This window comes from Acinetobacter sp. RUH 2624 (assembly GCF_000162375.2).
Taxonomy (GTDB): Bacteria; Pseudomonadota; Gammaproteobacteria; order Pseudomonadales; family Moraxellaceae; genus Acinetobacter; species Acinetobacter nosocomialis.
Genome location: NZ_KI391941.1, coordinates 11,976 through 68,665 on the forward strand (window position 1 = coordinate 11,976; position 56,690 = coordinate 68,665).

56 protein-coding genes and 10 pseudogenes (1 of these 66 only partly in view) are annotated in these 56,690 nt (G+C 37.3%); 30 read left to right on the forward strand and 36 right to left on the reverse strand.

Going from position 1 to position 56,690, the window contains the following annotated elements:
- Positions 1-1,126: 1,126 nt before the first annotated feature.
- The 5 genes and pseudogenes from HMPREF0014_RS24375 to HMPREF0014_RS25765 form a co-directional block, all read right to left on the reverse strand.
- Positions 1,127-2,392 carry a type II toxin-antitoxin system HipA family toxin gene (locus HMPREF0014_RS24375; protein ID WP_000934717.1) on the reverse strand — a complete coding sequence of 422 codons (1,266 nt, stop codon included), beginning with the start codon at positions 2,390-2,392 and terminating at the stop codon, positions 1,127-1,129.
- On the reverse strand, positions 2,392-2,697 hold the full coding sequence (locus tag HMPREF0014_RS24380; protein ID WP_004658344.1) for a helix-turn-helix transcriptional regulator: 306 nt from the start codon (positions 2,695-2,697) through the stop codon (positions 2,392-2,394). The genes HMPREF0014_RS24375 and HMPREF0014_RS24380 overlap by 1 nt, the downstream gene beginning before the upstream one ends.
- 919 nt (positions 2,698-3,616) lie before the next feature.
- Positions 3,617-3,874 carry a hypothetical protein gene (locus HMPREF0014_RS0206665; protein WP_000896237.1) on the reverse strand — a complete coding sequence of 86 codons (258 nt, stop codon included), beginning with the start codon at positions 3,872-3,874 and terminating at the stop codon, positions 3,617-3,619.
- Between the two features lie 349 nt (positions 3,875-4,223).
- A pseudogene (locus HMPREF0014_RS25760) lies at positions 4,224-4,820 on the reverse strand (putative adenosine monophosphate-protein transferase Fic).
- 12 nt (positions 4,821-4,832) lie between these two features.
- Positions 4,833-5,000 (reverse strand): YhfG family protein, encoded by a 168-nt coding sequence (locus HMPREF0014_RS25765; protein ID WP_002125865.1) that lies wholly within the window; start codon positions 4,998-5,000, stop codon positions 4,833-4,835.
- A 274-nt stretch (positions 5,001-5,274) separates the two neighbouring features.
- Between HMPREF0014_RS25765 and HMPREF0014_RS24395 the strand changes: the two genes are divergently transcribed.
- The 3 genes from HMPREF0014_RS24395 to HMPREF0014_RS24405 are packed head-to-tail and all read left to right on the forward strand — an operon-like array spanning position 5,275 to position 11,296.
- Complete coding sequence (locus tag HMPREF0014_RS24395; protein WP_000911011.1) at positions 5,275-5,739, forward strand: hypothetical protein; 465 nt, start codon at positions 5,275-5,277, stop codon at positions 5,737-5,739.
- A 12-nt stretch (positions 5,740-5,751) separates the two neighbouring features.
- Positions 5,752-8,091, forward strand: a complete 2,340-nt coding sequence (locus tag HMPREF0014_RS24400) for a hypothetical protein (RefSeq protein WP_006581675.1) — start codon at positions 5,752-5,754, stop codon at positions 8,089-8,091.
- A gap of 4 nt (positions 8,092-8,095) precedes the next feature.
- Positions 8,096-11,296 carry a site-specific integrase gene (locus HMPREF0014_RS24405; RefSeq protein WP_006582679.1) on the forward strand — a complete coding sequence of 1,067 codons (3,201 nt, stop codon included), beginning with the start codon at positions 8,096-8,098 and terminating at the stop codon, positions 11,294-11,296.
- 353 nt (positions 11,297-11,649) lie between these two features.
- On the opposite strand, the gene HMPREF0014_RS24410 is transcribed toward HMPREF0014_RS24405, so the two are convergent.
- From HMPREF0014_RS24410 to HMPREF0014_RS24420, 3 genes are all read right to left on the reverse strand, one after another.
- Positions 11,650-13,296 carry an IS66-like element ISAba17 family transposase gene (locus HMPREF0014_RS24410; protein ID WP_001094416.1) on the reverse strand — a complete coding sequence of 549 codons (1,647 nt, stop codon included), beginning with the start codon at positions 13,294-13,296 and terminating at the stop codon, positions 11,650-11,652.
- 74 nt (positions 13,297-13,370) lie between these two features.
- Positions 13,371-13,706, reverse strand: a complete 336-nt coding sequence (gene tnpB, locus HMPREF0014_RS24415) for an IS66 family insertion sequence element accessory protein TnpB (protein WP_000618090.1) — start codon at positions 13,704-13,706, stop codon at positions 13,371-13,373.
- Positions 13,703-14,131 (reverse strand): transposase, encoded by a 429-nt coding sequence (locus HMPREF0014_RS24420; protein WP_000364662.1) that lies wholly within the window; start codon positions 14,129-14,131, stop codon positions 13,703-13,705. The genes tnpB and HMPREF0014_RS24420 overlap by 4 nt, the downstream gene beginning before the upstream one ends.
- A gap of 130 nt (positions 14,132-14,261) precedes the next feature.
- Here HMPREF0014_RS24420 and HMPREF0014_RS25770 point away from each other — a divergent pair.
- The 3 genes and pseudogenes from HMPREF0014_RS25770 to HMPREF0014_RS24425 all read left to right on the forward strand — a co-directional run bounded on the left by HMPREF0014_RS25770 (position 14,262) and on the right by HMPREF0014_RS24425 (position 15,299).
- A pseudogene (locus HMPREF0014_RS25770) lies at positions 14,262-14,620 on the forward strand (hypothetical protein).
- 72 nt (positions 14,621-14,692) lie between these two features.
- Positions 14,693-14,854, forward strand: a complete 162-nt coding sequence (locus HMPREF0014_RS26135) for a hypothetical protein (RefSeq protein ID WP_162137887.1) — start codon at positions 14,693-14,695, stop codon at positions 14,852-14,854.
- Positions 14,855-15,062: 208 nt separating this feature from the next.
- Positions 15,063-15,299 carry a hypothetical protein gene (locus tag HMPREF0014_RS24425; RefSeq protein WP_000152657.1) on the forward strand — a complete coding sequence of 79 codons (237 nt, stop codon included), beginning with the start codon at positions 15,063-15,065 and terminating at the stop codon, positions 15,297-15,299.
- A 523-nt stretch (positions 15,300-15,822) separates the two neighbouring features.
- Here the strand turns inward: HMPREF0014_RS24425 and HMPREF0014_RS24430 are convergent.
- Positions 15,823-16,755: an IS5-like element ISAha3 family transposase gene (locus HMPREF0014_RS24430; RefSeq protein WP_020992394.1), complete on the reverse strand. Its 933-nt coding sequence runs from the start codon at positions 16,753-16,755 to the stop codon at positions 15,823-15,825.
- Between the two features lie 255 nt (positions 16,756-17,010).
- On the opposite strand from HMPREF0014_RS24430, the gene HMPREF0014_RS24435 reads away from it, so the two are divergent.
- Genes HMPREF0014_RS24435 through HMPREF0014_RS25780 form a run of 3 tightly spaced genes read left to right on the forward strand, consistent with a single transcriptional unit; the run spans position 17,011 to position 18,259 of the window.
- Positions 17,011-17,466, forward strand: a complete 456-nt coding sequence (locus tag HMPREF0014_RS24435) for a hypothetical protein (RefSeq protein WP_001136773.1) — start codon at positions 17,011-17,013, stop codon at positions 17,464-17,466.
- Between the two features lie 60 nt (positions 17,467-17,526).
- Positions 17,527-17,994 (forward strand): hypothetical protein, encoded by a 468-nt coding sequence (locus HMPREF0014_RS24440; RefSeq protein ID WP_002123983.1) that lies wholly within the window; start codon positions 17,527-17,529, stop codon positions 17,992-17,994.
- 37 nt (positions 17,995-18,031) lie between these two features.
- Positions 18,032-18,259, forward strand: coding sequence for a hypothetical protein (locus HMPREF0014_RS25780; RefSeq protein WP_029769069.1), 228 nt, complete (start codon positions 18,032-18,034; stop codon positions 18,257-18,259).
- Positions 18,260-18,640: 381 nt separating this feature from the next.
- Here the strand turns inward: HMPREF0014_RS25780 and HMPREF0014_RS24445 are convergent, their stop codons facing one another.
- From HMPREF0014_RS24445 to HMPREF0014_RS24455, 3 genes are all read right to left on the reverse strand, one after another.
- The gene (locus HMPREF0014_RS24445) at positions 18,641-18,832 is read right to left on the reverse strand and encodes a hypothetical protein (RefSeq protein WP_002123976.1); all 192 of its coding nucleotides are present in this window, start codon (positions 18,830-18,832) and stop codon (positions 18,641-18,643) included.
- Positions 18,819-18,986: a type II toxin-antitoxin system RelE/ParE family toxin gene (locus HMPREF0014_RS24450; protein ID WP_002072926.1), complete on the reverse strand. Its 168-nt coding sequence runs from the start codon at positions 18,984-18,986 to the stop codon at positions 18,819-18,821. The genes HMPREF0014_RS24445 and HMPREF0014_RS24450 overlap by 14 nt, the downstream gene beginning before the upstream one ends.
- A 297-nt stretch (positions 18,987-19,283) precedes the next feature.
- On the reverse strand, positions 19,284-19,604 hold the full coding sequence (locus HMPREF0014_RS24455; RefSeq protein ID WP_002123990.1) for a type II toxin-antitoxin system Phd/YefM family antitoxin: 321 nt from the start codon (positions 19,602-19,604) through the stop codon (positions 19,284-19,286).
- Positions 19,605-19,789: 185 nt separating this feature from the next.
- On the opposite strand from HMPREF0014_RS24455, the gene HMPREF0014_RS26405 reads away from it, so the two are divergent.
- The 4 genes and pseudogenes from HMPREF0014_RS26405 to HMPREF0014_RS25800 all read left to right on the forward strand — a co-directional run bounded on the left by HMPREF0014_RS26405 (position 19,790) and on the right by HMPREF0014_RS25800 (position 21,626).
- Positions 19,790-19,918 (forward strand): AAA family ATPase, encoded by a 129-nt coding sequence (locus HMPREF0014_RS26405; protein WP_002123981.1) that lies wholly within the window; start codon positions 19,790-19,792, stop codon positions 19,916-19,918.
- A gap of 53 nt (positions 19,919-19,971) precedes the next feature.
- Positions 19,972-20,178, forward strand: a complete 207-nt coding sequence (locus HMPREF0014_RS26030) for an AAA family ATPase (protein ID WP_233728806.1) — start codon at positions 19,972-19,974, stop codon at positions 20,176-20,178.
- Positions 20,106-20,651: pseudogene (locus HMPREF0014_RS25790) on the forward strand (IS5-like element ISAba13 family transposase); the annotation flags it as partial. The gene HMPREF0014_RS26030 and the pseudogene HMPREF0014_RS25790, both read left to right, overlap by 73 nt.
- 756 nt (positions 20,652-21,407) lie before the next feature.
- Positions 21,408-21,626, forward strand: a complete 219-nt coding sequence (locus HMPREF0014_RS25800; RefSeq protein WP_029747731.1) for a hypothetical protein — start codon at positions 21,408-21,410, stop codon at positions 21,624-21,626.
- A gap of 109 nt (positions 21,627-21,735) precedes the next feature.
- Here HMPREF0014_RS25800 and HMPREF0014_RS24465 read toward each other — a convergent pair whose 3' ends face one another.
- From HMPREF0014_RS24465 to HMPREF0014_RS24485, 6 genes are all read right to left on the reverse strand, one after another.
- Positions 21,736-21,945 (reverse strand): hypothetical protein, encoded by a 210-nt coding sequence (locus tag HMPREF0014_RS24465; RefSeq protein WP_000069471.1) that lies wholly within the window; start codon positions 21,943-21,945, stop codon positions 21,736-21,738.
- The gene (locus tag HMPREF0014_RS24470) at positions 21,938-22,240 is read right to left on the reverse strand and encodes a helix-turn-helix domain-containing protein (RefSeq protein WP_001140619.1); all 303 of its coding nucleotides are present in this window, start codon (positions 22,238-22,240) and stop codon (positions 21,938-21,940) included. The genes HMPREF0014_RS24465 and HMPREF0014_RS24470 overlap by 8 nt, the downstream gene beginning before the upstream one ends.
- Positions 22,233-22,589, reverse strand: a complete 357-nt coding sequence (locus tag HMPREF0014_RS24475; protein WP_006581604.1) for a type II toxin-antitoxin system RelE/ParE family toxin — start codon at positions 22,587-22,589, stop codon at positions 22,233-22,235. Before HMPREF0014_RS24475 ends, HMPREF0014_RS24470 begins: the two co-directional genes overlap by 8 nt.
- Before the next feature lie 620 nt (positions 22,590-23,209).
- The gene (locus HMPREF0014_RS25190) at positions 23,210-24,082 is read right to left on the reverse strand and encodes a restriction endonuclease (RefSeq protein WP_006581603.1); all 873 of its coding nucleotides are present in this window, start codon (positions 24,080-24,082) and stop codon (positions 23,210-23,212) included.
- Between the two features lie 203 nt (positions 24,083-24,285).
- Positions 24,286-24,567 (reverse strand): addiction module antidote protein, encoded by a 282-nt coding sequence (locus HMPREF0014_RS24480; RefSeq protein WP_000985610.1) that lies wholly within the window; start codon positions 24,565-24,567, stop codon positions 24,286-24,288.
- Positions 24,568-24,870: a type II toxin-antitoxin system RelE/ParE family toxin gene (locus HMPREF0014_RS24485; protein ID WP_000286963.1), complete on the reverse strand. Its 303-nt coding sequence runs from the start codon at positions 24,868-24,870 to the stop codon at positions 24,568-24,570.
- 191 nt (positions 24,871-25,061) lie between these two features.
- On the opposite strand from HMPREF0014_RS24485, the gene HMPREF0014_RS24490 reads away from it, so the two are divergent.
- Positions 25,062-25,883: a GIY-YIG nuclease family protein gene (locus HMPREF0014_RS24490; protein ID WP_006581601.1), complete on the forward strand. Its 822-nt coding sequence runs from the start codon at positions 25,062-25,064 to the stop codon at positions 25,881-25,883.
- A gap of 199 nt (positions 25,884-26,082) precedes the next feature.
- On the opposite strand, the pseudogene HMPREF0014_RS24495 reads toward HMPREF0014_RS24490, so the two are convergent.
- Together HMPREF0014_RS24495 and HMPREF0014_RS26035 are read right to left on the reverse strand one after the other, a co-directional pair.
- Positions 26,083-26,445, reverse strand: a pseudogene (locus tag HMPREF0014_RS24495) (plasmid replication DNA-binding protein); the annotation flags it as partial.
- Between the two features lie 33 nt (positions 26,446-26,478).
- Complete coding sequence (locus tag HMPREF0014_RS26035) at positions 26,479-26,703, reverse strand: hypothetical protein (protein WP_125510319.1); 225 nt, start codon at positions 26,701-26,703, stop codon at positions 26,479-26,481.
- A gap of 236 nt (positions 26,704-26,939) precedes the next feature.
- Here HMPREF0014_RS26035 and HMPREF0014_RS24500 point away from each other — a divergent pair, with 236 nt between their 5' ends.
- Together HMPREF0014_RS24500 and HMPREF0014_RS24505 are read left to right on the forward strand one after the other, a co-directional pair.
- Positions 26,940-28,148 carry an IS256-like element ISAba26 family transposase gene (locus HMPREF0014_RS24500; RefSeq protein WP_004832869.1) on the forward strand — a complete coding sequence of 403 codons (1,209 nt, stop codon included), beginning with the start codon at positions 26,940-26,942 and terminating at the stop codon, positions 28,146-28,148.
- A gap of 35 nt (positions 28,149-28,183) precedes the next feature.
- Positions 28,184-28,867: pseudogene (locus HMPREF0014_RS24505) on the forward strand (substrate binding domain-containing protein); the annotation flags it as partial.
- A gap of 49 nt (positions 28,868-28,916) precedes the next feature.
- On the opposite strand, the gene HMPREF0014_RS24510 reads toward HMPREF0014_RS24505, so the two are convergent.
- The 8 genes and pseudogenes from HMPREF0014_RS24510 to HMPREF0014_RS25805 form a co-directional block, all read right to left on the reverse strand.
- A complete protein-coding gene (locus HMPREF0014_RS24510; RefSeq protein ID WP_002126642.1) occupies positions 28,917-29,933 on the reverse strand; it encodes a zinc-dependent alcohol dehydrogenase family protein in 1,017 nt (338 codons plus the stop codon).
- A complete protein-coding gene (locus tag HMPREF0014_RS24515; RefSeq protein ID WP_002126629.1) occupies positions 29,923-30,918 on the reverse strand; it encodes a zinc-dependent alcohol dehydrogenase family protein in 996 nt (331 codons plus the stop codon). The genes HMPREF0014_RS24510 and HMPREF0014_RS24515 overlap by 11 nt, the downstream gene beginning before the upstream one ends.
- A gap of 493 nt (positions 30,919-31,411) precedes the next feature.
- Positions 31,412-32,100: pseudogene (locus HMPREF0014_RS24520) on the reverse strand (IS5 family transposase).
- 195 nt (positions 32,101-32,295) lie between these two features.
- Positions 32,296-33,210, reverse strand: a complete 915-nt coding sequence (yddG, locus tag HMPREF0014_RS24525) for an aromatic amino acid DMT transporter YddG (protein ID WP_002126624.1) — start codon at positions 33,208-33,210, stop codon at positions 32,296-32,298.
- 12 nt (positions 33,211-33,222) lie between these two features.
- A complete protein-coding gene (locus tag HMPREF0014_RS24530) occupies positions 33,223-34,515 on the reverse strand; it encodes an MFS transporter (protein ID WP_006581599.1) in 1,293 nt (430 codons plus the stop codon).
- Between the two features lie 56 nt (positions 34,516-34,571).
- Complete coding sequence (locus tag HMPREF0014_RS24535) at positions 34,572-35,810, reverse strand: M24 family metallopeptidase (protein ID WP_001094923.1); 1,239 nt, start codon at positions 35,808-35,810, stop codon at positions 34,572-34,574.
- A gap of 115 nt (positions 35,811-35,925) precedes the next feature.
- Positions 35,926-36,885 (reverse strand): GlxA family transcriptional regulator, encoded by a 960-nt coding sequence (locus HMPREF0014_RS24540; protein ID WP_000941154.1) that lies wholly within the window; start codon positions 36,883-36,885, stop codon positions 35,926-35,928.
- A 166-nt stretch (positions 36,886-37,051) separates the two neighbouring features.
- A pseudogene (locus HMPREF0014_RS25805) lies at positions 37,052-37,630 on the reverse strand (DDE-type integrase/transposase/recombinase); the annotation flags it as partial.
- Positions 37,631-37,719: 89 nt separating this feature from the next.
- On the opposite strand from HMPREF0014_RS25805, the gene HMPREF0014_RS24545 reads away from it, so the two are divergent.
- The 4 genes from HMPREF0014_RS24545 (at position 37,720) to HMPREF0014_RS24560 (ending at position 40,825) form a co-directional block, all read left to right on the forward strand.
- Positions 37,720-37,995 carry a metal/formaldehyde-sensitive transcriptional repressor gene (locus HMPREF0014_RS24545; RefSeq protein ID WP_001133624.1) on the forward strand — a complete coding sequence of 92 codons (276 nt, stop codon included), beginning with the start codon at positions 37,720-37,722 and terminating at the stop codon, positions 37,993-37,995.
- 21 nt (positions 37,996-38,016) lie between these two features.
- Entirely contained in the window at positions 38,017-39,129 is a 1,113-nt protein-coding gene (locus HMPREF0014_RS24550) for an S-(hydroxymethyl)glutathione dehydrogenase/class III alcohol dehydrogenase (RefSeq protein ID WP_000842149.1), read from the forward strand.
- A 228-nt stretch (positions 39,130-39,357) separates the two neighbouring features.
- The gene (gene fghA, locus HMPREF0014_RS24555; RefSeq protein ID WP_000402510.1) at positions 39,358-40,188 is read left to right on the forward strand and encodes an S-formylglutathione hydrolase; all 831 of its coding nucleotides are present in this window, start codon (positions 39,358-39,360) and stop codon (positions 40,186-40,188) included.
- A gap of 334 nt (positions 40,189-40,522) precedes the next feature.
- Entirely contained in the window at positions 40,523-40,825 is a 303-nt protein-coding gene (locus HMPREF0014_RS24560) for an antibiotic biosynthesis monooxygenase (protein ID WP_000920558.1), read from the forward strand.
- A gap of 208 nt (positions 40,826-41,033) precedes the next feature.
- On the opposite strand, the pseudogene HMPREF0014_RS26040 reads toward HMPREF0014_RS24560, so the two are convergent.
- Positions 41,034-41,264, reverse strand: a pseudogene (locus HMPREF0014_RS26040) (IS3 family transposase); the annotation flags it as partial.
- Between the two features lie 160 nt (positions 41,265-41,424).
- Between HMPREF0014_RS26040 and HMPREF0014_RS24565 the strand changes: the two are divergent.
- The 3 genes and pseudogenes from HMPREF0014_RS24565 to HMPREF0014_RS24575 all read left to right on the forward strand — a co-directional run bounded on the left by HMPREF0014_RS24565 (position 41,425) and on the right by HMPREF0014_RS24575 (position 44,672).
- Positions 41,425-42,582: an iron-containing alcohol dehydrogenase gene (locus HMPREF0014_RS24565; protein ID WP_000931663.1), complete on the forward strand. Its 1,158-nt coding sequence runs from the start codon at positions 41,425-41,427 to the stop codon at positions 42,580-42,582.
- 85 nt (positions 42,583-42,667) lie between these two features.
- Positions 42,668-43,345, forward strand: coding sequence for a type 1 glutamine amidotransferase domain-containing protein (locus HMPREF0014_RS24570; protein ID WP_002050954.1), 678 nt, complete (start codon positions 42,668-42,670; stop codon positions 43,343-43,345).
- Positions 43,346-43,544: 199 nt separating this feature from the next.
- A pseudogene (locus HMPREF0014_RS24575) lies at positions 43,545-44,672 on the forward strand (alkene reductase).
- An 83-nt stretch (positions 44,673-44,755) separates the two neighbouring features.
- Here HMPREF0014_RS24575 and HMPREF0014_RS24580 read toward each other — a convergent pair.
- Both HMPREF0014_RS24580 and HMPREF0014_RS24585 read right to left on the reverse strand, forming a co-directional pair.
- Positions 44,756-44,986, reverse strand: coding sequence for a hypothetical protein (locus HMPREF0014_RS24580; protein WP_002050964.1), 231 nt, complete (start codon positions 44,984-44,986; stop codon positions 44,756-44,758).
- A 107-nt stretch (positions 44,987-45,093) separates the two neighbouring features.
- Positions 45,094-45,702 carry a TetR/AcrR family transcriptional regulator gene (locus HMPREF0014_RS24585; protein WP_006581596.1) on the reverse strand — a complete coding sequence of 203 codons (609 nt, stop codon included), beginning with the start codon at positions 45,700-45,702 and terminating at the stop codon, positions 45,094-45,096.
- Between the two features lie 138 nt (positions 45,703-45,840).
- On the opposite strand from HMPREF0014_RS24585, the gene HMPREF0014_RS26045 reads away from it, so the two are divergent.
- The 3 genes from HMPREF0014_RS26045 (at position 45,841) to HMPREF0014_RS24600 (ending at position 48,710) form a co-directional block, all read left to right on the forward strand.
- Positions 45,841-46,931 (forward strand): IS4-like element ISAba33 family transposase gene (locus HMPREF0014_RS26045; RefSeq protein WP_115736667.1). Its coding sequence is split into 2 segments (ribosomal slippage): positions 45,841-46,381 and positions 46,381-46,931, totalling 1,092 coding nucleotides; the frame shifts between segments, so codons are not numbered across the junction.
- Positions 46,932-47,036: 105 nt separating this feature from the next.
- Positions 47,037-48,056, forward strand: a complete 1,020-nt coding sequence (locus HMPREF0014_RS24595; RefSeq protein WP_000859510.1) for an NADP-dependent oxidoreductase — start codon at positions 47,037-47,039, stop codon at positions 48,054-48,056.
- A gap of 15 nt (positions 48,057-48,071) precedes the next feature.
- Positions 48,072-48,710: a glutathione S-transferase gene (locus tag HMPREF0014_RS24600; RefSeq protein ID WP_000631290.1), complete on the forward strand. Its 639-nt coding sequence runs from the start codon at positions 48,072-48,074 to the stop codon at positions 48,708-48,710.
- Positions 48,711-49,124: 414 nt separating this feature from the next.
- Here HMPREF0014_RS24600 and HMPREF0014_RS24605 read toward each other — a convergent pair whose 3' ends face one another.
- Positions 49,125-49,556 carry a PPC domain-containing protein gene (locus HMPREF0014_RS24605; RefSeq protein WP_000684953.1) on the reverse strand — a complete coding sequence of 144 codons (432 nt, stop codon included), beginning with the start codon at positions 49,554-49,556 and terminating at the stop codon, positions 49,125-49,127.
- A 299-nt stretch (positions 49,557-49,855) separates the two neighbouring features.
- Here HMPREF0014_RS24605 and HMPREF0014_RS24610 point away from each other — a divergent pair, with 299 nt between their 5' ends.
- The gene (locus HMPREF0014_RS24610) at positions 49,856-51,055 is read left to right on the forward strand and encodes an integrase arm-type DNA-binding domain-containing protein (protein ID WP_000059658.1); all 1,200 of its coding nucleotides are present in this window, start codon (positions 49,856-49,858) and stop codon (positions 51,053-51,055) included.
- Between the two features lie 33 nt (positions 51,056-51,088).
- Positions 51,089-51,310, forward strand: a complete 222-nt coding sequence (locus tag HMPREF0014_RS24615) for a hypothetical protein (RefSeq protein WP_001986288.1) — start codon at positions 51,089-51,091, stop codon at positions 51,308-51,310.
- A 252-nt stretch (positions 51,311-51,562) separates the two neighbouring features.
- Here the strand turns inward: HMPREF0014_RS24615 and HMPREF0014_RS24620 are convergent, their stop codons facing one another.
- Positions 51,563-51,814 carry a hypothetical protein gene (locus tag HMPREF0014_RS24620; RefSeq protein ID WP_004658363.1) on the reverse strand — a complete coding sequence of 84 codons (252 nt, stop codon included), beginning with the start codon at positions 51,812-51,814 and terminating at the stop codon, positions 51,563-51,565.
- A 194-nt stretch (positions 51,815-52,008) separates the two neighbouring features.
- Between HMPREF0014_RS24620 and HMPREF0014_RS24625 the strand changes: the two genes are divergently transcribed.
- On the forward strand, positions 52,009-52,230 hold the full coding sequence (locus HMPREF0014_RS24625) for a helix-turn-helix transcriptional regulator (RefSeq protein ID WP_004658364.1): 222 nt from the start codon (positions 52,009-52,011) through the stop codon (positions 52,228-52,230).
- A gap of 251 nt (positions 52,231-52,481) precedes the next feature.
- Positions 52,482-52,805: pseudogene (locus tag HMPREF0014_RS25810) on the forward strand (transposase); the annotation flags it as partial.
- 53 nt (positions 52,806-52,858) lie between these two features.
- Here HMPREF0014_RS25810 and HMPREF0014_RS24630 read toward each other — a convergent pair.
- The 3 genes from HMPREF0014_RS24630 to HMPREF0014_RS24640 form a co-directional block, all read right to left on the reverse strand.
- On the reverse strand, positions 52,859-53,563 hold the full coding sequence (locus tag HMPREF0014_RS24630) for an IS6 family transposase (RefSeq protein WP_005144680.1): 705 nt from the start codon (positions 53,561-53,563) through the stop codon (positions 52,859-52,861).
- A 121-nt stretch (positions 53,564-53,684) separates the two neighbouring features.
- Positions 53,685-54,050, reverse strand: coding sequence for a copper-binding protein (locus HMPREF0014_RS24635; RefSeq protein WP_004658366.1), 366 nt, complete (start codon positions 54,048-54,050; stop codon positions 53,685-53,687).
- A gap of 33 nt (positions 54,051-54,083) precedes the next feature.
- On the reverse strand, positions 54,084-56,690 hold the 3' portion of the coding sequence (locus HMPREF0014_RS24640; RefSeq protein WP_006581678.1) for an efflux RND transporter permease subunit. The gene runs 540 nt beyond the window's last position; the window shows 2,607 of its 3,147 coding nt (coding positions 541-3,147); the start codon falls outside the window, past its right edge; its stop codon occupies positions 54,084-54,086.

Consider the following 56,690-nt stretch of genomic DNA (forward strand, 5'->3'; position numbering starts at 1 on the left):
TTAGCCCTCGTTGCGAACAACAAAGCAGAAATCCTGCAGTTCCGCGGACGCTGATAAGTAGACAGATTCCTGACACGGAATACTATAACTTACATCACTTAAATAGGATGCATAAGTTATGCAAGTTACGCCACTTAAATAAGTTAAGGCGCTAAAGCGATAAAAGCTACATGATGGCCAGTACTGAGCACTGGCGATCTAAGTCAATGCTGCAGTTCTCATCATCATTGGAATAAGTGGACAAATTCCTGACACGGAATACTATAACTGAGGTCACTTAAATGGGATGCATAAGTTATGTAAGTTACGCCACTTAAATAAGTTGATGTGCTAAAGCGATAAAAGTGGCACTGTTGGAAATATAGATTTAAGTCGATGATTTTTCCTTTAAAAAAAGTACTTAAAGACGGCTTTGTTGCACAAAGCTGTTTGTAAGGTCTGATTCAGCAATATAATTTCCGAATGAAGAAGCCAGCAACTAAAATCTACCGTACAACGAATTGGTCCGCATATAAACTCAGTGCGAGAAACTTTCAGAGCCAAGTGAATGAGATAACACTAAATATAAAAAAAATGGAAGAATAATTTACTAAGTTATTGTTTTTAAGTTGATCCTTGTTTTATATGGGGGTGATAATAACTTCTGATTACTAGTTTTTACCTTAAATATACCGATTGAAAGATTCATTTAAAGGCTATGAATACATGAGTTTTACAGTTTGGCTAGGTCAGCATGAGTACTTTTCACAAGATTTAAGATCGACCATGAACGTGATTAAGTTATAGGGGATTGATGAAATAGTTTTTATGAATTTCTGGCTTTCTGGGCTGATTTTATCAAATTCATGTCTATGCAAAATTGCGACATATTTCTCGTGCTGGTAGTTATCCAGAGTTTGGTCTGCATCTATCCATAGTGCAGACCTTTTTTTGGTGACAGTTTTTTCTTAGTGATTTTCGATCTGGATGTAGTGATTTCACGTTTGCAGAATATATCTTGGCGGTGATCCATCTAATATTCGTGATTATAAAGAGAGCTAATTCACAGGTTCTACAGATTATGTAGCGACTAACTATATCAAAGTCTATTTGCAGTTGATGGTTGGCGCTTAGTTTATATTTACGCTTAGGTTTCAGTTAAAAAATCAATATTCTGTTGAATCCGTGATTGAATCATCTGTAGGGTAGATTCTCGAATTTGATGGGGATACAGGCGCTGCGCAATTTGACTAAATTGAAGTGCAATTTCACGCATGGTCAAGATGATCTCATCGACTTCTAGAGTAGTCAGATTAGCTTCTGAAGTACCGAGTTTATGTATGTCATTTCGGGAAATATTGAGCGCTTCTCCCATAATGTCCATTTGATGATAACCACCTGGACCCTCGCAGAAGGTCACATCATAGGCTGGAGCCAATTTCCATTGACCATTTTTCTCCATGAGAAATGAAAAGTTCTTAGTATGGTCATCCCGATTATTGAAAAGCACATTAAACACAGCACGTTTAAAAGCATGCAATCTTTCTCGTACATCTTGCGTACACATCAAGGTTGCCCGGAGAAAATTGCGATAGTCTAGGCTACCTGGAACTTTATAGTCTGCTCCTGTATATGCAGCCAAACTCTGCATTGGAATCCGCATACCATTTTGACGATCGAATCGTTTAGAAGCAAAAGCCGTTAAACCATTGGGCAAATTAAAGAAATGGGTATCTGGAGTCTCAATTGCACAAAGTCGCAAACATTCTGCATAGACGGCTTCAATGGCGCAGACTTCAGGATGCTCTTGCTGAGCAGGAAACTTAATCAGCCAGGCTTCATGTTGATCAGAATCTTGAGTCGAAAACTCTAAATTGACAGGATCTCGGTAAACCAACGCTTTTGGTCTGGCACCTTGAGGGGAGCCACCCATGACCAATAAATGCTGTAGAAATTCACCACCTTCACCTTTGAGTACTTCTTGAACTTCCTGGGCCAGTTGTTGTAAAGGGATATTTTCTGAGGTTTGCATGTCAGCAACACAAGGTTCAAAGGAGAGGGCACCCATTGCGTGACTACTAATATAGGTCAGACGCTCCAAAGGTCCAATTCGTGCTGAATTTAAGCCAATTTTTTTGAAATATCGATCCATCAACATCATGCCCCAACCATCTGGTAAAGCGTCATAGACTGGACCTGGGAGTCCCATTTGATGAGTAGGAAAACCTTGTCTGAATGGTAGACCTTTTAAAGGCAGCAAGTAAGAAGAGAGCTCAACACCTTGCTGTATTGCTTCTGGACTATATTCAAAAGCAATGGTGGGTCTACCTGTCGTGGCTGTTGAACTAATCAGCGTTCCCCATAACCATGATTCGCCCCAACCGTTGTAATAAACATTAAGTCTATTGAGCATTATCCCTTCCTCTTAATACGGTGGCGCTTACTTTGACTCTCATAGCGAAGAATGTCATTCACACTGTTAAGCTGAGGTTTAAATAGTTCCTGAAGTTCGTTTAATCGACCCAAGACCATTGCAATACGGACTAAATTTTCAACAGATACATTTCGTCCCGCTTCAAGATTCGAAACTGTATTCACGCCGACACCAGCGCGTGCTGCTACCTCAGTTTGAGACATCTCCAGAAAGAGTCGTTGCTTACGTAAACGCTCACCTAAAAGAGTCACAACTTCTTCTGGTTTAGTGAAAAATAAATCCATTAAATTGGGTCTTAAGAATGAATAATTTAATTAAATCACAAAATAATGGAATTAATCTATAGCTATAGTGTGGCTAAGGAGGGCTTTGTTGCACAGCACAGCAGAAGGGTAGGTATAGTCCTTGGGTATCGGTTACAGAAAATCATCAGGATGTACTTTGACTGATTGTTGATACGGAGATTTCAGTATTTTCATTTTTCCTAATAGGTCACATTACTTAGAAAGGGTTCTTCGAAAATTAGTTCATACTTTAAAAATCCTATAAATATTGAGGATATTTTCTTAATGCTTTCAATATAGCATGCGGCTATATGTAACTCGAACGGGCTTAATCTGCCTTTCAGTATAAATTTTTTGGGCGTGAGAGGGGAGAGGTGTGAGGGCAAGCAATTTATATCGTGGATACTTCTAAATTACTTATGTAATAGAAGGTGGTAAACATGGATTTAGAGGTAATAACACTAAATATAAAAAAATTGGAAGAATAATTTATTAAATTATTGTTTTTATGTGGTTATTGGTGATGTTATGAATAATAATAACTTTTTCTTGATGAATTTTACCTAAAAAAATTGATCAGATAATTTTCTTTAAATGTCACGCATACATAAATTTGACAGTTTGAAGGGATCGGTATGTGCATTTTTCACAAGGTTAAAGATCGACCATAAATGTGATAAACGGCAGAGGATCATTGAAAAATGAATGGATTTAAACACTACATGTATGCACGAAAAAGAGTATCGCTGCGGTTCTGCTGACAGGCTGTATTGAGCATTGAATGCAAATGATGTAGTAATTGTCTACAGGCTATAGGACCAGCATGAAGAAGAATGAAATGTAGTTGCCAATTTATAACCTTGGTTGAAAAGCATAGCATTGTTATTCGGAGAAGTGAGGTAAGCCATCCTTCTCTTATTCATTTAAAATGATTCTTACTCAACTGATCTCGACTCATGGGCTGGTTCAAATTAGACGGATAATAACTTCCATCCCCTATCTTTTTCTTACCACATTTCTTGCATTTAATCCCTTCTTTGGAGATTTGATTCAGCATCACTGTTGTCGGTTGAATCAAATCAATGACATAGTTCGTTGGTTCAGGAAAAGCAGAAGAGGCTGCTTTATTGCAAAAGAGAACATTCGGATCAAATGGATTGGATTGCACAAAAGCCATGATACAGCCACAGAGTAATTCACCTGCATGTAATCTGTAACATCCATTCAGGTCATCAGACGAAGATTAATCTGAAATTTAAGCACTAAACGCCATAAATCTATGTATGGGCAGACTTTTTTGAGACATATGTTGATAAACATGCGGCAAGTTACATTGCTTAAAAGTCTATCTAAGTTAACGATCTATTCAATTCTGGATAAGTAATCTGAATATTACGATCCTAAATTACCCGAAGAGTATTAAGATTTCTAAGAATCGTGATTGTTGGTTTATTTGGGAAATTAATCAGTGGATTGAAGCAAAGATGATGGCTCATTAAGGATTGTGGGCTTCGACTACTTAAATTTTAGGTATTTTGAATAAAGCATATTTCAAAAATCTTAATTAATGGATTTAAATTACCATAAAAACCTTCAATATTGGCTTGAATCCATTGTTGTTGAGAGTCAATGCGAGACCAATCAATACCATAACCACAATGAGCAATCAGATGCTCAAAGAAAATCCGTTGTGTACGTCCATTACCTTCACGGAATGGGTGTATCACATTAAGCTCACAATACAAGTCGGCAAGTTGAGGAATCAGTTGTTGTGGTGCTAAGCCTTGAAAGTATTTTTTTTCTTGAAGCGGTTTGAGTAGTTTATTGGTTTCAATTTCAATACGGGAAAAATTACAAAAACGGGTGTCACCTTTGGAAATATCGATTTGTCTTAACTTTCCTGCCTAGTCGTATAAGTCGCCAAAGAGCTGCGCATGAATTGATTTTAAGTATTGTAAGTCGTAAGGTGGTTCAGCATATTCAATTAAGTTACTTGCCAATCCAGACAGTTCTAGTTCAGCTTGTTCTAAAATTTGTTCATCATGAATATTGAGTTTGTTCTTTAGGATATTTGTGCCAGGGTAACAATACAGGCTGTCACCCATTTCCCCATATTTATCCATACATGCACCTGACTAAGTTTCGGGTTGCGAATACTTCTTATATTTTTGCAAGATTTCAGCTTTACTTTGTTGAGTTGTTTGAGCTGTCGTTGTAATGCCTTCAAGCTTTAGGCTGGCTTGATAGTTTTGCGCACGTGTCGCTTGAATATATTTTTTTTTCTGTTCAGTGGTTCTGAGCATTTCGAAACTCCATTGATGCTACACGTGAAGTAAGTATAGCAGAGAATCTTTTTGATCAATGCTGCATACACAGCATTTCAAAATGTAATACAACGGTATTGTTTCATGTAATAACAGAAAACTAAAAAAAAGTGGAAGAATTTTTAAAATTTAGACCACCCATGATAAGTAAACCATATGTATTTGTTGATAATTGTAATTTTGAGAAAATTTAGTTGATAAATTAAATGAATTTTAATATACAAAGATATGCTCATTTTTTATATCGATAAAAATGTTAAAATTTGACTATTTAGTAAAAAATATAGAGATATTTATGGGGCAATTTATCATGCCCTTTTGCTTTGAGCGACAAAATGTTCAATTTAAGATAGTAAAAATTAACTCAGAACTACTGAAAATCAAAAAGATTAAACAGAGCCAGAAAGTAGTAGTACAAGCAAAGTTCAAAATAATCTATGTGAAAATTTGGCAAAAAATATTGCTATTAATGCAAACGGAGCCATGCTTACGTGTACATTCTAATTATGTTGCAATCTTACAGTTGATACATAATCTTGATGATTTTATCGAAAAATCACAGCAACACTTGTGCTTTGAGAGAAAAGCTCAGAAAGAGCTGGATGCTAAATTTTTTGCTAGATTTTTTAAGCTGACAAAGAGTTCAATAAAAGATCAACTTTTACCAAATTGTTCAGATCGTAATGAATTTAACCAATGCAATTTGATAAAAAATTAAGCGAAAGCGAATATGCCAAAGATTGAAACAGAAGAGCAATTCTTAGATTTAGCAGAAAAATTCCAAAAAGATTATTGTTTATTACGCAATCATGTTGTGAATACACAATTTGTCGATCTATCAGATGATTTACGTGAAAAAGCCCATGCTCTATATAAGGAAGCACAACAGATATATGGCTATATATCTAGTTCTAGACAATTAGGTAAATATTATTATCTAGCTTCTTTAAGTTATTTTGCATGCCCGACTACTAGTAATACTCAAGAGCTGTCGTCTGAACGTTATTTGATTCTACAAGCGAGTTTTTTAACATATCGGCAGTATCAAGAATTTGCAAAAATTGATAAAGCTGAGAATAAGCAAAAACATGTTTGTGATCTCTTTCGCTATGTATCACGATATGTTCTGGATTCTAATCATGCTGAATTATTTCAAGAATGCAGTGAGCTACTAAATCGCTATGTCATGTACGAACGTAACTTGAAAAAGGAGGATCGTAATCAACTTTTTAATATTAAAGATTTCAAACAAGTACAAGCCATAGAGTATTTATCGGCTCTATTAATAATTTTTAAAAGACTTGATGATCGTCGTGTTGTTCATCGTCAGCGTAAGTCAAAAAAAAGTAAAGTTTTGCAATGGCCGACGAAAAATGAACTCAAAAAATTTCGTGAAATTAAAACGGGTAAGCAAGTAGATATTGGACATAACGCAAAGATCAGTTTTTATGATGCCGCTCTTCACAAAGATGAAGAGGGTGAAGTTGATCTATTAGATCCTGAAATGGAGTTTTATTCAGAAGATGAAAAGTCTAAAAATTTAAATTATATACTCAGCGATAATGCGACGCATCTAATGCGGCATCGCCAGCGCCGTCATGCTCCTTTTGTTACAAATCCACATTATTTGGCGCCAGATATACTGAAGCAAATTGTTTATGTGTTGAGAACCGAGTTATCCGGGCACTGGAGGGATGCTGCAATCGCTGCAGCATGTTTATTGTCACTTTTGACGGGATTATCACCCGTCGCACTGATGGATTTTAACGAGCTTATTCAAGATGGAATTTTGATCCAGAATGGTTCAAGTAGACGTCGCGAATATTTACTCAAATTAAATCTTAAAATTACAGAGCAGAAGATTAAGAGCTTAAATCATGTGCGGTGGAATGAAGTGATGACACATCAACTACATTTACCTTCTGCTTGGTTTGACTATATAGAACAAGCATCGAATCCACTAATTTCATCAACACACATTAATACGAAACTTAAGAATTGGCTTGATAATCGGATTGTAGGTTCGATCACTGTAGAAAAACTGCAGGCTCAATTATATTTTCATATATATTATGAAACATATAATGAATATCTTGCTCATGTAATTGCTGGGCGGGATAGTCAGCATCACATGCCTGGTATCTATTATGGCGGGCTACCGAAAACTCAACTCAGTAGCACATATCTAGCCTTTTTAGAAAAAGCACTTACACCACATTCCACACATTTTACTGAAGACACGGCTGAACTAAAAATATTGCAACAACAATTCAAAGTGCAATCTGCATTATCTATAGGAAGGATAGGGAGCCAACTGGCACTTGAACCCAATTTTGTGAAAGAGCAATTCCATATTTTACATAGACATTGTCACGAAAACATCCAAGAAGATAAGCACATTATTAATCAACTTAATGCATATGCGTGTTGGATGTGGCATATCAGTTTGTTGAGTTTGGCAAGTCGGCCTAAAAAAAACCTGTTGGGGAATTTGGATGATTATTGTGTTGAGCTCAAGCTTTTATATGTGAATGATAAAAAAAATAGTAAAGCAAGAAAAGATGGTCGTTTTATCCCTTTATCTGATTTTTTCATAAAAACACTGCAAAATTACACTGCCTTTTTAGAACAAATTATTGAAGCGTACGGTTCATTTTTTAGACAAGTCTTTGCAAAGAAGAAGATAACTGTAAATGATCTTTTTGGTAAGGTCATTTTTAGTAAAGATATCTTGCCGATAACTGTCAAAGAATGGCAGAGCAGGAAAATTAAGTTAATCCCTTTATCGAGAAAATGGGTGAATTCATATATGCAAGGAGTCTTTCCAAAGAATATGTATTCGAATTGGTTACGTCATTTTGACATGAACTTTTTGATGCATGAGCAGCAAGAGGGTAAACCAGCATTAGCTTTTCACTTAATTCAGGCCCTGTATGGTCATGACCAACGTGACCGAGAGGCTTTTCATCCGCATTCTTCACTTATCCCGAATGTCTATGTACAGCAAGCCCGCCAGCAATTGCAAGATAATGTCAAATCTTTATCGATTAAACACTTAGAGCGAAAATAGTTGTATGCAAAAAATCAAAGAACTAATAAAACCACAACTAGATGATCTATTTGTTGATATTCATAAAATGGTGAAAAAGTCGCTAGATAGACAGCCTTCTCCACCTGAAGTATTGACGAAAGAAATGCAGCAAAAACTTGATCAGCAGATCGCTGAAAAATGGCATGACATTAAAGATAGTGTTGATTGTTTGAGTCAAAAGTTGAGCCGAGACGAACAATCAAAACTGATGCAATTTACTGAAGATGAATTTAATAAAAGAAGGAAGCAATTCAACCAGAATGTAGATAAAAAATCATACAGAATTAAGCTAAATCCACATACTAAACGGATCGTACTGCCTAGAAAAATTGAGAGTACAGAGTCACGGTTAGAACAGGGGCATCTACATATCCATGTACTTAAGGAATTAAGGCAGTATTGGCAAGATTCATTTGAATATTGGAATGAACCAAAGTACTTATGGGGAAATTTATGCTTAAGTTTTATATATATTTCAGGCTGTGCAGATGAACAGCATTTGATTGCTATTCAGAAGCAATTGCAGGAGGCCATTGAGCTTGGTACAGATCTGAATTGTTTTCGGTTATACCATTCGGACTACAAAAAAATCACTAATCCATTGTTACTACATTATCGTGTTGAAAACTCTCAATATGGCAACGATGTAGAACAGGGAAAGTTGTACCAATGGAAACATGTTTTTTTTAACCCATATGCGCAGTTCATTTTGCAATATTTAAAAAAGTTGAAAGCTACTCAGAAAGAATTTTGTCTGCAACATTCAGTTGAAGATTGTATTTTAGAAAGCTTGAGTAAGATAGGCAGGAAAAAAAGTCTTGGGGATCTGCAATATCAAATTAAACGCCGTGGATTTCGTGCATTTAATGATGTGCAAATGGTACTCGAATTTAATCCAAACCTCAGCATAGATATATTTTTGAGTAATGTGCTTCAGCAAGAGATTAATACTGTTGCTTTAAGGCCATCCGAATTTAGATTGCTGTGGAATAATGATTACAATCAAGTCACAGAACCAGATAATCGCCCTATTCATTTTGAACAAGAGCAGTTACTTCCTGAAGTTCCGACTGTTCAAAGCAAATTACAAACGATTCCGTATGAGTTGATGTTGTTTGGTCAAAAGAAACGTAAAGGTCAAAAAGTTGAGCGTTTAGATAAAAAGAGGAATAAAGAAGAACGCACGCTACGTTTTTGGCAAGAAACTAGAAGGGTGTTAGAGGAGAAGATAGTTGATGCTAATACGGAGGAAAAGTCTTTAATTGATGCTCAACTACGCTTAATTCACTGGTTAATGCATTTAAAAAAACGAGGGCTTCAATTATCAACTATTGAAAGCTACTTAGGATCGTTTGGCAAAGAATTTATATTTGAGATTTGGCTCAATAAATTAGATTTAAAGCAACAATCCATAGATGACTATGAGGATTTATATCGGCAGCTATTGAAATACAGCAGTGAACGTGATGAAAAAGCAGTTCAACGAGATTCGGTGAAAGGAAAAACCTCTCGTAAGATGCACCAAAGCGCAGAATACCGTTTTGGTCGCCTAAAAGATTTTCATCAATTCTGTATAGAGAATTATGATGCTCCAGGGGTATTGGTGTTACAGAATTCAAGTTTTAAGCATTTACAAATTTGCAATGCACGGCTAGTGAGTCCTTTGCTATTTGGCAAATTATTGGAAAAACTAGAAAATTTAAGTCAAGAGCCAACGGCATCAGAGTGGGTCGATCATCTGAGTTGTTTAAAGCTGATGTATTTACTAAGTTATAGAACTGGACTTCGATTAAATGAAGTTCGTTGTCTTAAAATACAAGATATTATTTGCCCAGAGCTACTTTATAAAGAAAAAGAAAATACAGTTTTTAATAATATCACGCTTCATATCCAAGACAATTCATATCGCCGTCTGAAAACGCGAAGTGCGAATCGTCAAATACCATTGAAAATTGCATTGTCAGAACATGAGTTTTTAGTAGTACAACGTTACATACAACATCGTTATGAGCAATATTTGGTTAATCAGCAGGATGATCTACTTTTTAGTGTGAATCATCGTGTATTAACTGATCAATGTATCAGCAAAATTACAGTAGATTTGTTTAGTCAAATATTAGGTATGCATCATGGCTTTAGTTTTCATACATTACGCCACAGTGCTGCTAACTATCTAGCAATAACTTTGCTCGGTTCAAAAGAAATGATCAAGACCTACACAGATTGTCCTTGGGTAAAAGCAAAAAAGATGAGGGATTTATTGTTTGGTATGAAAGCACGTGCTCAAGAAGAGATTATTCAACATAAATGGCAGGTGCTCGCCTCTTGGATGGGGCATAGCAGTATTGAGCAAACGGCTTCAAATTACCTTCATGTTTTGGATTTATTAGCAGTCGATCGAATTTATAATTCGCCGTGTATCATTTCAAAAAAAGTATTAGAACAGTGTTTTAGTCCAGTGAAGTCAAGTACAGACTACATAAACCTAAATCGTTATACTCAGCAGCAGAAATGGTTTAATTCTTATCAGCAAACACAGCCAGTTACGATGGCTGGCCGACAAGAAAAGAAGTTTAGTATAGAGAAGAGTACTCTGACACCTTTTCAACGTTTGATAAGTTTTAGAGAAGGTCGTTTAAGCGAAGATACCCAAGCTCAAGAATGGATGCAACGATGTCAATGGATGAGCACTAAATGGATGGATCGCCAAAAATTTAATTTAAAAACGAATTATGTTTATAGTAAGAATTTAGAAGAGAGTTGGTTTGATGAACTTTACGAAAAGGCTAAAAAACTGACTCGTCCAGATGAAATAATTCCTCTCCTTGATTTTCATTATAAAGATGATAGGCAGCAAGATGCACTGAAAGAAAAGAACATGGTTAAGGCGCTTAAAATATTATTATTATTTGGAAAACTGCGTAAGAATTTTCTACATTTTCAATGCCGAATGAAAGGTGATGAGCAACAAATTGTTAATTTTATTACTGGTATAGAGCCAATGTTAGGAGATCATCTGTATTTAGAAAAACAAAACTACCCAGTTAATTTGGATGCTCCTGAGCGAACCGTTAAATTTAGTTTTCAAAGAGTTGTCGGCTCTAACAAAAAAAATGTTACTCCGCTGGTTATATTTAATTTAATGTTAAAAATGATGCAAAAAGATGAACTCTGGTTGAAATAGCCTAAGCAAACTAAAAGGGGAATTGTTTAAAAATCTCTCTGGTTATAAGTAAACTGTCTTTATGAAAAGCATCATACTAACTTTGATTCATAATAAAGGGAATTTAAAAGCTTTAGCATCACAATTTGGTCACTGGATTTTAGACAATAGTGTAAAGATTAGCACTTTGGTAAATCGATGAGCTAAAGTGTTGTAGTCCAAACTCGATCTGACAGTTACCCATTTTTGAGCTGTTGATTAATTTATCAAAAAAAATCAAGCCACCCACGGGTGGTTTTTTGTTGCGACATTTCACCAGTAACTAACTTTCTTAATGTGAATCGTAAGCATCCGCTGAACGCCATCGCCAAGTTTTAACGGGGTTCAGGTTTCCAGCGGTGAGGTAGTAATTCTTCTATTTGAGGCACTTTATGTGTTGGCAACCTTTTCAGCACATCACTTAAATAGGCATACGGATCCAAGCCATTCAGCTTTGCTGACTGGATTAAAGTCATGATATTGGCAGCTCGTTGACCACTGCGCAGCGAACCTGCAAATAGCCAGTTCTTACGCCCCAAGGCCCAGGGACGCATTTGGTTCTCTATCCAATTATTGTCAATGGGTAGATTGCCATCATCCAGATAGCGGCTTAAAGCAGTCCAACGTTTTAGGCTGTAATTGATCGCCCGGGCGGTTGGAGAACTCGATGGCACCGTCAGTTGATGTTGGTTGAGCCATTCATATAGTTGTTGCATGACCGGTTGACTATGCTGTTGTCGGTATTCGCAGCGGTCTTCCGCTGTACCATCCGTCTTTTTTCTTAATTCTGCTTCTATCGCATATAATTTCTGAATCAGCACTAATGCCTGTTCAGCGACCTGACTTTTCTTGGTCACATGTAGTTCATGGAATTTACGACGTGCATGTGCCATGCAGCCCACCTCAATGACCTGACCTGATCTAAAGCGTGCTTTATAACCACTGTAATCATCACAGACCAAATGACCCTGCCAGCCTTTCAGGAAGTCTTCAGCATGCTGGCCAGAACGGCTATCTTGAAAGTCATAGATCACTGCCTGAACTGGATTGTACTGTGTGCTGGCATAGGCCCAGACATAACCTTTTTTGGGCTTTTTCTCATTTTCACCCATCTGCATGACCGTCACCGGTGTTTCATCTGCATGGATCACCTGCTGTTGCAGTACCACCTGTTTTAAGGCATTGGCCAGAGGTTCCAGTTCCACCCCACAGCGGCCAATCCAGTCAGATAACGTTGATCTAGACAGATCAACACCTGCGCGTAGAAAGATTTGACGTTGACGGTACAAAGGCAAATGATCGGCATACTTTGACACCAGCACATGGCTAAGCAATTCAGGTGAAGCAATGCCTTTATCAATCACATAGGCTGGCATCGCTTGCTGAGTCAGAGTGTCACACTGATCACAGACCCATTTACCACGCACATGCTGTTCCTTATAGAACTGTGCCGGTCTGAAATTCAGTTTTTCACTGACATCTTCACCGATACGACGCAAGGTACAGCCACAACTGCATTGTGTTGATTCAGGTTCATGCTCAATACGGAGGGTGTGTAGATGATCTGGCAACAGCCGACGTTTAGGTTTGTTGACTGGGGCTTTCTGTGCAGCTGCATTGGTTTTATCTGCATTCAGTCGTTCCAGTTCCAGATCAACCGCTGCAATATCTTCTTCAACCGCTTCATCCCAGAGATGGATTTGTTTTGCGGTTAGATGTTCATTTTTACTGCCGAATTTATGCTGTTTAAATAGTGCAAGCTCATGCTCGTATTTTTGATTGAGAATAGAAAGATGTTGAACTTTAGAATCTAATTGCTGATTGGTGACTTCAAGATGTTGAACTCTGGCATCTAATTGCTGATTTGATTGTTCCAGTTGTTGTTTAGATTGTGCCAGAGACTGATGCTGCATCGCCAACTGTCTGGTAAATTCCAGCAGTTGTTCATGGGTCAGTTGGCTTAAATCAGGCAGCGTATTCATGACCGCAGTATGCCTGAGGTCATGATGCAGAGGAAATAGAACGTTTGGAGAATAGCAGAATGGATGAGCCTGGTTTAGAGCATTGTTACCACTTGCTGCAGTCCGATTCTTTGCCAGGGCAAACCCTGGATCAGTGCCTGTAACTGCTCCGGGCTGATCGCCATACTTTCACCCTGGTGAACTTTAGCCCAGTGGAATTTCCCCTGTTCCAGCCGCCGGGCACACAGCCAGATACCCAGTCCATCATGCACCAGCACTTTCATACGATGGCCACGCTTATTACAGAACAGGTAAGCGCAATGCGGTTTGATGTAGCCAAAGGCTCTCAGCACCTGAGCCATGGCTGTATCCATCCCTGCACGCATGTCCATCGGCTGGGTAGACAACCAGATCTCATCAATACGAATCATTGAGTCAAACCCTGGATCAGCAACAGTAATTCAGTTACTGACTCCACCGGCCAGTCGATCTCGATCATCTGATCCCTTGCGGAACTTGGTGCCTCATGTAATGGAATCCTGATATGAGCGACAGCTTTCTTCTCTGGCACAGGTGGTAGAGGTGCTTCTTGTTTGACTGGAGTCGGGTGAAGAATGACCGGAAGAAAGTCAGTCTGTGGAATGGATGGGGTTTTTAATGCAGGGGGCATTGATCTGGACTGACGAATCCATTTATGTAGCAGATTGGCATTGATCTGATGTTGCATTGCTACCTTGGCCACTGATGTATCTGGCTGCTGGCATTGCTGAATAAGTTGATGTTTAAATTCAGCTGTGAAGGTTCGACGGGGCTTTTTTAGCGTTGGTGCACTGTCTATAACTGTCTTTAAATCCATAAATAGGTGTCCACTTAAATTTAAGTGGACACTATCGCGGTATTAATGAGTTAGAAAAAGTGGGGTTCAGCGGACGCTTACTGTGAATCATGCTAAGGCAGCGAATGAAGGGAAGCCGTTAGTTGTATTGATGGCACCACAAGAGAAAGATCGTTCGAAGGCTCAAAACCGTTTGTACTGGATTGGCTTAATCAATGGGCTAAAAGTCAAGGTAAAGATAAAGATTACGAGCATCTGTTCTTTAAGAAAAACTTCTTAGCAAAAATCTATGATTGCGATGACGTTGGCCAATACAAGAAAACATTCAAGGCTGTAAGAGAGTTGAAAGATTCTAATCATCCTCTCTACCAAGATGTAGCAAGTGGCCTATGTGAGCTAATGAGCACTACAGACGCAAGTACAGTTCAATTAACCGAATACTTAAACGACATTCATGCTTTCTGTAATAAAAACGGGTGTTATTTGGAAACGCCTGATGATCTTAAGTAGGTGCTTGAATAGTTGCTGATTTCATATTATTAATGTCTCTCACTTTATAAAATGAGAAACTAACAAATGGTAATGAATAATATTGAATATGATGCGGTGGTTGAAAGTGCGAAAATCAAAGCGAAAAGCGATATAACAGTAGCGGTTTTAAATAATGCAGCAAGTACGGGTTTAGTTGCAATTAATGATGCAAGTAAAGAAAAGCTTATTAGAGTTTATCAAAAAACTGCATGATCAGATTGATGAATAATATGAACCGCCCTTAAAGCGGTTTTTTATTGCTAGTAGAATATTTAAGGTACCTTTTCTAATAGGCACATACTATTAAAGTGTTTTTTATTTATTTTTTAGATTGAAAAGATTGCTATTTAAGTAATTTAAATATAAAAATCTTTATTGATTGAGCATAGTTGTTATACAGGATATTTATAAGGATTTTAAAATGACAATTATCACATTGCTTGATGTTGAGACGAAGAAGAAGGTGATAGTTCGGTCCGTAATAGACCCAATAGCAAGAATAGACAAAAAAGGGAATATACAAATTATTCAAATTCATAAATGGCTAGATGATGAATCTGGAGATTTTGTTGATGAAGACTTATATGAGGCACTCAACAATGGAGAAGTTGGAATATACTTAACTTTGCAGTATATGATCATTGATATTGAAAATTAATTATTTTTTATTTTTAGTCAGTGTGATTTCTTACTCTCTAGAGCCTAATGGTTACTACACATAAGACCTTATTAAGTATTACCTATTGATGGGCACATATTCTTTATAAGTCTTGATAAGTAAAAAAATTATGTAGGCTAAAAATAAAACCATTCAAAAAAAGAAATCTTTATCTATTTAAATATGAATATTTGATATTTTTAATTCAGTCCCTATTGCTAGTGCTTAAATATTATGCCAATATGAAGTTGGAGATATTTCCGAATAGATATTTCCTATTTCAGGTCTAAGCGTTTTTTTTCGCTAAGCCCATTTCTGAATAAAAATAGGAAGTGGGCTTTTTTATTTTTAAATATTTCAGTATTATCAGTGTGTTGCTTTAAGTAACACTAAACCTTATTGATCAGCGCAAATATCAAAAAAGGGGGAGCTTGCCTACTAGGCAAGCTTTTTAAATTGATAATTTAAACAGGCTTTGTTGCATAAACATTCAAAAGCTGAGTTCTCCCCAATCCATTCAAATTTAAGACACAACTTGGGTGCGAGGTCTACCTAATTCCGTAAATCTATTCAGAACTGCCACACGCGCATGAATTTCATTGACCTGACTTTGAAAATGTCTTGCCGTCAGCCTATCACCTAATAATTTGATGCAATGCATCTTGGTTTCCACCAAACTACGACGGTGATAACCCGACCATTTTTTCCATAGGGTTCTGCCTAAATGTTTAACCGTTTGAAGTAACTCATTTCGTTCTATTGAACTTATTTTAGAATCTTTCCAGGGCTTGGCATTCTTTCTGGGTGGAATTACTGCATGTGCTTGACGATCTGAAATCACTTTTCTGCAGCACTTCGTGTCGTACGCGCCATCGGTATAGACAGAATCTATTCGCTCATCTAGTGGAATTTGATCCAGTAAATCACCTAGTACTTGTGAATCACTGACATTATTTGTAGTAAGCTGAACGGCACGTATTTGCAGTGTTTCAGCATCTATACCAATATGCAGTTTACGCCATTGCCGACGGTATTCAGGCTGATGTTTTTTACGCTTCCATTCGCCTTCACCTAAAAACTTTAAACCCGTAGAGTCGACAAGTAGGTGTAACCCATCATGACTTTTCTGATAGCTTATCGCAATATCAATATGCTTTTGTCGTCTACAAAGGGTGGAGTAATCTGGTGCTGTCCAATTCAAGCCACAGAGTTTAATCAGGCTTTGAACAAAGCCAGTAACCATACGTAAAGAAAGAAGGAATAGAGATTTGATCATTAAACAGCATTGAATCGCTGTATCGGAATAAGTTTGATTTCGTCCTTGCTTGCCTTGTGGTTGTGCATACCATTGCGTCTTAGGATCAAACCAGATTGAAATATTTCCTCGCTTGATTAAAGCTTGGTTATACGAGGACCAATTGGTTGTACGATAGATTTTAGGTGTAGGCTTCTTCATCTGGAAATTATATTACTGAAGAAGCCTTCAAGAATAGCTTTGTGCAACAAAGCCATTTAAACACAATAATCCATTTTAAAGCTCAATAGAAAAATCAAACTTCCCTAGCTTTTATTCGTACTAATTTATTGAATATAATCGTTTTTATAATTTTTAAAATTTCCTTAAACTAAAAATGGAAAATTTCTTGTTGCAACATTGTTATAATAGGACTACCTTAAGAAAAATACTTTATAAAAATGAGGAGCTGCCGAAATGCCACAGTATCTCATGTTTGCGGAAAATATTTATAACAAAATTAAAGATGAGGAATTGTTTTCACATGACTGTATTGAAAATATGAACTTACTTATGACATGTATACGCAGAGAAATTGAGGGAACAGAATTTAAATTAAAATATAATTTTATTGATTTTGTTGAATTGTTTAGTAAACAATTAGATGAATGTAAAGTAAAAATAGATGTGAGTTTGATTCCTCCTCATAATTCAGAAGGTGAGTATATTTTATGGTTAGCTGGATTTATCGAAAAAATTACAGAAGGTGGACCTAAACCACCTCCGCCTATAAAGAAATTTATTCCAGAGTATATGAGCTTGAAATATGAATTAGATTTTTTACCTTTAAATGAGGAAAAAATTCAAACCGAAGGTAAAGAAATTACGGATTACTTTAATTCAAAGCTTTATAAGGCAACTTTTAAGAAATAATAGTTAGTTGTCTCTATTTTTAGCCACCGCCTTAGGGCGGTTTTTTTATGGGTAAGAATAATGGATTCTACAGAATACTTTTGGCTTACTCGGAAAAAAGAACCTAAAACTAAACTTAAAAGCCGGCCACTGCCAAAGCCTACACAAAAATATCTAGAGGCAGAAGAAGAATTTACTGAAACTTTAGATAATCTGGAAATTAAATATGAAAAGAAATTTCAGTTTAAGTCTACTAAGCACTGGCGGTTTGACTTTCATTTAATTGAGTATCGAATACTAGTTGAAATTGCGGGTGGTCCATGGTCTGGCGGTCGTAAGGGCAAACTTAAAAATAAAGCTTGTAGTCTTGATCGTTACGATGTGGCTGAAGAGATGGGCTACACCGTAGTTCGCATAGAGACAGCTTCAAGATGTCGCATTGATGAGTCTGGACCTTTGCAGTTACGGACTGAATACGCTAGTGAATGGCTAAAAAATTTAAAGAGGCAAATATTTAATGGATCAGATCAGACCATTTCCTCCAACTGATTTTATTGACCAAGCAGATGAAGAGGAAGCGATTCGCATAGTAGAAAAAGATTATTTTTTAAGCTTAGTTCTTGGTTTGGTAGGGATTAATGGTTGCTCAAAGGTGGAAAAAGAGTCAAAAGAAGCTATCTTAAGCACCTTAAAAGATCCTGATTCAGCCCAATTCCAAAATATAAAAGGATATTGCGGAGAGGTAAATTCTAAGAATAGCTACGGTGGTTATTCAATTTGCAATAATTTGGGAAGCACACTGCACTCCAAATAAATTATCTTTAAAAGAGCGCAATGAGTGTGTAAAGGATGCATATAATCAGTCTCTTATAATGGATGCAAGGCTTAAAGGGGTTTCCAAGGAAAGCTTAAGGAATGAAATATTAACAGACAAAAATGCATCAAAAGCAGAAATTCAAGAAGGCTTAAGAGATATTGATCGTGCGTATAACAGTAATTTCAAAGATAAGGGTCTATAGGCACAGGATGTTGTTGCTAAATGTGTAAAGTTGATTGATTAGTGAATTGGTAAAAAGCACCCTAGGGTGCTTTTTTATTTAGACAAAACGCACTTCAACATGTTTACCAATTGCCGCAGCATATTTTTGCAATGTGGCAATAGATGGTGATGGTTTGCCTGTGATCAATGCTTTTTCTAGCCGTGAAACGGCAGAGGTACATTTGTTCCCACGCGTTCCGCGATTTGCGCTTGGGATAGACCTGCCTCTCGACGTGCAGTAAGTACCATATCGAGCAAGGGCATTTCTTCACGTTCAATTCGTTCGTATTCGGTACGCACTGCTGAACGAGATAATGCAAGTGCTTTCATTTCTTCATGTGTTCGCATTTTTCACCTCTTTCATGCGGTCAAGTGCTAGGTTTAGATCTTGCTTAGGTGTTTTTTGGGTTTTCTTAACAAAACTATGGAGCATTACAATGCGTTTACCGACTAGTGTGCAATACATAACACGAGCAATACCTTCTTGAGATTTTAAGCGCAACTCAAATAGTCCTTTACTCATTGGTAATGTGTGAGATTCTCCTAAGTTTGCGCCGGGGGTGAGTCTATTACTTTACCCAGTGCATTATTTAATATAGTTCTATAGACATCCAAGCGTTCTTTGTAATTTTCAATAAACTTAGTCAACTCTATGTCACCAGGGCTACTTAACTTACGAAAATGTTTTCACTTCCTATTATTTCACGAAAATAAAAGCTCATTGTGCAACGAATATAAATATAAGATGACTTTTAAATCAGCTTGTCTCTAATCTCGAATCCGCTAATATCCTCAAAAGCTATTTTTCTTGTCCATTTACTTCTTCAAATACACCTTTGGGGTTCAAAAGCATGTGTTTGATCGGTTGACCAGTGAGCTGATTAATATCCAAAAGATCATAAACCATTTGTTGTCCTAGCTGTTCACGCCGGACGGCTTCAACAATTTCCTGCATGTTTTGAAATTCTTCAAAACTCAGAACAACAGCTTCGGGCGTATTCTTCGTATAAACAAAAACAGGTTTATGACTTTCTTTGACACATTGAACAATTTTGCTCCAAGATTTGCGAACATCAGACGCAGAAACAATCGCACCGTTTATAAAAGTTAATCGACTCATATCTAAGACCTTATACTGGATGGCAAAAATTAAATCACTTTAGAATATTGTTCCGAATGTAAGAAAACGACCGTTATTTATTATGGGGCTATTATATTTCTAAAATTAGTAGATGATATTTGTATGTAACTATATAATCTAAAAAAATAAATTTTAAATCGTGCAAATTAAAAATAGGGAAAGCTATGCTTACTGGAGTCTATATAAATAATGTTGCTACTTATAGTGTACCAACACAATTAGATGGTTTAAAGCAGATAAATTTTATATTTGGGGCAAATGGGTCAGGAAAAACTACAATTGTAGAATTATAGATCAACCATTAGGCTACACACATTGTTTACTTCAATGGCTTGGTGAAGAACCAATAAAAACTCTAGTCTATAATAAAGATTTTATTGATCGTAATTTCAATCAAGAAAATACCGTTAAAGGAGTTTTTACTCTAGGTGACGATCAAGTTGAGGCAGAAGGTCAAATTGCTTTATTGCGTCCACAAATGAGGGTGAATGGAAGCGTAAAAAATATCAGCCTGAATATCGTCGCCAATGGCGTAAATTACATATTGGTATAGATGCTAAAACCTTACAAATACGCGCTGTTCAGCTCACGACCAACAATGTGAGTGATTCACAGGTACTTGGTGATTTACTCGATCAGATTCCACAAGATGAGAGAGTTGACTCCGTCTATACCGATGGAGCTTATGATACCAAACAGTGCCGACAGGTCATTGCGGATCGGCAAGCACATGCAGTGATTCCACCAAGAAAAAATGCGAAGCCATGGAAAGATAAAAAGATGGGCTCGCTAGAACGCAATGAGTTGCTTTGAACAGTTAAACGTTTAGGAAGAACTATTTGGAAGAAATGGCCAGGCTATCATCGGCGAAGTTTGGTTGAAACCAAGATGCATTGCATCAAATTATTGGGGGATAAACTCAGTGCGAGAAATTTTCAAAGCCAAGTCAATGAGATTCATGCACGTATGGCAGTATTAAATAAATTTACGGACTTAGGCAGACCACATACCCGAGTTGTCATTTAAATTTGAGTAGATATGAGAAGTCTTAACTTTTAAATCTTTGTGCAACAAAGCCTTAACAAACTAGAATTTATTCTTCTATTTGAAAGGATTCTTAAAATACTCTTTTAATATGGAAATAATTAATAGTGTACTGATTAAACCTAGAAATACTATAAGAACCCACAACATACAATCCAAAGAATATCAAACATTACTGATACAAAAATAATAATATTTTTTTGTCTATTAAGTAACTGAAATTTAGTTTTTTTTACAAGTTAAGTGTTTTATTAAGTTATAATTAAAAGTAAATTTTTCCCAACTAGTATAAAGTTTAAGAGTATAGGTTATTGAATTGTTTCTTATGCAAAAAAAAGTCAAGAATCTTTATTTAAGAAAAGGTGAACACTCATTTGTTCTGCAATCACAGTTCATTTTTAAAGCTAAGTAGCAAAAATGGACTAGTGAAGATATCCAAAAAATTATAGAAAAGACCTTATATCAAGATAAATATAGGGTATATGCAATTTTGAGAGAGTATTCTAGCCAGAATTACGGGTAAATTTGACTTGAAAAAGAGAAGGACTAAAGTCTTTTAGAAGGATATATCTTGGATCCTGAATAAGATTTTTACTATTAAAGGAGTAAAGTTTAGCCTCGATATAAGTTTAATCTATTATTTTTACAATAATATTGCATATATCAATACCTAATTTAACTTTAGTTCCTATCGCCAACCCTGTATGGTGTCCGTTCAGAAACACTCTATCGAGGCTAATATGTATAGTTTTTCTAGATCAATTAATTGAAACGAATCTCAAAGATGGGAATAAATACAGTAAATTATTGATTGGATATAAATTATTTTCTGATTTGATGAATGATCCTATATTTTATACAGAAGTGTCTAATTCAGCTCTGAGCGCTACGAAAAGAAAATATAAGCAACTAAAAATTAAAATCACCACACATCAATATCAGCTTCATTTTGAATAAATCAATAAAACGAAAGTTCTCAGCTCTCTCTTCGTATATGAGAAAGTCACAATTTATGGCCTTTCTCATATCTATTTAGCATAAAATCTCTTATGCGAATCTGGAAAGATTAAGTTATTTCGTAATATTTTATCCAATAAGCATTGTCGAAAATATCAGTGTAATAGCTTGACTTCTTACAATGTGAAAAATAGTCACAGCATAAATCTCTAATAATTTCAATTTCCTCTAGGCTATCAGCAGCATTGACTAAAAATATAAACTTGTCCAAGTTAACAAGTAATTTACTACTATTTTTCAAAGGTTTATTATTAGACATTGAATCCTATGTGTTTTCCTGTTGGAAGCTCTACATCAATACGAAGTTTTCCGCCCATTGCTTCGACATACTTTTTCATCGTTGAAATTTTAAGATCATGACCACGATTTTCGATTGCTGACAATGAAGGCTGTTTGATTCCAAGGGTTGCAGCCAATTCTTTTTGAGAAATCTCTAACTCTTCACGAATAAGGTGAAGCTGAGTTTCCAACAATAATTCATCCGCCATTTGTTGAATACGAGCTTGACTCTCTGGAGAGCGATTAGCCAATAATTCTTGTAGGGTCTTAGCCATTAGATTGATCTCCTAAAGTTGAAAGATGAATTTCGTATTGCTGATCGGCAATATCTAACATCTCTTTATAAAAACGCTTTTTACCACCTTTATCACCGATACACAGCACAATAGCTTGTCGTAAAGGATCAAACGCGAAAAAGGCTCTCAGTGATTTACCTCGATGCTGAACACGTAGGTCTTTCATATTGGTAAATTTGGAGTCATAGACGGTATCTACTAAAGGACGACCTAAACTTGGTCCCTGTTGCTGTAGAACGACCAACGCTGCGAGTACTTTCTCTTGTGTAGATTGATCTTGCTGTGCAAGCCATTCGTTAAACAGATCCGTTGTAATGACTGTCCACATATTACAACCATAATATAGATTACAATCTATATTTTATGCTTAATTGAATTATTATTCAAATGACAATAAAAAATCCCGACGTCATGTCGGGATTTTTCGGTGTGGAGCGCATAGGTAGGGCTGACTACCTAATGGTCATGGTGTCTGACTGATTATTCTTGTTTTAAGTCATTGAACATCCTGTTCATATAGATCGATCATAGGGACTTCACTGGTGCTTGGATACAAACAATTTCGTAAAATGCTGTAAGCCAAAGCGTACAAAAAATCATCAAAAATTATCCCAAAGCTTATCCGCAAGAAATAGGGATAAATTCAGAAATGGAAGCCTTAAGGAATCGGAAGGAAATTACGATTTGATCGCTTTTTAACCAATTTTATTGGCAAAATATATCAAAACTGCTCATAAAAAAGCCGACTTGTTTCCAAGTCAGCTTTTCGACATCGTCGAGCAAATTATTTATAGCATAAGTTTTTGATTTTTATATGTTTCAATTTGTTAATTTCGTATAACGCACATTATGTTAAATGAACATTATTTTTGTGGTATTTGATTTTTTTCTATTCAAATATAGTTAAGCTATATCAAAGTAATATTCTATAGCTTATATCCCTTTTAGTTAGCTTTCATCAAATATGTTATTCCATTCAAATATTTGGGAATCATGTAATAATATTACTGAATGAGACTCTGCAAGCTGTCTTGCAGATTTGGTATAGTCATTATTTGTAACGACAATAGCCCCGAAAGCCTCATAGAATCCTTTGGCAGCTATAACTTCTTGAACAGCTTTGTTTCCAACAGGTTGGCTATATAGTTTACATTGAACGACAAATTTCATATTATATTTTTCTATAATAATATCAGCACCTTGATCACCACTTTTGGGGGTAATCAATGTATCCCAACCTAGTATCTCAAACATGTTACTAACTATAGATTCATACTCATGATAGTCTTTTTGTTCATCTACTAAATAGTTATCTGTATCAACATTATCGATGTTTTTTAATAAGGTTATCCTATCTTCTAAATCTGTACATTCGTAAACTTCGTTCAAGTCAACTATTGATAAAATCTCATAATAAAAATTCTCAGAATCAAGATAATAATACTGTTTTTGTTTTTTTAATTCTTTATAAATTACTTCAGGTGTATGATTTATAATAAATTCAAGGATTTCACCTGATCTTTTTTTTGTGAATTTTTTGACTTCTTTATTCCAATCCTCTTCTACTAAGTCACCATAAGAATCAATATATCTTAGTTGTTTTCTTTTTAAGAGTAATTTAGAAATGTAATTATTAGATATTAAATAATGTCTGATTATTGCTGTTTTTATTGATCCGCAAATTTCTTCAAGATTATCTCCAAAAAATGGTGAGCTATCTCTATGAAAATGATTAATAAACCATTCTTCTTGACCACTTTCATCAATAATTAATTTAGACAGCTCTACGGCAGAAAGCGATTTTTTAAAAAAGGAAAACATGTAGAACTCTCTTATAGTTTGATTATCAATAGAAGATTATATCTCAGAAATATAATTCAGTTTCATGAATATAGAAGCTATTTCATAAGCTTATTTATAATTACTTTACATTTTTGACTCTTCAATTTTCCTTAAATTAACATAATACACCTTATATGAAATTTAAAAATGGAGCTTAAAGCTCCATTTTTAAATAACTTTTTTTAAATCGCTAAGCGTAAATTCAGTGCTTTTACAACTTTAATCACAGTATCAAAACTAGGGTTAACATCACCAGAAAGTGCTTTGTAAAGACTTTCTCGGCCTAGACCTGTATCTCGTGATAATTGAGCCATTCCTTTAGCTTTAGCAATGTTACCTAAAGCTTTAGCAATGAATGCAGCATCACCATTAGATTCATCGATACAGGCTTGTAGGTAAGCTTGCATATCTTCTTCTGTTTTAAGATGCTCAGCACTATCCCATTTACGAAGTTTGATAGCCATTTACAGCTCCTCCTCTAAATCTTGTGCTAATTGTAGGGCAAGTTTTATATCTTTACTTTGCGTAGACTTATCTCCGCCTGCTAAGAGAATAACGACCCTTTGCCCTTGCTTGCAGTAATAAATCCTATAGCCAGGTCCAAAGAAGAAACGTAACTCAGAAACACCTTCACCGACTGGTTCAGTATCTCCAAAGTTCCCATCTTCAACCCGATCAATTCGGACTTGTATGCGTCTTTTTGCCTGTTGATCTTTTAACTTGGTAAACCAATCATCAAAGGCTTCTGTGGTATATATTGAGTACATAAGCAAAATGTATCCTATAAGATACGTTTTTGCAAGACATAAACTTGGTTCTTTAGGCCTGAGGCACTGAATTTCATATAACAGCCATTATGTTAAATCGAGGAGATTACATCTATTTTATAAGTTCTTATAGCTGTAAAAAATTCTTCTGTTTAAACTACATTTTTTATGAAACATAAGAAATTATTTATATGCTAGATCAGGAAATTGGACTGACTTTTAAAGGCTTAATGTCACTTATAAAGAATAATCCGCTGAATGAAATTTCTAAAATTAAATATGTACGTCACAAGAGCAATGGAGAATTTTCAGAACTTTTTGATAATGTATTCTTGAATATTGCTGAGCTAGAGGAATACCAGAGAATACAAAGTAAAAGTGTATTTAAAAATATTGATTACATAATATCTTTTTTGGGTACAGAAGGACAAAAATCTTTATTTTGGGGAGTATTCAAGGTCGTAAATGAAAAATATAGTGAAAATAATCTTTATGAATATGAACTAGAAGAGATGCCACAATTTAGTGAGCTTAAGTTCAGAGTGGTAGTTGACTGGGGGAGAGCTACTCTATCTTGGCATCAGCACTATACCTCTGATAAACAAGTTATTGAAATATTGCCTAAAGGCTCCCTAGATAAATTTCCTGGCTATGAAAACGTTCATCTATCGTGGAAAGAACTTACCAGAGTAATTAGAACAGACTCTTGGAAGACTGCATTACAGAATCAAAAGGCAGTTTATTTAATTACAGATATTTCTAATGGGAAAAAGTATGTTGGTTCAGCTTATGCTGAAAATATGCTTCTTAATAGATGGCAAAACTATGCACAAAGTCGTCATGGGGGAAATGTTCAATTACAGCAATTGCCGTTAGAGCATATTGAAAATAACTTTTATTATTCAATTCTTGATATTTTTAAAGCTAAAACAGACGATAAAGTTATATTGAATCGAGAGAGTTGGTTGAAAAATATGTTATTAACAAGAAGATTTGGCTATAACTCCAATTAACTATTTATTTAATATTTCTAAAATTAACATAATACACCTTATACGAAATGCGTTATAATTATCTTTAGAAATCAATGCTGTAGTTTCTAGTTGATAGCCCATCTTCCCCAAGGTGGGTTTTTTTATGATTTTTCACGTTCCACGCCTATTCTTTGACCAATGTTTCACGACTTTGTTCATATTAGTTAAACAATCGTGGTTAATCATAGGGTCTAAAAAAACGGCTCCAAAAGCCCCTTTTCTCCGGTTCCTGTTCAACGTGCTCCGGCACTGGAATCCGCTTATTTTCTGTCTGCTCCGGAGTAGTCAATCCGTCATCTTTCGGCTCAAGTTCTGACCGAGGATATGTTGCTATATCCGGGTCTGGTTTCTGATCGGTAAACGTAGTCATATTGGATTGTGGAGGCTTCATTTCAATGAGGGTCAGCAGTGTATCTATGCGAGCGTTTGCCTTGGCTTCACGATCTTCGGCTTTTTCTAACTGCTTTTTTAAAAAATCGATTTGGCTTTTGAGTTCTACAACTGTTTTATCTGTGTATTCAGGTGTATTTTGATTTTGTATTGAAGAATACAATATGTGTATTCTTCAATACACTCAAGCTTTAAAGCCTAGGTTCTTTAGATGGGGTAAGAAGTGCTTTTGTTGTATTGGATCTCTCAGCATTTCTTTGATTTTTGCTGCTAGGCTATCATAGCTCTCATTACCATTTGCTAAGTTTGAAAATTCAGGTAGTCGTGAAAGCTGATTGCCAAACATATTGAGCTGAGCCATTAAAGAATGACCGGACGCATGACGGTCAGGTTGTTGTATGCACGTCAAATAGCCGCTTTACGAAGCAGTGCTTCTCATCGGATGGCTTTGAAATCAAGTGCTGGAATAGCGAGAAAGTACGGGTAACTTTCTCTTTTTCAAGAAGAATGTACGATCAAGTCTGAACTAATACAAATAAGCCCAAGTGAACAATCAAATCAGCCACGGCTGGGACTGTTCTAAATTTTGTGTAAGTACTTAATTTTCATTTATCCTTCAGAGGATAATTACAAAAGGTACTTCACATGGATGAAGCAACAATCAAAAGTATGGCTGCCGAATTGGCTAAAGGTCTAAAAACACCAGAAGACTTAAACCAAATGACAGCAGTCTTTAAAAAATTCATGATTGAAACTGCACTCAATACTGAACTTTCAGACCATCTCGGTTATGAAAAGCATCAGCCCAAGAAAGGCTCAAATAGCCGTAATGGGTTTAGTTCTAAAACCATTACAACTCAAGATGGACAACTGGCTTTAGATATTCCCCGTGATCGAGAAGGTTCATTTGAGCCACAAATTATAAAAAAGCACCAAACACGCATCACCAGTATGGATGACCAAATCCTCTCACTGTATGCAAAAGGAATGACTAATAGGGAAATTGTAGCCTTCTTCAAAGAAATGTACGATGCCGATGTGTCAGCATCTCTCATCAGCAAAGTTACCGATGCTGTGATTGAGCAAGTGACTGAGTGGCAAAATAGAGCCTTAGATAGCCTTTATCCTGTTGTCTATCTTGACTGTATTGTTGTCAAAGTCCGTCAGCACTCCAATGTGATTAACAAGTCCGTATACCTTGCTTTAGGCATCAATATGGATGGGCAAAAAGAATTACTGGGTATGTGGATTGCTCAGACAGAAGGTGCCAAATTCTGGCTGTCAGTCATGACAGAGCTAAAAAATCGAGGAGTACAGGACATTCTTGTTGCCTGTGTAGATGGATTAAAAGGCTTCCCTGACGCGATAACCTCTGTTTACCCTCATACTGATATTCAACTGTGTATCGTGCATGTTGTACGCAATAGCCTGAGATTTGTAAGCTGGAAAGACTACAAAGCTGTTACGTCGGGTCTGAAAGCGATTTATCAGGCAAGTACAGAGGAAAATGCTTTAAAATCCCTAGACATCTTCTGTGATCAATGGAATCACCAGTATCCCAAAATTGGAGAATCCTGGCGGGCCAATTGGGAAAATATCCGAACGATCTTTAGCTATCCAGCCGAAATACGTCATGCAATTTATACAACAAATGCGATTGAGTCGTTGAATAGCGTAATACGCCATTCAACGAAGAAAAGGAAAATCTTTTCATCTGATGACTCAGTAAAGAAGGTCATTTACTTAGCAACATCAAATGCTGCGAAGAAATGGACGATGCCAATTCAAAATTGGCGTTTAGCAATGAATTGGTTTACGATTCAGTTCGATGATCGATTAAAAGATCATTTATAAAAAATGGAACTTACACAAAATAATTTACAGGCTCTGCGGTGGGATCGATCGATGCTTTGTTTGTAAAAGACACCAAGGAAAAACGAGATGAAATGCATGGGACTGTCCGTCTTACTGTGTCGTCTGTGTTAGGGCGCAAATTGGTAGTACCCGCACTAGCAGAATTTGCCACACGTTATCCAGATATTGTCGTGGATTGTGTGCTAACAGATTCACACTCGGATGTGATCGATGAGCGGATAGATATCGGGATCAGATTTGGATTTTTGCCGGACAATCGATATGTGGCAAGGGAATTGGCTAAAGTGAACTTTTATTCTGTGGGTACGCCAGAGTTAATTGATAAGGTCGGAATGCCTAAAAAAATTATTGACCTTGATAAATACCCTCTAACAGCACTATTCGATCATAAAACAGGGCGTTACTGGCCATGGACATTCACCGAAAGTCGAAGCTTCACGCCATCAAAGCCTCGTTTTATTACAGATGATCTAGAAGCTGAATTTCAAGCTATTCTCGCTGGAGTTGGATTCGGACACATGCCTGGATTTCTAGTTTTGCCGTGGCTTAGGAGTGGTAAGCTCATTCAGATACTTCATAAGGAAACCTCTCCCGTTTGGCGCCTGTATTTATATCGTCCACAGCGGGGCCCGACACCTTTGCGAATCCGAGCATTGTTTGATTACTTAGCGGAAGTGTTGGGCCATATAGAAACCTGAATCAGATGGAACTAACTTTTTTCTAGAAAGTAGAAATCAGATAAGACCATCATGTATTTAGAGTAACTACAATTTTTCCTATTTGCTGATTTGATTCAAGATAGCGCTGAGCGTCATGCATGTCCTCAAAGTTAAAGCAACAGTCGATCACTGGACGAAGATATCCTGCACCTATACTGCTAAGAATAAATCGTCTGGCTTGCTCCCTTAGAACAGGATCATGGAGAACCTCAAGGAACAAAAAACCTCGCATGGTTAAGCTCTTGCGTAATGCAACTTTAAGGGGAAATGGTGTGATCTCAGGGCTAAGTGCACCATGCATAACCATAGTTCCTCCTACAGACATCGCTTTTGCAATCTGTTCAATATGAGGCCCTCCTACAGCATCGAAGGCGACATCAAGATGTTCTCCACCTAAACGTAAAACAAGCGCCTCATACAAATCTGGTTCATCTTCAGTGGCTATAACATTTTTAACACCGAGATCCAGTAAACGTTGCTTTTTCTCTATCGTCTGTGTACTTGCAATGACCTTAGCACCCGCTGCTTCAGCTATCTGTATCGCAGCTAGTCCTACGCTACTTGAAGCTGCTGTGATCAAGATCGTTTTTCCTTTCGAAACTCCACCAGCATTGATTACACCACCCCAAGCCGTCAAATACTGCATCCAGATTGAAGAAGCTTCTTCCCAGCTTAAACTATCGGGTTTGTGAACTAAAAAAGTTTCTGGAATCAGAAGTTTGTCCGCATATGTCCCATATTTGGCTAGATTGTCAGTCGGAAGAATCGATACTGCATCTCCTGGAGAAAATTGGCGTACACCTTCACCTATTGCCAGAACTATGCCTGCTCCCTCATATCCCAGACGAGAAGGGAATACTGCCTTTTGAATATAAGTACCACGCCGAAACATTACATCAGCCCGGTTGAGTCCGATCGTTTTCATCTGGATTAGAACTTCTCCTGCTGCTGGTAAAGCAACAGGAAGTGTTTCTAATGTCAGAACATCTGTATCTCCAATACTATTGAAGCGCCAAGTCTTGGCCTGAAGTGCGTTAAATGACATCAATCACGACCTTAATATTGGCAGAGCGATCTTGAACAGCATCATGAGCCTCAATCGCTTGGTCTAGAGTAAAATGACGAGGATCAACAATAGGACGCAGTTTACCTTCCTCAACGAGACGAGTCGCGATCTTAAGGATATCACCATGATGAGCACGGCGATTGCCTGTTAACATCGGCATTAGGACGAATACGCCAGACACTGTGGCACACCGTAGAGATGAACTCGCTAAATTATGATTACCAAATGCAGCACAGCTGGTAATGTGGCCATAGTGAGTTGTCATGGAAAGTGAAGCTTCGAGTACTGGACCACCCACAGTGTCGTAAACAATGTTAAAACCTTGACCCTCAGGGCTTGCAGCAATAATGTCATCGGAAGATGCTGTTGTGTAATCGAGAGGTGTTGCACCGAGTTCTGAAATCAGTGATTGATCAGCTGTACGACCAGTCGCCCAAACATTTGCATCAAGTGCTTTTGCAAGCTGAACAACCATATAACCAACGCCACCAGCACCACCCTGAACCAGTACAGTTTGCCCTGGTTGGACCTTCGCATTATCCACTAAACCTTCCCAAGCGGTGAGGAATGTCAATGGTAGTACTGCTGCCTCGCGCATAGAGATATTCCGTGGCTTTAATGCGATCAGATCAGCATCTGCTACAACATATTCTGCTAAAGAGCCTTGAATACCACGAACGCCACCTATCAGACCGTAAACTTCATCTCCGACGTTGAAGTGGGTGACACCTTCACCAACAGCAGTTACAACCCCAGCCATATCCGTTCCCAACACGGCAGGAAGCTCTGGCATAGCATATGGTGCTTCACCAAGACGAATTTTATAATCAATAGGGTTTACACCACTAGCATGAATACGTACTAGAACTTGCCCAGCCTCTGGTTGAGGTATAGGCAGTTCTACACGTTTAAATTCATGATCACCAAAATTTTCTAGGATAAGAGCATTCATCATCTTATTCATAGTTGTTCCTTATTCTTAACTGGGGGATGATATGCACAGTACCAAAGTAAAATAATCCAATAAATGATATTTATAGGATTTAATAATTCCTAAATAATGAATAATAAATATCATCCGCTTACTAAAAATAGTCTAGTACAGTCTGTAAAGGCATTTTTAATCTAAACTATCGGTAGTATTTTTAAGGTGTGATACGTTCAAAATATCTAGAAACTGGCTAAAAGTTGGAAACATAATTCTAAAAGGTCACAGCATAGCATTACAAAGAACATGAGCCAAAATAAAAAAAATGGGAGCTTTAGCTCCCATTTTTTTGTGACTTTCGCATAAGCTCTACTATGTTTATTTAAAAAAATTAAAAATAGAGACAGAAAATTTTCGCTAAAGACCCTTTTGATTTTTCGATTTATAAAAAAATATTGCTTTTTTATACTATGGGGCACTATAGTATAAAAACTAAAAAATAAGGAGGTCTGATGTCTAGGGCATGTCCTCATTTGGCTTTGCACCAAATTAACATGCAAGCAATGTAAATCATAGACTGATAATTTCGTGCAAGCTTATCAAATCGGGTCGCTATCGCTCGGAAATGTTTTAATCTCGCAAAGACATTTTCAACTAGATGACTTAAAGGATATAAATACCGATCAAATTCTTTATTTTCTCTCTTACTATTTGATTTCATTGGGATGATCGGCACAATATTTTGCTTTCTTGGCAATGTCCTAATTTTTTCCGAATCATAACCTTTATCTGCAATCAGATAATCTGCCTCACCAATCAACTGCTCCGCAACTTGGCTGTCATAGAGTTCACCTCCAGTGATTTTAAAATCAATCGGTAATCCATTCGCGTCGGTTGCAAGATGAATTTTTGTGGTTCTTTCACCTCTAGACCGTCCAATTGCTCGCTTGAAACCGTGCCGAGCTCCACTTGCATGCTGATGCGCGCGTATGTAGCTTCCCTCAATGAATACCCATTCTTGATCCAATACGCCTCATAGTTTAAAAAAATTTACCCCACAAGCCCTTACTCGCCCAACGATTAAAGCGGTTATATGCTGTTTTCCAAGGACAAAATTCTTCAGGAATCACGCCATGTTGCATCTGTACATAATTTCCATAAGATGGCTTCCATGATATTTCTACTGTTCTTTGAACAATAACAACCATGAAATTGCATCGTAGACTGGATTTGTTGTCAAATATCATCGGTGAGTAGAGTTCGTGCCATTGAAAAATATACAAATAAAAAGAGGTTAAATCATTCTTTTAAATCTTTAAAATCAATTTTTCAAATGAGGACACGCCTTAATAGATAAACAGTTTCAATATCTTGACTTCGCTTAAAGTCTAGTATGTTAATTTTAGTATAACTCTAAATAATTTGTTTCTTTCGAGTCGCTAACCAACACAAAACTGCTCCTGCTGTCACCATTGCAACACCTTGCCAAAAGATAAAAGATAAGGACGTACTTAGAATTAATGCCGCAAACAAAGCTGATAACACGGGAATAAAATAAGAAGCTCCAGCCATTAACGTCATGTTCCCTGAAATAATTCCAATATTCCAAGCACCATATCCCAAACCTAAAGCACCAGCTGCCATAATCAGAGTGAGTGTATTGTCATAAGTAAAATTAAGAGCTGACCCACTCATGAGAAGGTATTTGATCCATAGTACAACTCCAGTCAAGGCAAAAAATATAGTGACTAGATTTTTACCCTGAGATGTTTTTACTGTCACAGAACAATATGCAGCCCACAAAATAGCAGCAGCAAAAGCTAAACCATAACTAAGAGGATTAGCTTTTAAATTAGTAAATATCTGAAAAAAATCAAATCCAGTATCTCCTCCTAGTACCCAACAAATTCCAACTAAAGCGAATATGCAGCCAGGAATAATTAAAATATTGGCCTTAACGTTGTTAAAAATAATTGCGAATAGTAGAGTAAATGTTGGCCATAGATAATTAATCATGCCAACTTCGATTGCTTGTCTACTGTTTTGCGCATAGCCAATAGAAAGGGCAAAACATAATTCATAAGCAACAAATAAAAGGCTTCCCCACCATAAATAGGATTTTGGGATGGTAGAAAACTTAGGCATACCAACCATGAAAACTAAAATCATGGATGCGACACTGTAAATTAGAGCAGCACCAGCTACAGCTCCAAAGCTCTCACTGACACTACGCATTAAGCCTACATTTGTACTCCAAAATATGACGGCTGTAAGACCAATTAAAGTAGATATATTTCTATTGAGTGTAGGGAGAGCATTTAAAAGCATAACCTATTCCTATTAAGCCTTAGCATTGATTAAATGATGTGATTTCCTTTCTAATAAAGCTATACTTGCAAAAATTGCAACTATAACTAATAAGATACTAGGTGCTAAGGTATTAGCTGTTTGTTGAATTAACCAGGTTGCAACGAAAGGAACTGTTCCACCTAATAGTGCATTAGCAGTATTAAAACTAAAGGCAAAACCGGTATAGCGCACTTGTATAGGGAATTGTTCTGTTAAATATGCAGGTAAGCTCCCATCGTTCATTGCTAATAATGTGCAGAACACGAGCTGAATGATCACCATTTCAATAAAACTGGCAGTTGAAAGTAAGTAGAACAAGGGTACAGTCAGTACGATAAAGCTTAGACCTGCCCAAAGCAACATTTTCTTACGTCCAATTCGATCTGAATATTTGCCCATCACAAAAACTACAGCAATATAAAATAGCAATGAAATTGACCCTGATATAAAGGCTTGGGATTTATTTACACCTAACTCTGTAGCTAAATAATTTGGCATATAACTAAAAATAAGATAGAAGGCGGTGGCATTTAAAGATGCAACTGCAAATGCTTTAAAAAGTGCTGGTTGATACTGAGTAAATAAGGCTTTGATTGGAAAAATTTCTTTGTTGCTATTTTTTTGATGTTCTAAAAACTCTGGGGTTTCTTCTAACTTTACACGGATATAATACCCGATTAAACCTATTGGTGCTGCCAATAAAAATGGAATTCTCCAACCATATTCGTGTAAAAACGCCTCTGACATGAAAGCGAACATCGCCGCTGCCATTAAAGAGCCGAGTAGTAAACCCGTTGCAGTACTTGCAGGAACTAAACTGGTATAAAGTCCTCTTTTTCCCTTAGGGGCGTATTCTGCAAGAAAATTTGCTGCACCAGCATATTCACCTGAAGCGGATAAGCCTTGGATCATCCGGAATATTAATAACATAATCGGTGCAAAAATACCGATACTTTGATAACTTGGTAACAGTGCAATACATACCGTAGCCAGTGTCATTAATATAATCGACCACGATAGTGCATTTTTTCGACCAAATTTATCCCCAACATGCCCCCAAAAAATACCGCCTAATGGACGAAAAATAAATGAAATTGCAAAGATCGCATATGTAGCCATTAATGCGGTTAAAGGGTCACTTTTCGGGAAAAAAACCACTGCAATAACTGTTGCCAAAAAACCATATGCAGCATAATCAAACCACTCCACAAAATTACCAATAAAGCTGGCGCTAGCAACACGTCTTAGAGTATTTTTTTGCTCTATTTGATGATTGTTTTTCATTCTATTTACTCCTAATTAAATAGGCACTCATTTTCAGAGTGCCTATTTAAAATCTTTTATTTGATAATGTTATGTTCTGGACCATATGGGAATTTGGTAATATTTTCATTTCCTGATTCTGTAACGACCAAGATATCATGTTCACGGTAACCACCAGCCCCAGCCATTCCTTGCGGAATCATAATCATAGGTTCCATTGAAATCACCATGCCTGGTTCTATCACCGTATCAATATCTTCACGTAATTCTAAACCGGCTTCACGACCGTAATAATGTGATAACACACCAAAGGAATGTCCATAACCAAATGTGCGGTACTGCAATAAACCTTCTTCATAGAAAATTTCATTTAACTCTTTAGCAATATCACTGCAACGTGCACCTGGGCGAATGAGTTTTAAGCCAGCTTCATGCACCTTGACATTCGCCTCCCAAATTCGTAATGAAGCATCATCACAGTGATCAAAGAACTGTGTACGCTCTAAAGCTGTATAATAGCCAGCAATCATAGAAAAGCAGTTTAAACTTAAAATATCACCTTTTCGGACTTGGCGGGTTGTAACAGGATTATGTGCACCATCCGTATTAATGCCTGATTGAAACCAAGTCCACGTATCCATGAGTTCAGAGTTTGGAAAACGTTTGGCAATTTCACGTACCATGGATTGAGTAGAGGCTAAAGCCACTTCATGCTCTGGCACACCTTCACGAATTGCTGCAGTCACTGCAAAACCACCAATATCACATACTGCAGCACCTTGGGTGATATGTGCAATTTCTTCAGCAGATTTAATCATGCGTAGCTTCATGCATGCGGCACTAATATCCACAAACTGCACATTCGGTAAAACTGCTTTTAACTTGTTTAAACGTTCTAAAGGTAAATGATCAAACTCAATTCCTACACGGCCTTTATTTGGAATTTCTTGTGTAACCGCTTTAAAATAGTTATCACGCTGCCAGTCAGTATAAACTACGTTATAGTCGCCAATCGTACGACGCCAAGGTTGCCCAGCATCAATATTTGCTGAAATTGTCACCACTTTTTCTGGGCTAACCACCAGACCGTAGAAGCGCCCAAATGAACAATAAATAAAGTCTGCATAATAGTTAATGTTATGGATTGAACTAAATAGAATATGATCAATTTCTAGCTCTTCCATTAGTTGGCGTAACTTGCTCTGTCTATTTTGATACTCAGATAATGAAAATGTTGCAGAAACTTTTTCACCATTTTCAATGGTTAATAATGATGGTAGTTGTGAAGCAACAAAATTATTTACTAAAGTATTCATATATTTTCCTAGATCAATGTAATGTAATCAATGAGCTAAGCTTATGCAGAATATGAATAGGGATTTTTGCTAAAAGCGTCAAAAAGTTGTCAAAAACCGACAAGACTAAAAAACACTAATGAGCAAAATCCAGAATGTTACGTTCAAATTTGGGGGAATAGTTAAAAAAAGCTTTATAGGCTTTAGTAAAACTAGATACATTACAAAAACCACATGCCAAAGCAATATTTGAAATGTTTAACGTAGACTGTTTAAGTAGATTCTGTGCATAGGTGAGTCTTAGTTTTAAATAATATTCTTTTGGAGCCAATTGTAGATTCATTTTAAACAAGCGCTCTAAAGTACGCGGTTGAATTTTTACATGCTGTGCAATTTCAGCAATAGTTAAAGGCTCATTAATATTATTTTCCATTAAGCGCAATACTTCTTGAATCTGAAAATCAAGTTTTTTCTTATGTTCAGCAATAGGTTGATGTTGAATTTCATTGCTCTCACGCACTTGATGAACAATAAATTGCTCACAGATTCTTTTAGCAATATTTGGATAGTGTATTTCAACAAGTGCCAAGCCTAAATCAATCGCTGCAAGCCCACCAGAACAGGTAAAACGGTTCGCATCAATGGTAAAAATATGTGGGGTAAACTGTACTAATGGAAACTCTTCTTGTGCCGCTAAGGTATTTTCCCAATGAAGGCTAGCACGAAAGCCATTTAGTAGATTGGCTTTCGCTAATACATAAGCGCCTGTACATAAACCACCTAAAGCAATTTTTTGTTGATCCAACCTATATAAAAAATTCTTTAAGCGTACTGTCATATTTTTATAAAGTTGAAAACCACCACAAATAAAAACTATATCCATGTTCAGTAAATGTGACCAAACACAGGTATGTTGTATTTGAAGACCATTGCTTGCGCAGCTATGATGACCATCTAAACCCGTTACATTCCATTGGTATAAATTGTCTTCTGTAACATAATTAGCCATACGCAAGACTTCAACCATGTTTGAGAAAGCAATCATTGAAAAGTTATCGAGTAATAAAAAACCAATACGCTTAGAGTTTTGTAACATAAATTTAATGTTCTTCACTTTTTTCAATATTTTTATAAAGCAATTTTGAGACCACAATTTTGATTTTTTCAGATTTAAAAGTCACTTTTGTCTTTATTTCCATGAGGCTTTGTTGCATAAAGCCTTTGATAGCAGAGTGAACCGTACTGGGTTTGTAGGAGACTTTTTATTTAAGTTGGGCCACCTGAACTAACGGGTTAATTTTATCATAATACTTTGTTTCAAAATCAAAAGGCGATACATAACCAATGCACTGTGTACACGCTTTTTATTGAACCAATCTACCCAATTTAATATCGCAAGTTGTACATCTGCTTTTCAATAGTCAATCACCTCAGTTTTGTATAAGCCATTCACCGTTTCAGCCAAAGCATTATCATAGGAATCACCAGTTGTACCGACTGATGCTCCTAAATTTGCTGCCTCTAACAGGAAAACGAATAGAAAGATATTGCACACCTCTATTTAAATCATGAATTACATTCTTTGGCATACATCGGTCACGTAATACTTGCTCCAGTGCATCAAGCACCATATCTCTATTCATCCGTGTTGATACTTTCCATCCAACAATTGCGCGTGAGAACACATCAATAATAAGGGCGGTATAGACCTAGCCTGAATTTGTTTGAATATAGCTGAAGTCTGCGACCTGACATACAAAAAGCACTGCTTCGCAAGGGTCAGGATGATCAGCACTAAAATTACGGTTCACCAAGCCAACTGCCCGTTTTTGGTCATCTCGTACAAAGCCTTTTCGATTTATAAAAAAATATTGTTCTTTTTTATACTATAGGGTACTATAGTATTAACACTAGCAAATAAGGAGGTCTGATGCCTAATCAGGTTGAAGACAAAAAAAAGATTCTTCTACGCGTCAGAAAGATCAAAGGTCAGACGCAAGCGATTGAAAAAGCGTTAGAAGACAATGTGGAATGTGGTGCAATTCTGCAACAAATATGCTCTGTGCGCGGTGCTATTAATGGTTTAATGAATGAAATGTTGGAGGTTCATTTAAAGGACACTTTAGTATCAGGTGAAACCACAGAACAACAACGAAAAGAAGAATTGGCTGAAATCGCCAAGATTTTAAAATCATATTTAAAATAGATCTGTATAAGGAATTATTCCATGAAGTCACGTGCTGCTGTTGCGTTTGGTCCTGGTCAACCTCTTCAAATTGTTGAAGTTGATGTTGCACCACCGAAGAAAGGTGAAGTATTAATCAAGATCTCCCATACCGGTGTGTGTCATACAGACGCATTTACTTTATCTGGCGATGATCCTGAAGGTGTTTTTCCCGCTATTCTCGGGCATGAAGGTGCTGGTGTTGTAGTTGAGGTTGGTGAAGGCGTGACTAGCGTCAAACCAGGTGATCATGTAATTCCACTTTACACTGCTGAATGTGGCGAGTGCGTATTCTGTAAATCTGGAAAATCGAACTTGTGTATTTCCGTTCGCGAAACTCAAGGTAGAGGCGTAATGCCAGATGGTACCACTCGTTTTTCCTACAACGGTCAACCGATTTACCACTATATGGGCTGCTCAACGTTCAGTGAATACACTGTAGTGGCAGAAGTATCATTGGCTAAAATCAATCCTGAAGCCAATCACGAACATGTCTGCTTACTGGGTTGTGGGGTAACAACGGGTATCGGTGCAGTACATAACACGGCTAAAGTACAAGAAGGTGATAGTGTTGCGGTCTTTGGTTTAGGTGGTATTGGTTTGGCAGTCGTACAAGCCGCACGTCAAGCTAAAGCAGGGCGTATTATTGTGGTTGACATGAATCCAGATAAATTTGCGCTGGCAAAAGAGTTTGGTGCAACGGACTTCTTGAACCCTAAAGATTACGATAAACCAATCCAGCAAGTAATTGTCGAAATGACTGGCTGGGGTGTAGATCATTCATTTGAATGTATTGGTAACGTGAATGTGATGCGTGCAGCCCTTGAAAGTGCACACCGTGGCTGGGGACAATCCGTAATTATTGGTGTAGCTGGCGCAGGTCAGGAAATCTCTACCCGTCCATTCCAACTGGTTACTGGTCGTAAATGGCTAGGTTCTGCCTTTGGTGGTGTAAAAGGTCGTACGCAACTTCCAGGAATGGTTGAAGATGCCATGAAAGGTAAAATTCAATTAGAACCATTTGTGACACATACGATGGGCTTGGATCAGATCAATGAAGCCTTTGATCTAATGCATGAAGGTAAGTCAATTCGTACTGTAATTCATTACGAATAATTGCGTCAGACCTTATACTTTTCCATGCATGTGCATCATGAATGACATGCATGGAATCCTCTAAAACGGCACATCATCTGTAAAACAGATCTATCTGTGTAGGCATCGTGTATAGGTTCAATAAACCTGCCTACATTTTAAATCTTTATCACTATTCTCTGTGGAGAATGTAAGACTCTTTGTTTACTTGATTTCTCATGAAGTCTTGCTCAACATAGGTAATTGATTATGGAAATAATTGAGAAGCATGCTTCTTTTGGTGGATCGCAAGAAGTGTATCGCCATCAGTCAATAGCATTAAACTGTTCAATGAAATTCTCAATATATCTGCCACCTCATGACAAAGATGAGCGGTTGCCAGTGTTATATTGGTTATCAGGATTGACTTGCAACGAACAGAACTTTATTACTAAAGCCGGAGCACAAAAGTATGCGGCTGAACATAAAGTCATTATTGTTGCACCAGATACCAGCCCACGTGGAGAGGATGTACCAGATCATGCAGATTATGATTTAGGCCAAGGCGCAGGATTCTATGTGAATGCAACACAAGCACCCTGGTCGCAGCATTTCAAAATGTATGATTATATTGTGGAAGAGCTCAGAAATCTGATTGACCTGAATTTTCCGACCAATCAAGTCCAAAGTATTATGGGTCATAGCATGGGTGGTCATGGTGCATTAGTAATTGGATTAAAAAATCCTGAGCTGTATAAAAGTATTTCTGCTTTTGCACCAATTGTTGCACCTAGCCAAGTACCTTGGGGGAAAAAGGCTTTTACACACTACCTAGGTGAAACCGAAACTTTATGGAAAAGCTATGATGCGATTGAATTAATCAAAAACGCTGAAGTTCATTTACCTATTTTAGTCGATCAAGGAACAGCTGATGATTTTCTTGAAGAACAGTTAAGGCCTAAGCTTCTTAGTGATATTTGTTTGGAACAAGAATATCCTCTTACACTTAACCTAAGAGAAGGGTATGACCATAGCTATTACTTCATTGCGAGCTTTATAGAGAAACATATAGAGTTTCACAGCAAATTCCTAGCTAAATAACTTTCATAGATATGAGGATGTACAATATTGTTCTTGAATGCTTCTTGAGCAATATAATTTCCAGATGAAGAGGTCAGCTTATAAAGCTAAGGTAGAGTCAATTGATCCTTATATAAATAAGATTGAATTTAATCATCTCATATCTTGATTTTTTGATTCAAATGTTAATGATATTAACTTGAATAAATTCATAGCATTATGTCGAAATAAAAACCTAAATTTTGGCTCAGCTATGGGAATTTTTTCTAACTTTTATACAACAAAACTTTCTGACATGCATACATTAGCAATGTCAGAATCAGTTTGAATTCTAATCAATTATGGAGTTTTAGTCATGCTTAAAACAGCTTTATATGTCCGTCTTGAAGCTAAACCGGGTAAAGAAGACGAAGTGGAAGCTTTTCTTAAAGCCGGTTTACCTATTGTAATGGAAGAACCTGCGACAGTTGCGTGGTTTGGCCTACGTCTTGGACCTACAACATTTGGTATTTTTGATGCATTTCCTGATGAGGCGGGTCGCCAAGCGCATTTATCTGGCAAGGTTGCAGCTGCGTTGATGGCTCAGGCCGAAGAGCTATTTTCAGAGCCACCGTCTATTGAAAAAGTAGATGTTTTGGCGAGTAAACTACCAGCTTAAACCGATGCTTAAATGTATGAGGGTGCTGTCTGAAATTTTGAATGTAAGGCAGCACTTCAACCCTATGATGTTTGTCAGAGGCTTTCTATTCAAGTTGGGCTACTTTATTTAATGGCTTAATCTCATCATTTACAAGGGTCAATATCCAAAACAGGGTAAATAAACAAATGCAACTATTTACACGCTTTATATTGAACCAATCTATCTAATTTACTGTCGCATTTGTACATCTGCTAAACCGTGCCAATCTGCTTTTAAAATATTTAATCATTGCTATTTTGTATGAGCCATTCACTGCTTTAGCCAATGCGTTCACGACCATGTCAGTAGTCATGCGTGTTGATACCTTCCATTCAACAATCGCTCGTGAAAATACATCAATAATAAAAGTGGTATAGAACAAGCCTGAATGTGTTTAACCATCACTAAGGTCGGCAAGCTGAAATAATTTTTATAAAAATAGACGACTGGTCTATTTTTGTGTATAGTTAGCACATAGTGCAGTCAAAAGCCGCAGTGTTGTCCAATTTTTTTAAAGTTTATTTGATGAATAACGGTGGTTTTTCAAATCAATTAGCTGATCATCCTAGGATAAAAATATGTTGAATTTTAACTTTTATAATCCGACTCGCATTATTTTTGGTGGCGATACAATAGCTAAAATCAATGACTATGTGCCTACAGAAGCAAAAGTATTAATGTTGTTTGGTGGTGAAAGTGCACGTAAGAATGGTACTTTAGCTGAGGTGCGTGAAGCATTAGGTGCAAGAGAAATTCATGAATTTGGCGGAATTGAGCCGAATCCGAGTTATGAAACCCTCATGAAAGCTGTAGAGCTGATTCGAGAACAAAAGATAGATTTCTTGATGGCTGTCGGTGGCGGATCGGTAATTGATGGTACTAAATTTATTGCAGCAGCAGTCAATTATACAGGGGATACATGGGAGATTTTAGAAACCCATGGTACTAAAATTACTCAAGCTTTGCCTTTTGCGAGTGTACTCACCCTTCCGGCAACTGGTTCAGAAATGAATAGCGGTGGGGTAGTAACCAGAAAATCGACCCAAGCCAAATTGTCATTTAACAGCCCCTATGTTTTTCCGCAATTTTCCGTACTGGATCCGAATAAAACTTTTAGCTTGCCGACGCGCCAATTAGCAAATGGCGTGGTCGATGCATTTGTTCATGTCATGGAACAGTACTTAACTTACCCTGTCAATGCACAAGTACAAGATCGTTTTGCCGAAGGTCTATTGCAAACTCTGATTGAGATTGGACCGAAAATCTTGGAAGATTCAGCAGATTATGACACGCGTGCGAATTTGATGTGGGCTGCTAGCATGGCACTGAATGGGCTAATTGGAGCTGGTGTACCACAAGATTGGTCAACTCATTTGATTGGGCATGAGCTCACGGCTTTACATGGTATTGATCATGCTCGTACCTTGGCCATTGTGTTGCCGGCCAATCTACAAGTGCGTCGTCAAGAGAAGCGAGAAAAATTACTACAGTATGCAGCTCGAGTCTGGCAGATTGTCGAAGGTGATGAAGAACAACGTATTGATACTGCTATTGCTCGTACTCGAGCCTTCTTTGAGCAACTTGGATTGCCGACTCGTCTTAGCGATTATGGACTGGGGGAGACAGATATTGAGATCATCATTACGCAACTTAAATCACACAATCTTACACAGCTAGGCGAACATAAAACTGTTTCATTAGAGATCAGTCGCCAAATTCTCGAGACGAGTATCTAAATAAGCGTATCTGTCATGGTCACGTTACACGACAAGTGATCATGCAACAATGCTCCTCAATCCTGAAAAATATCGGAGAAATAACATGAAAATTTTAATCGTTTTAACCTCACATGATCAACTTGGCAATACTGGTAAGAAAACAGGTTTCTGGCTAGAAGAACTTGCTGCACCGTATTACACCTTTATTGACTCTGGTGCTGAAGTTACGCTGGCGTCGCCTCAAGGTGGGCAGCCACCACTAGATCCGAAAAGTAATTTGGCCGATGCGCAAACTGAAACCACTCATCGTTTTGAAGCTGATCCAACTGCAATGCAAGCATTGGCACAGACGCATAAACTTAGCGAAATTTCTGTAGCTGATTATGATGCAGTGTTTTATCCAGGCGGGCATGGCCCATTGTGGGATTTAGCAGAAGATCCGATTTCAATTTCTCTGATTGAACAGGCGATTCAGTCTGGCAAACCTGTTGCAGCAGTGTGTCATGCCCCAGGTGTTCTTCGTCATGTGAAAGCAAGTAATGGAGCGCCTTTAGTCAGAGGTAAATTGGTGACTGGTTTTACCAATACTGAGGAGGAGGCTGTAGGTTTGACTAAAATTGTACCATTTTTAGTTGAAGACATGCTTAAAGAAAACGGTGGTCATTATTCTAAAGTAGAAGATTGGCAAGTACATGTTCAAGTAGATGGCTTGCTGGTTACTGGACAAAATCCAGCCTCTTCTGCTGCAACCGCTACAGCATTACTTCAATTGTTGAAATAAAGAGTAGCTAGTGTCTGTTGTGGTGCTTTGCAGTGAATAAAACTTCTGACTTTGAGCAACTGGCGCAACAAGCAAAATAATCGTCACTTAATGGTGAAGGGCCTGAGTGAATAGCTTTCCTTCCTTTATTTTTCTATATACAGGAAGGATGGGTATTTAATTTAGATCAATTAAGTCATGATGACTTGGATACAATGAATTGAATGACAGTAAACTTTTTCAAAACTTAAGCTTAGGCCCTTATGTTTTGCAAAACCGTATTGTATTGCCACCATTAACGCGGTCGCGCAGTACTCAGCCAGGGAATATTCCAAATGAACTGATGGCAACCTATTATCAACAGCGTGCCGGGGCAGGATTTATGGTCACCGAAGGTACGCAAATTGAGCCACGTGGTCAAGGCTATGCTTGGACTCCCGGTATTCACAGCCCTGAACAGATTGCTGGATGGCGTAAAGTGACGGAAGCAGTGCATGCTAAAGGAGGCATTATTTTTGCACAACTTTGGCATGTTGGGCGTGTTTTACATACATCTTTGCAACCCAATCATGCATCACCGGTCGCGCCTTCGGCTATTAAGGCTGATAGTAATGTTAAAGTCTTTATTGAGACCGGGCCCAATGCAGGTGCCTTGGCTGATCCTTCAATGCCACGTGCTTTAAGCAATGCAGAAGTTAAAAAATTAGTGCAACTCTATGCTCAAGCTGCACGCAATGCCTTGGCTGCTGGTTTTGATGGAGTTGAAATTCATTGTGCAAATGGTTATTTGGTAAATCAATTTATCTCTGCACATAGTAACCACCGTGAAGATGAATATGGTGGATCACTAAACAATCGTTTGCGTTTTTTACGTGAAGTAGTAGAGGCCGTTGCTGAGGTGGTTGGTGCAGATCGTTTAGGAGTGCGTTTTGCCCCGCTATTTGAAAGTACAGAGGAAGATCGTGTTTACATGGGGTTGGTTGAAGATGATCCACATGTAACTTATATTGAAGCCATAAAAATACTTGAAGAAGTTGGGATTGCCTACTTATCTATTGCAGAAGCTGATTGAGATAATGCACCAGAACTTCCTCATGATTTTCGTAAAGATGTCAGAGACACTTTCAGTGGTCAGATTATTTATGCAGGTCGATATACGGCAGAAAGAGGGACTCGAATTTTAGAGGCAGGGTTGGCCGATTTAATTGCATTTGGACGCCCATTTATTGCGAATCCGGATTTACCCGATCGCATCGCGAATGACTGGCCATTGAATACAGTAGATGCAAGCACTATGTATGGTGGGACGGAAAAAGGCTATATTGATTATCCAGCTTACGCAGATTAATATTGACTTAATGAGTTATTTTGCCAACCTTTGTGGTTGGCAAAATAAGGACTTAGGATTGCTGTTGCCAGCACAATTTCTTCTTAAAACAAGTTCTTAAAATTTCTTAGCTGTGTAATGAGCCAACCTGCCAGTGGGAAAGAAATCAGTTGCGTTACTGGCACTAATACTATGACTTCAATCAACACCATCATCGGGAAACTTTGATGCTCAGTAATTGGCTTTAATAAAGTGAGTACCAGTAATAGTGTGGGATATAAGCCTAAATATCCGACTAAAATACGAGTCATGAGGGCTTTAGAAGAAGAATTCATTGTGCGCTATACTCATTCATGGATTGTAAATTGATCTAATAGCAATACAATAATATGTAATCATTGGACTGCTATTATGAATTATGTGGTTGATATTTAATTAATTTTTATGAATCTTTACTTTTTAATAGAAATTTAGTTGCTCTCAGCGCTTGATGTAATGGTGTTTTATCTTTTTGCAACTTACTCAGTAATGCTGCACCTAACCACATTTGGTAAAGTACTTGTGCCAACGTCGAGGCCTCGGTATCTGCTTGGATAGACTGATCCTGTTTTCCCAAATCAATTAAACCAGCAATCCGTTGGATTACATCATCGACGCCAGCGGACATAATGGAGCGCATATCTTCAGATAGATCGGCAACTTCTGCGGCAAGTTTCACAATTAAACAGCTATCCGCCCAACCACACTGTGTTTCAGGATCTTCTATCCATAAATTAAAATACTCAATCAGCTTTTGATAAGGGGATTTATCACTACGCCATACATCATTTAAACGGACTTGGTAATTATCTACATAATGCTGTACCAATTCACATCCGAAAGCTTCCTTGGATTGGAAATAATGATAAAACGAGCCTTTAGGGATTTCACAGCTCTGTAAAATTTCCTGTAATCCTACGCCAGTAAAACCTTTATGCAAAATCAGGTCTGAACTGGTGTTAAGAATGTGTAAGCGCTTCGCTTCAGACTTTTTAATAGGAGTAGGCTTCATATTAATTATTTACTCTATTGTAAAAAAAATAGACCAGTCGTATTGTTTTTTATTATAACTCATCTACCTTTGTACACGACAAAAAAAGATAACTCATTGAAATAATGGCATAATACTTGTTTTCTGACGACGAATATGATGACACATTTCAATGAGTTACATCTCATCTTAAACAAATATCTAAAGTGGAACAAGTCACATGTAAAATGTTTTACACTGATTATGATTGCATTAATTGTAAAACAGACATGTAATCTTTCTTCTGCATCTAAAGCCTTACCCATCAAGTGCTTACCACAATCATTTTATCGACGTATACAACGCTTCTTTGCAGGTCAGTATTTTGATTATCGTCAAATTTCTCAGTTAATTTTCAATATATTTTCATTCGACAAAGTGCAACTGACTTTAGATAGAACCAATTGGAAATGGGGAAAACGAGATATCAATATCTTGATGTTAGCCATCGTCTATCGTGGAATAGCGATACCTATTGTTTGGACATTGCTCAATAAACGTGGAAATTCAGATACAAAAGAGCGTATTGCTTTGATTCAACGCTTTATCTCTATTTTTGGTAAAGACCGTATTGTGAATGTGTTCGCAGACAGAGAATTTATCGGTGAGAAATGGTTTACATGGTTAATTGAAAATGACATTAACTTCTGTATACGTGTTAAAAAAACTTTATTGTGACCAATCACTTAGCCAGGAATCATAAAATTAGTGATTTATTTCGTCATCTTCAAGTTGGTCAAACTGAATGTCGTAAACGACGTATTTGGGTTGGTCGAGTAAAACTGTATATTAGTGCGCTACGATTAGAAGATGGAGAACTTTTACTTGTTGTTTCTCCTATGTTTAATGCTTCTGCTATTCGTGATTATGCATTACGCTGGGAAATCGAAACCTTATTTAGTTGTCTCAAAGGACGTGGATTCAATCTTGAAAATACTCGTTTAACAGACCCTGGACGAGTCAAGAAATTGATAGCAGTGCTAGCTATCGGTTTCTGTTGGTGCTATTTAACAGGTGAATGGCAACATGATCGAAAAAAAGCGATAAAAATAAAGAAGCATGGACGACTTTCAGTAAGTTTATTTCGCTACGGTTTGGACTATGTTCAAATGGCTATTCTACGTTTGATTGGTTTTGGAAAAAAAGAAGAATTTAAGAAAGTGCTAGCAATTTTAAGAAAGAAAAAGCCTGATAGGACAAGGATCCTATGAAATTTGTCGTGTACAGAGCTCATCTACAATGGATGTAAAGAAATTTTAATCATAATTTTTGATTATGAAGAGAAATACTTTTAAATAAAACATGGAGTTATATGTGTGAAAACAGTTATTAATCAACGCATCGTTTTAGCTAAACGGCCAGTGGGTGAGCCAAAACACAGCGATTTTCGTATTGAGCAAGTTGAGCTCAATGAACTTAAACAAGGCGAGATATTGTTAAAAACCATTTACTTGTCACTCGATCCTTATATGCGTGGTCGCATGAGTGATGCTCCCTCATATGCAGCACCGGTTGAAATTGGCGAAGTGATGGTCGGTGGAACAGTCAGTCAAGTGATGGCCTCTAAAAACCCAAAATTCAAAGAAGGCGAGTGGGTTCTTTCTGGAAATGGTTGGCAGGGCTACGCAATTTCTGATGGGACTGCATGTCAAAGCTTAGGTATGCAACCCGAACATCCATCTTGGGCATTGGGTATTTTGGGGATGCCTGGCTTTACTGCTTATATGGGGTTGTTGGACATTGGTCAGCCTAAAGCCGGTGAAACTTTAGTCGTTGCAGCTGCAACGGGACCTGTTGGTGCTACAGTTGGACAAATTGGCAAACTTAAAGGTTGTCGCGTGGTTGGCGTCGCAGGTGGGGCTGAAAAATGCCATTATGCAGTACAAGAACTCGGCTTCGATGCTTGTATCAATTATCATGATGAAAATTTTGCAGAACAATTACAACAAGCAGTTCCCAACGGTATTGATATTTATTATGAGAATGTAGGGGGTAAAGTGTTTGATGCGGTATGGCCATTGCTTAACTCTGCGGCACGTGTACCGGTGTGTGGTGTGGTTTCGCAGTATAACGCTACCGAGCAAGCACAAGGGCCAGACCGTTTACCTGGCTTTATTTCCACTCTTTTAAGAAAGCGTATTCGCATGCAAGGCTTTATTATTTTTGATGATTATGGCAATCAGTATCCGGAATTCAATCAGCAAATGTCTGAATGGTTGAAAGACAGAAAAATCAAATATAAAGAGCATATGGTGCAAGGTTTAGATAACACGATCAATGCTTTCAATGGTATGTTAAAAGGCAAAAACTTTGGCAAAGTGGTTGTAAAAATTTAAAAAAATAGGAATATTATGATTACACTACATCATTTAGATCAATCACGTTCTTTTCGCATTTTGTGGTTACTTGAAGAAATCAAGCAGCCCTATGAGCTGAAAAGCTATTATCGTGACTCAAGCACGCATTTGGCCCCTGAATCTTTAAAAAACATCCATCCTTTAGGGAAATCTCCAGTATTGGAATGGGATGGCAAAGTTATTGCAGAGTCAGGCGCAATCGTTGAGTTATTAATTCAGAAACTTGCGCCGCATTTAGCACCAGATATGGATGAACCTACCTATGTCGATTATCTACAGTGGATTCATTTCTCAGAAAGCTCTGCCATGCTGCCATTTTTATTAAAAACGTTTAATGCGATTGAAACCAAGCAGGGTACGAAGTTGGTATTTCTAGAAAATTATACTCAAGTTGAGTTCGATAAAGTATTCGGCCATTTAAATGAATATTTAAAAGATAAAGAATTTCTAGTGGCAGACCGTTTAACCGGTGCTGACTTTATGATGGGCTTTGGACTACATGCTTTAGTTTATCATATGGGACAAGGTGAAAATTATCCCCATATCCAACGTTATGTAGCAGGTTTAAGCCAACTACCTAGCTGGCAAGCCGCAGTACAAATTGAACAAAATGGTGTGAAAAGTCAAAAATAGCAAGATTGATTTTTTAAAGGCAATTTAGAAAAAGAATCGTGATTGTCAAGTACATCTAGTTATAAAATAAGCTGACACTTATTTAAATTAAACGCCTAATGAATTTCATCGGGCGTTCTCTATTTTAAAGATAAGGAATTACCATTATTTAAGACAAGTTTCGCCTATTCTTCCCATCAAATTCCTATCAAAAGAGTTTGAATATCACGACGGTTACGTTGAAAGATATAATCAACTTCTGAAAGAAAGAAACGTGACTAACGCACAGCAAGATTAAATTATTCCTCGGGGTATTAAACAAGTAAACTACATCATTTTACTAACATAAACGCATATACGTAAAAATCACGCCCCGTTTAACTGGCAATAGTTTTTGAACCCTTGTATAAAAGTTTAAACGAATCTAGCAAGTCTTTATTTAATGTTAATACTCATCCAGTATTGAGGTTTTTTATCTTTTCTTGCCTGTGATCTAGGTTGTAATACTCTAATTTCATACTCACCTGAAGCAGGTAAAATATAAATACCATTATCATCAAGCTTTGGAGAATATTCTCCAAGATTGATGGAGTCTTTTAATTGATTACCCCATAAGTAAGTTTCAACATTTCCTCCAGTCAACCTCACTTTTAACTTTTGCCCTTTTTTAGCATAAAATTTGTAGGAATCATACTTGTATCCATCTATCCTTCCGTAATAATTTGCAGAGTAAGCTTTTTTAGCAAACTTAACTACAACAGTCTTTCGTATATCATTGTTATCATTTGCAAGTGCGGCAGGGCTAAGCATAGTTAAAGTTAGGGTCATAAAAGCACCAGCTAGTAATTTCGTATTCGCTATTTTCATAAGGTTACCTTAATTCTTGTATCGCCCCTGACATAGTAACATAAGTAATAAGTAACCATGAATCATGGAACAGAACTGTGAATAGTCATAACATAGAGTTGCACTTCAAATGTTAATTTAAGACTTGCGAAATCAATGGTTAATTAATTGGTCACTAAGGAATAGCCAATCTATATATAAACTTTATTTAACAAATACTTATAAAAATATATGATGCGTATCATACGCATCATATATATTTTCTTCTATTTTGATATAATGGATCTCGTCAATCCGCTGATAGGTTTCATTTAAATTTCATGAGTCTTACTGAAATTAAAGTTCGCCAAGCTCATTGCAAGGAAAAAACTTGTTTTTTATCCGATGAAGATGGACTTAGCCTGAAGATTGAGCCGACTGGAAGAAAATCTTGGTGCTATCGCTATACAGATCCACAAACAAAAAAACGTCGCCGCATTCAGTTGGGGCTTTATCCTGATTTATCGCTGAAAAAGGCACGACAAGTCAAAGATGACTTTAAAGACAATAATTATTGTTTTGAGCATGATACTGTCTCTAATGTCATCACCTTTCGTAAGGTAGGGGAGGAGTGGCTGCAGTTCAAACTGAAAAATGCATTTAATGATTCACCCCGCTGCGGTGTACTACAGTTAGCAGAAAGATGTTTACAGCAAGATATTTATCCAGACCTTCAGGATTTACCTTTTCAAAACATCAAGCGTTATGACCTGGTTTCAGTAATCAAAAAAATAGAGGGACGCCAAGTAAAAGAACCTGTCAAGAAAGCTTGTAGTTATTTGAACCAAATTTATGACTACGCTGTAGCGATGGGTTATTGTGAATTCAACATCGCGCATGGTTTAAATAAAATCGCCATTAACAGTAAAATCAAGAAGAATTATCCGTATTTGAAAGCGGAGGATATATCAGATTTTAAGAAAAATTTATTAAAATTGGATGCCCATCCGATTATTAAAAAAGCACTGCTGTTCAAATTACATACTGGCGTGCGAGGGGCTGAATTGTTATTGGCTGAGCCTCATCATTTTGATTTAAATGAAAAAATCTGGAAAATACCTGCCTTGCATATTAAACAGTTTCGACGAAAAGTCATATTAGGCCATGAGATTCCCGACTTCTTAGTTCCACTTTCAGATCAGGCTTTAGATATTTTAAAAGACGTCATGCAATGGTCATACGGTGAAAAGTACATTTTTGCTAGCCCACGGAAACATAATCAACCGATTCATTTTAATACATTAAATATGGCTATACGTAAGATGGGCTATGGAAAACATCAATTATCCTCTCATGGACTACGTTCCACTTTTAGTACCATTTTGAATGACTCAGGTTTGTTCCAGGATAACTGGATTGAGGCACAACTTTCACATATTGATAAGAACCGTACCCGTGCCAGCTATAATCACGCTGACTATTTAGCCCAGCGGACTGAAATGATGCAGTGGTGGGGTGATTATTTAAGTACTGCTAAGTGAAAATCGTACTTTTATACATAGACTTAAAACATTATGGGGTTTCAAATGGATAGTAAACAATATACTTGCCGTGTTACATGGTCAGCAGAATATAATGAGTATGTTGGGTTGTGTGCTGAGTTTCCATCATTGTCTTGGCTTGATGCGGATCAGTCTAAAGCATTCTCAGGAATAGAGGAGCTCGTTGCTGATGTTGTCGCTGATATGATTAGCAATAATGAAAAAGTTCCTACACCACTCTCCGGGAAAATATAGTAGGCAGTTTGTTGTCCTTGTTCTTAGTGGTTCAACAAAAACTAGCCCTCGAAGCCGCAGAACGTGGCGTGGACATAAATTGTTTAGTATCAGTAAAAAGAGCGATGTAATTTTAGTACGAGTGAGTGATAGAGCAGGAACCTATGCTTCATATATTCAGTAAATGGTATGTTTTTGAATTAATAGGTATTTTTAAATAAAGCTTTCTTTGATTTAGTGCTTTTTATTTAATAAATTAATTTTAAAAACAACTTAGGCTAATTGATAAACACTATCTGGAAAGATTAAAAGAAAATATTTTTTAATTTCTGCTAATTCATTTAAGGCAGGTTCCCTTTCAAGCAGTTGAAATGTCCAAATAAGTACAGCCTGATGATTATCATAGCAAGTATTTACTCCAAGAAAATTAGCCATTCCATAACTTCTATTGATGTTCATTTCTTTAATTAATTGATTTCCTAAGTCACGAGCTTGCTGGCTGATCAATAACTCATTTGGTAACACGGCGGTCATCTCCACAAAATAATCTAATGCAGGTTCAATCCTTATATTTAAAAAGTTATAATTTAGTTGAAATGGATAAAATATACTTTCTATAAGTTGTAATAACCTGCTGTAGGTTAATTTTAGCAAAGTATTACTCAGTCAACAACTTCAAATAACCCACAGCAAGTTATTTTTTGTAAATTAATTTAAATATGATTACTTGTAAGTTATCTAGCCTCATGGGCGATAGAAAAATTTTAAAATTAAGTGAAGTGGTGCATGCAACAGGTATCAATCGCAACACGCTCACAAGTATGTATTATGACCGTGCTGTACGTATTGAATTACCAGTCGCCGATAAGTTGTGTAAGTACTTTAACTGTACGATGAATGATTTGTTTGAGTTTAAGGAAGAAGTTGAAGAAAAAGATTAACTTAATACTTCGTTTGATAAGTTTTTCGAAGAAAAAGACTAGCCAATACTTAGTTTGATAAGTTTTTCTCTGCAGATCTAATATTGAATTTTATAAAATATCATTACAAACAGATACTAATTTCATTACTTCTAAAATGAAATCAATCGAATGGTAGAGTTTTTTTGCTATTTGCATTTTAAGGTGGGATTTTGAGGCCTTGTTGCGCAAACCTACCGATAAGGTCTTATACAGCAATAGCCTACACCTAAATTTATCGTACACCGAATTGGTCATCCTACAATCATGCTTTGATCAATCATGGTAATTTTACAATTTGGTTTGATACTAAGATTCAATGATATTCGCAGTCACAAGGAAAACATGGTCGAAATCAAACTTATTCTGACATAGCCATTCAGTGCTATCTCATGATTAAATCCTTATTTCGTCTTTCTGTATGCATGGTGACTGGCTTTGTCCAAAGCTTGATTAAACTTTGCGGATTAGATTGGACAGCTCTGGATTATTCAACCATTCGCAGAAGACAAAAGCATATTGATATTCAAATTAGCTATGAAAAGAGTTGCAATGGACGGCACTGTTGCAAATAGAGATTTGAGTCGATGATGTTCCCTTTAAAAAGTACTTAGAGACCGAAAACCCTGTTGATTAGACACACTTCACCCTGAGGCTGACCATAATAAAATGACGATGCTTGTCCTTTACGTAGTGCACGCATGACTTCAATACCTTTAATTGTGGCATAAGCCGTCTTCATAGATTTGAATCCTAATGTGGCCCTGATGATCCGCTTTAGCTTGCCATGATCACATTCAATCACGTTATTTTTATACTTAATCTGCCTGTGCTCAATATCTACTGGACATTTTCCTTCTCGCTTTAATCGTGATAAAGCATGGCCATAGGTCGCTGCTTTATCTGTATTGATGACCCGTGGAATTTGCCATTTTTTCACCGTATTGAAGATCTTTCCTAGAAAACTATAGGCTGATTTGGTATTACGTCTAGAAGAAAGATAAAAATCAATGGTATCGCCACGTTGATCGACTGCACGATACAGATAAGACCATCGTCCATTCACTTTTACATAGGTTTCATCAATATGCCACGAGCTCAGATCTGTAGGATTACGCCAATACCAGCGTAAACGTTTTTCTATTTCAGGAGCATAACGTTGAACCCAACGGTAAATAGTCGTGTGATCAACATTCACACCCCGTTCGGCCAGCATTTCCTGCAGTTCACGATAGCTAATGCCATATTTACAATACCAGCGCACAGCCCAAAGAATGATTTCGCCCTGAAAATGCCGACCATGGAAAGGATTCATATGCTGCACCTTTAGCTAAAACAGTCTTCAGCTTACCATTCGTGGTTATTTGCAACAGTGCCTATAAAAATGCCAATAGCGTCTAAAGGATATAGCACTATTGGCACCATATACTAGTACATTATGAATTCTTAGGCTTTACAGCGATGATTATATAATTTTCTCCTTCTGCTTTTAATTCAAAGTCAACTTTATCTCCTACAGTTAAACCATTTAATAAGGATGGGTCAGCAACTTTAAAGCCCATCTTCATTGCTGGCCAATTAATCGCAGGAATTGCTTCATGGTCGAGTGTTAAAATATTTTCTTTCGTATCAATAGCAGTAATCACGCCAACGGCTTGAGCCGTTGTAGCGGTAGAAGACTCCTTATTCATCTGCTCCATAGGTGCGTCTGCTTTCTTCTGCTCTGATGCTTCATTTTTACTACATGCGCTTAATGCAGCAATAGTGGTAACAAGAGCAATAATTTTCATGAATTTCAACATAATAAAACCTCTTTAGACGAAATAATAAAACGATCAATGTGTTGATAGTTTTCTTTTGATTAAAAGCTGATATACAGCCGGGATAACAAACATTGACAGTAGAGGAGCTGAAATCATGCCCCCAACCATAGGTAAAGCAATACGGCTCATCAATTCAGAACCTGTCCCAGTCCCTAAAAGTATAGGAATTAAGCCTGCCAAAATGACGGCAACCGTCATGGCTTTAGGACGAACGCGTAGTACAGCTCCTGTTCGGATTGCATCATTGAGTTGTTGCTTCGTTAAGGATGTCGTTGAAGAAGATAGGTTTTGCTGTGCATGTTCAACTGCTTGCTTCAAATAGAACAACATGACTACACCAAACTCAGCAGCAACACCTGCAAGTGCGATAAAACCAACTGCAATCGCAACTGAAAAGTGAAAACCGCTCAAATACATGGCCCATATACCACCAATCAAAGCAAAAGGTAGCGTTGCCATAATCAGAACTGCATCTTGTACTTGTCTAAAAATCAAATAGAGCAGTAGAAAAATAATCATCAATGTAATTGGAATGATGACTTTTAAACGCGCATTAGCACGTTCCATAAACTCAAATTGCCCTGAATAGCTAATGCTCATGGCAGAGGAGCGTTTTACTTTTTGATCAATAGACTGCTTCAAATCTTGCACAACCGAAGCTAAGTCACGTCCTTGTACGTCTACATAAACCCAACCACTAGGGCGGGAATTTTCGCTCTTCAGCATTGGAGGGCCATCTGTAATTTGAATATTGGCAACACTACTTAATACAATTTGTTGTCCAGATTCAGTTACAATCGGTAAATTTCTCAAAGCTTCCAATGAGTCTCGAATCTCTCGTGGATAACGTACATTAATAGGATATCTTGCTAATCCCTCAACAGTTTCACCAATATTTTCCCCGCCAATCGCAGATGATACAATTTGCTGCACATCGTTGATATTGAGGCCATATCGTGCAGCCTGCATACGGTTAATATCGACATCAACATATCGACCACCTGTGAGTCGTTCAGCCAAAGCCGAGCTAACTCCGGGCACCTGTTTAGCCACTTGTTCAATTTGCTGTGCTACCCGATCAATATCTTGCAGATCATTTGCTGAAATCTTAATCCCGATTGGACTTTTCACCCCAGTTGCCAACATATCAATCCGGTTACGAATAGGTGGCACCCAAATATTCGTTAAACCCGGTACTTGAACTGCTTTATCCAGTTCTTTTACTAATTTGTCAGGTGTCATACCTGAGCGCCATTCAGACCGTGGTTTGAACTGAATCGTGGTTTCAAACATTTCTAAAGGCGCAGGGTCTGTTGCTGACTCAGCTCTCCCTGCTTTACCAAATACTGTCGCAACTTCTGGAACCGTTTTAATCATTCGATCTGTTTGCTGTAACAGTTCTGAGGCCTTAGCTGCGGACAATCCTGGTAAAGCTGAAGGCATATACAGTAAATCACCTTCATCCATATTCGGTAGAAATTCTCCACCTAATCGAGTTAAAGGTAAAAGACTAATAAGGAAAATTAGCAACGCACCAAATAAAGTGGTCTTTGGATGAGCTAAAACCTGATCCAACATAGGTCGGTATATTTTGATGAGGAAACGGTTCAATGGATTACGCTGTTCTGAGGGTAATTTCCCGCGGATCCAATAACCCATCAAAACAGGAATCAGGGTAATGGATAAACCAGCTGCCGCTGCCATGGCATAGGTTTTGGTAAACGCCAATGGCGAGAACAAGCGTCCTTCTTGTGCCTGTAGAGTAAAAATAGGAATAAAAGATAAGGTAATGATAAGTAAGCAGAAAAATAAAGCAGGACCAACCTCACTGGCTGACCGAGCAATAATATCCCAACGTTCTTGTGGTGCTAAGATTTGATCAGGATGCTCATGCTGCCAAGCTTCTATATGTTTGTGTGCATTTTCAACCATCACAACCGCAGCATCGACCATGGCCCCAATCGCAATGGCAATACCACCCAGAGACATAATATTGGCATTTAACCCCTGATAATACATGACCAGGAAAGCCGATAAAATCCCAAGTGGTAGAGAAACAATAGCCACCATTGCTGAACGTAAATGCCATAGAAACAGTCCGCAGACTAAAGCCACCACAATGAACTCTTCAATCAATTTATGGCTGAGATTCTCTATAGCCCGATCGATCAATTGACTACGATCATATACGGGAACCACCTGCACACCTTTAGGTAAACTTTGTTGCAATTCAGCCAGTTTTGCTTTCACAGCAGTAATCGTTTCACGTGCATTCTTACCGGCCCGTAAAATCACAACACCGCCAACAGTTTCACCTTGTCCATTCAGCTCAGTGATACCACGACGCATTTCCGGTCCGAGTTGAATAGTTGCAACATCACCTAAAGAAACAGGAACACCCAAACTATTTGTTCGTAGTGGAATCTGGCGAAAATCATCTAATGTCTTTAAATAACCAGAAGCTCGTACCATATATTCAGTTTCAGCCATTTCAAGGACTGAACCACCAGTTTCCTGATTAGCCTTTTGAATCGCTTCAATGACATTGTTTTGAGTAATTCCTAAGGCGGCCATTTTACTTGGATCTAAAACAACCTGATATTGCTTCACCATTCCCCC

Bases quoted from the DNA above. Each gene is read 5' to 3' on its own strand.
- HMPREF0014_RS24485 (WP_000286963.1), bottom strand. From the start codon at position 24,870: ATGTACTCAATATATACCACAGAAGCCTTTGATGATTGGTTTACCAAG.
- HMPREF0014_RS24435 (WP_001136773.1), top strand. From the start codon at position 17,011: ATGCCACAGTATCTCATGTTTGCGGAAAATATTTATAACAAAATTAAA.
- HMPREF0014_RS25190 (WP_006581603.1), bottom strand. From the start codon at position 24,082: ATGTTTTCCTTTTTTAAAAAATCGCTTTCTGCCGTAGAGCTGTCTAAA.
- HMPREF0014_RS24430 (WP_020992394.1), bottom strand. From the start codon at position 16,755: ATGAAGAAGCCTACACCTAAAATCTATCGTACAACCAATTGGTCCTCG.
- HMPREF0014_RS24480 (WP_000985610.1), bottom strand. From the start codon at position 24,567: ATGGCTATCAAACTTCGTAAATGGGATAGTGCTGAGCATCTTAAAACA.
- HMPREF0014_RS0206665 (WP_000896237.1), bottom strand. From the start codon at position 3,874: ATGGCTTTTGTGCAATCCAATCCATTTGATCCGAATGTTCTCTTTTGC.
- HMPREF0014_RS24570 (WP_002050954.1), top strand. From the start codon at position 42,668: ATGAAAATTTTAATCGTTTTAACCTCACATGATCAACTTGGCAATACT.
- HMPREF0014_RS24560 (WP_000920558.1), top strand. From the start codon at position 40,523: ATGCTTAAAACAGCTTTATATGTCCGTCTTGAAGCTAAACCGGGTAAA.
- HMPREF0014_RS24535 (WP_001094923.1), bottom strand. From the start codon at position 35,810: ATGAATACTTTAGTAAATAATTTTGTTGCTTCACAACTACCATCATTA.
- HMPREF0014_RS24545 (WP_001133624.1), top strand. From the start codon at position 37,720: ATGCCTAATCAGGTTGAAGACAAAAAAAAGATTCTTCTACGCGTCAGA.
- HMPREF0014_RS24540 (WP_000941154.1), bottom strand. From the start codon at position 36,885: ATGTTACAAAACTCTAAGCGTATTGGTTTTTTATTACTCGATAACTTT.
- HMPREF0014_RS24400 (WP_006581675.1), top strand. From the start codon at position 5,752: ATGCCAAAGATTGAAACAGAAGAGCAATTCTTAGATTTAGCAGAAAAA.
- tnpB (WP_000618090.1), bottom strand. From the start codon at position 13,706: ATGATTCGTATTGATGAGATCTGGTTGTCTACCCAGCCGATGGACATG.
- HMPREF0014_RS24420 (WP_000364662.1), bottom strand. From the start codon at position 14,131: ATGGATTTAAAGACAGTTATAGACAGTGCACCAACGCTAAAAAAGCCC.
- HMPREF0014_RS24405 (WP_006582679.1), top strand. From the start codon at position 8,096: ATGCAAAAAATCAAAGAACTAATAAAACCACAACTAGATGATCTATTT.
- HMPREF0014_RS24440 (WP_002123983.1), top strand. From the start codon at position 17,527: ATGGATTCTACAGAATACTTTTGGCTTACTCGGAAAAAAGAACCTAAA.
- HMPREF0014_RS24610 (WP_000059658.1), top strand. From the start codon at position 49,856: ATGAGTCTTACTGAAATTAAAGTTCGCCAAGCTCATTGCAAGGAAAAA.
- HMPREF0014_RS24510 (WP_002126642.1), bottom strand. From the start codon at position 29,933: ATGTCATTTAACGCACTTCAGGCCAAGACTTGGCGCTTCAATAGTATT.
- HMPREF0014_RS26135 (WP_162137887.1), top strand. From the start codon at position 14,693: ATGAATAATATTGAATATGATGCGGTGGTTGAAAGTGCGAAAATCAAA.
- HMPREF0014_RS24490 (WP_006581601.1), top strand. From the start codon at position 25,062: ATGCTAGATCAGGAAATTGGACTGACTTTTAAAGGCTTAATGTCACTT.
- fghA (WP_000402510.1), top strand. From the start codon at position 39,358: ATGGAAATAATTGAGAAGCATGCTTCTTTTGGTGGATCGCAAGAAGTG.
- HMPREF0014_RS24380 (WP_004658344.1), bottom strand. From the start codon at position 2,697: ATGGATTTATTTTTCACTAAACCAGAAGAAGTTGTGACTCTTTTAGGT.
- HMPREF0014_RS24500 (WP_004832869.1), top strand. From the start codon at position 26,940: ATGGATGAAGCAACAATCAAAAGTATGGCTGCCGAATTGGCTAAAGGT.
- HMPREF0014_RS24515 (WP_002126629.1), bottom strand. From the start codon at position 30,918: ATGAATAAGATGATGAATGCTCTTATCCTAGAAAATTTTGGTGATCAT.
- HMPREF0014_RS24565 (WP_000931663.1), top strand. From the start codon at position 41,425: ATGTTGAATTTTAACTTTTATAATCCGACTCGCATTATTTTTGGTGGC.
- HMPREF0014_RS26405 (WP_002123981.1), top strand. From the start codon at position 19,790: ATGCTTACTGGAGTCTATATAAATAATGTTGCTACTTATAGTGTACCA.
- HMPREF0014_RS24630 (WP_005144680.1), bottom strand. From the start codon at position 53,563: ATGAATCCTTTCCATGGTCGGCATTTTCAGGGCGAAATCATTCTTTGG.
- HMPREF0014_RS24600 (WP_000631290.1), top strand. From the start codon at position 48,072: ATGATTACACTACATCATTTAGATCAATCACGTTCTTTTCGCATTTTG.
- HMPREF0014_RS24425 (WP_000152657.1), top strand. From the start codon at position 15,063: ATGACAATTATCACATTGCTTGATGTTGAGACGAAGAAGAAGGTGATA.
- HMPREF0014_RS24585 (WP_006581596.1), bottom strand. From the start codon at position 45,702: ATGAAGCCTACTCCTATTAAAAAGTCTGAAGCGAAGCGCTTACACATT.
- HMPREF0014_RS24475 (WP_006581604.1), bottom strand. From the start codon at position 22,589: ATGTGGACAGTCATTACAACGGATCTGTTTAACGAATGGCTTGCACAG.
- HMPREF0014_RS24615 (WP_001986288.1), top strand. From the start codon at position 51,089: ATGGGGTTTCAAATGGATAGTAAACAATATACTTGCCGTGTTACATGG.
- HMPREF0014_RS24455 (WP_002123990.1), bottom strand. From the start codon at position 19,604: ATGAGTCGATTAACTTTTATAAACGGTGCGATTGTTTCTGCGTCTGAT.
- HMPREF0014_RS24530 (WP_006581599.1), bottom strand. From the start codon at position 34,515: ATGAAAAACAATCATCAAATAGAGCAAAAAAATACTCTAAGACGTGTT.
- HMPREF0014_RS24375 (WP_000934717.1), bottom strand. From the start codon at position 2,392: ATGCTCAATAGACTTAATGTTTATTACAACGGTTGGGGCGAATCATGG.
- HMPREF0014_RS24410 (WP_001094416.1), bottom strand. From the start codon at position 13,296: ATGAATACGCTGCCTGATTTAAGCCAACTGACCCATGAACAACTGCTG.
- HMPREF0014_RS24605 (WP_000684953.1), bottom strand. From the start codon at position 49,556: ATGAAAATAGCGAATACGAAATTACTAGCTGGTGCTTTTATGACCCTA.
- HMPREF0014_RS24465 (WP_000069471.1), bottom strand. From the start codon at position 21,945: ATGTCTAATAATAAACCTTTGAAAAATAGTAGTAAATTACTTGTTAAC.
- HMPREF0014_RS24445 (WP_002123976.1), bottom strand. From the start codon at position 18,832: ATGCGAACACATGAAGAAATGAAAGCACTTGCATTATCTCGTTCAGCA.
- HMPREF0014_RS24625 (WP_004658364.1), top strand. From the start codon at position 52,009: ATGATTACTTGTAAGTTATCTAGCCTCATGGGCGATAGAAAAATTTTA.
- HMPREF0014_RS24470 (WP_001140619.1), bottom strand. From the start codon at position 22,240: ATGGCTAAGACCCTACAAGAATTATTGGCTAATCGCTCTCCAGAGAGT.
- HMPREF0014_RS25765 (WP_002125865.1), bottom strand. From the start codon at position 5,000: ATGCTCAGAACCACTGAACAGAAAAAAAAATATATTCAAGCGACACGT.
- HMPREF0014_RS24550 (WP_000842149.1), top strand. From the start codon at position 38,017: ATGAAGTCACGTGCTGCTGTTGCGTTTGGTCCTGGTCAACCTCTTCAA.
- HMPREF0014_RS24395 (WP_000911011.1), top strand. From the start codon at position 5,275: ATGTTAAAATTTGACTATTTAGTAAAAAATATAGAGATATTTATGGGG.
- HMPREF0014_RS24635 (WP_004658366.1), bottom strand. From the start codon at position 54,050: ATGTTGAAATTCATGAAAATTATTGCTCTTGTTACCACTATTGCTGCA.
- yddG (WP_002126624.1), bottom strand. From the start codon at position 33,210: ATGCTTTTAAATGCTCTCCCTACACTCAATAGAAATATATCTACTTTA.
- HMPREF0014_RS24580 (WP_002050964.1), bottom strand. From the start codon at position 44,986: ATGAATTCTTCTTCTAAAGCCCTCATGACTCGTATTTTAGTCGGATAT.